At 33.3% G+C, this 57,671-nt stretch carries 50 protein-coding genes, 1 tRNA gene and 1 pseudogene (1 of these 52 running past the window's edge); 29 read left to right on the top strand and 23 right to left on the bottom strand.

Annotation, left to right across the window (positions count from 1 at the left end; all coding sequences use genetic code 11):
• Positions 1-633, top strand: partial view of a T9SS type A sorting domain-containing protein gene (locus OH814_RS19275; protein ID WP_308829283.1) — the 3' end only. Its footprint begins 1,650 nt before the window's first position; the window shows 633 of its 2,283 coding nt (coding positions 1,651-2,283); its start codon lies beyond the left edge, outside the window; it ends in the stop codon at positions 631-633.
• A 57-nt stretch (positions 634-690) separates the two neighbouring features.
• Here the strand turns inward: OH814_RS19275 and OH814_RS19270 are convergent, their stop codons facing one another.
• Positions 691-1,341 carry a DUF1349 domain-containing protein gene (locus OH814_RS19270; protein WP_201134991.1) on the bottom strand — a complete coding sequence of 217 codons (651 nt, stop codon included), beginning with the start codon at positions 1,339-1,341 and terminating at the stop codon, positions 691-693.
• 158 nt (positions 1,342-1,499) lie between these two features.
• Here OH814_RS19270 and OH814_RS19265 point away from each other — a divergent pair, with 158 nt between their 5' ends.
• The 4 genes from OH814_RS19265 to OH814_RS19250 all read left to right on the top strand — a co-directional run bounded on the left by OH814_RS19265 (position 1,500) and on the right by OH814_RS19250 (position 6,101).
• Positions 1,500-2,261, top strand: a complete 762-nt coding sequence (locus OH814_RS19265) for a LuxR C-terminal-related transcriptional regulator (RefSeq protein ID WP_308829282.1) — start codon at positions 1,500-1,502, stop codon at positions 2,259-2,261.
• Between the two features lie 44 nt (positions 2,262-2,305).
• Complete coding sequence (locus OH814_RS19260; RefSeq protein ID WP_308829281.1) at positions 2,306-2,950, top strand: MgtC/SapB family protein; 645 nt, start codon at positions 2,306-2,308, stop codon at positions 2,948-2,950.
• A 166-nt stretch (positions 2,951-3,116) separates the two neighbouring features.
• Complete coding sequence (locus OH814_RS19255; protein WP_308829280.1) at positions 3,117-3,698, top strand: Crp/Fnr family transcriptional regulator; 582 nt, start codon at positions 3,117-3,119, stop codon at positions 3,696-3,698.
• A 261-nt stretch (positions 3,699-3,959) separates the two neighbouring features.
• Positions 3,960-6,101: a S46 family peptidase gene (locus OH814_RS19250; RefSeq protein ID WP_308829279.1), complete on the top strand. Its 2,142-nt coding sequence runs from the start codon at positions 3,960-3,962 to the stop codon at positions 6,099-6,101.
• Positions 6,102-6,153: 52 nt separating this feature from the next.
• Here the strand turns inward: OH814_RS19250 and OH814_RS19245 are convergent, their stop codons facing one another.
• On the bottom strand, positions 6,154-9,021 hold the full coding sequence (locus OH814_RS19245; RefSeq protein ID WP_308829278.1) for an insulinase family protein: 2,868 nt from the start codon (positions 9,019-9,021) through the stop codon (positions 6,154-6,156).
• Between the two features lie 711 nt (positions 9,022-9,732).
• Between OH814_RS19245 and OH814_RS19240 the strand changes: the two genes are divergently transcribed.
• The 5 genes from OH814_RS19240 to OH814_RS19220 all read left to right on the top strand — a co-directional run bounded on the left by OH814_RS19240 (position 9,733) and on the right by OH814_RS19220 (position 13,388).
• A complete protein-coding gene (locus OH814_RS19240) occupies positions 9,733-10,290 on the top strand; it encodes a YdeI/OmpD-associated family protein (RefSeq protein WP_308829277.1) in 558 nt (185 codons plus the stop codon).
• A gap of 236 nt (positions 10,291-10,526) precedes the next feature.
• Positions 10,527-11,234, top strand: a complete 708-nt coding sequence (locus tag OH814_RS19235) for a hypothetical protein (protein ID WP_308829276.1) — start codon at positions 10,527-10,529, stop codon at positions 11,232-11,234.
• A gap of 26 nt (positions 11,235-11,260) precedes the next feature.
• On the top strand, positions 11,261-11,824 hold the full coding sequence (locus tag OH814_RS19230) for a DUF4256 domain-containing protein (RefSeq protein ID WP_308829275.1): 564 nt from the start codon (positions 11,261-11,263) through the stop codon (positions 11,822-11,824).
• 184 nt (positions 11,825-12,008) lie between these two features.
• Positions 12,009-12,395, top strand: coding sequence for an immunity 22 family protein (locus tag OH814_RS19225; protein ID WP_308829274.1), 387 nt, complete (start codon positions 12,009-12,011; stop codon positions 12,393-12,395).
• 39 nt (positions 12,396-12,434) lie between these two features.
• Positions 12,435-13,388, top strand: coding sequence for a Fic family protein (locus OH814_RS19220; RefSeq protein ID WP_308829273.1), 954 nt, complete (start codon positions 12,435-12,437; stop codon positions 13,386-13,388).
• A gap of 40 nt (positions 13,389-13,428) precedes the next feature.
• On the opposite strand, the gene polA is transcribed toward OH814_RS19220, so the two are convergent.
• A complete protein-coding gene (gene polA / locus OH814_RS19215) occupies positions 13,429-16,296 on the bottom strand; it encodes a DNA polymerase I (protein WP_201135003.1) in 2,868 nt (955 codons plus the stop codon).
• A gap of 473 nt (positions 16,297-16,769) precedes the next feature.
• Between polA and OH814_RS19210 the strand changes: the two genes are divergently transcribed.
• The 4 genes from OH814_RS19210 (at position 16,770) to OH814_RS19195 (ending at position 19,988) form a co-directional block, all read left to right on the top strand.
• Positions 16,770-17,615, top strand: a complete 846-nt coding sequence (locus tag OH814_RS19210) for a prephenate dehydrogenase (protein ID WP_308829272.1) — start codon at positions 16,770-16,772, stop codon at positions 17,613-17,615.
• 132 nt (positions 17,616-17,747) lie between these two features.
• Positions 17,748-18,014, top strand: a complete 267-nt coding sequence (locus OH814_RS19205) for a DUF2089 family protein (protein ID WP_076562286.1) — start codon at positions 17,748-17,750, stop codon at positions 18,012-18,014.
• 5 nt (positions 18,015-18,019) lie between these two features.
• Positions 18,020-18,589, top strand: coding sequence for a YIP1 family protein (locus tag OH814_RS19200; RefSeq protein WP_308829271.1), 570 nt, complete (start codon positions 18,020-18,022; stop codon positions 18,587-18,589).
• Positions 18,590-18,599: 10 nt separating this feature from the next.
• Complete coding sequence (locus OH814_RS19195; RefSeq protein ID WP_308829270.1) at positions 18,600-19,988, top strand: serine hydrolase domain-containing protein; 1,389 nt, start codon at positions 18,600-18,602, stop codon at positions 19,986-19,988.
• 131 nt (positions 19,989-20,119) lie between these two features.
• Here OH814_RS19195 and OH814_RS19190 read toward each other — a convergent pair whose 3' ends face one another.
• The 7 genes from OH814_RS19190 to OH814_RS19160 form a co-directional block, all read right to left on the bottom strand.
• The gene (locus OH814_RS19190) at positions 20,120-21,538 is read right to left on the bottom strand and encodes an L-serine ammonia-lyase (protein ID WP_308829269.1); all 1,419 of its coding nucleotides are present in this window, start codon (positions 21,536-21,538) and stop codon (positions 20,120-20,122) included.
• Positions 21,539-21,752: 214 nt separating this feature from the next.
• Positions 21,753-23,099: an ammonium transporter gene (locus tag OH814_RS19185; RefSeq protein ID WP_123885676.1), complete on the bottom strand. Its 1,347-nt coding sequence runs from the start codon at positions 23,097-23,099 to the stop codon at positions 21,753-21,755.
• A gap of 149 nt (positions 23,100-23,248) precedes the next feature.
• Positions 23,249-23,890 carry an alpha/beta hydrolase gene (locus tag OH814_RS19180; protein WP_308829268.1) on the bottom strand — a complete coding sequence of 214 codons (642 nt, stop codon included), beginning with the start codon at positions 23,888-23,890 and terminating at the stop codon, positions 23,249-23,251.
• A 66-nt stretch (positions 23,891-23,956) separates the two neighbouring features.
• Positions 23,957-24,568, bottom strand: a complete 612-nt coding sequence (locus OH814_RS19175; protein WP_076562292.1) for a YceI family protein — start codon at positions 24,566-24,568, stop codon at positions 23,957-23,959.
• Between the two features lie 78 nt (positions 24,569-24,646).
• Positions 24,647-25,213: a YceI family protein gene (locus tag OH814_RS19170; RefSeq protein ID WP_308829267.1), complete on the bottom strand. Its 567-nt coding sequence runs from the start codon at positions 25,211-25,213 to the stop codon at positions 24,647-24,649.
• A 144-nt stretch (positions 25,214-25,357) separates the two neighbouring features.
• Positions 25,358-26,407 (bottom strand): glucokinase, encoded by a 1,050-nt coding sequence (locus OH814_RS19165; RefSeq protein ID WP_308829266.1) that lies wholly within the window; start codon positions 26,405-26,407, stop codon positions 25,358-25,360.
• A 113-nt stretch (positions 26,408-26,520) separates the two neighbouring features.
• Complete coding sequence (locus OH814_RS19160) at positions 26,521-27,093, bottom strand: hypothetical protein (RefSeq protein WP_076562295.1); 573 nt, start codon at positions 27,091-27,093, stop codon at positions 26,521-26,523.
• A gap of 242 nt (positions 27,094-27,335) precedes the next feature.
• Here OH814_RS19160 and OH814_RS19155 point away from each other — a divergent pair, with 242 nt between their 5' ends.
• The 5 genes from OH814_RS19155 (at position 27,336) to OH814_RS19135 (ending at position 32,663) form a co-directional block, all read left to right on the top strand.
• A complete protein-coding gene (locus tag OH814_RS19155) occupies positions 27,336-28,709 on the top strand; it encodes a DUF1800 domain-containing protein (protein WP_308829265.1) in 1,374 nt (457 codons plus the stop codon).
• Between the two features lie 94 nt (positions 28,710-28,803).
• Positions 28,804-29,994, top strand: a complete 1,191-nt coding sequence (locus tag OH814_RS19150; protein WP_308829264.1) for a DUF1501 domain-containing protein — start codon at positions 28,804-28,806, stop codon at positions 29,992-29,994.
• A 124-nt stretch (positions 29,995-30,118) separates the two neighbouring features.
• Positions 30,119-30,799, top strand: a complete 681-nt coding sequence (locus OH814_RS19145) for a hypothetical protein (RefSeq protein ID WP_308829263.1) — start codon at positions 30,119-30,121, stop codon at positions 30,797-30,799.
• 77 nt (positions 30,800-30,876) lie between these two features.
• Positions 30,877-31,902, top strand: a complete 1,026-nt coding sequence (locus tag OH814_RS19140; RefSeq protein ID WP_308829262.1) for a sensor histidine kinase — start codon at positions 30,877-30,879, stop codon at positions 31,900-31,902.
• Entirely contained in the window at positions 31,899-32,663 is a 765-nt protein-coding gene (locus OH814_RS19135; protein ID WP_308829261.1) for a LytTR family DNA-binding domain-containing protein, read from the top strand. Before OH814_RS19140 ends, OH814_RS19135 begins: the two co-directional genes overlap by 4 nt.
• A 30-nt stretch (positions 32,664-32,693) precedes the next feature.
• On the opposite strand, the gene OH814_RS19130 is transcribed toward OH814_RS19135, so the two are convergent.
• The 3 genes from OH814_RS19130 to OH814_RS19120 all read right to left on the bottom strand — a co-directional run bounded on the left by OH814_RS19130 (position 32,694) and on the right by OH814_RS19120 (position 34,446).
• Complete coding sequence (locus OH814_RS19130) at positions 32,694-32,831, bottom strand: hypothetical protein (RefSeq protein ID WP_164462478.1); 138 nt, start codon at positions 32,829-32,831, stop codon at positions 32,694-32,696.
• A 55-nt stretch (positions 32,832-32,886) separates the two neighbouring features.
• On the bottom strand, positions 32,887-33,909 hold the full coding sequence (locus tag OH814_RS19125; protein WP_308829260.1) for a WYL domain-containing protein: 1,023 nt from the start codon (positions 33,907-33,909) through the stop codon (positions 32,887-32,889).
• Between the two features lie 204 nt (positions 33,910-34,113).
• On the bottom strand, positions 34,114-34,446 hold the full coding sequence (locus OH814_RS19120; RefSeq protein ID WP_308829259.1) for a HopJ type III effector protein: 333 nt from the start codon (positions 34,444-34,446) through the stop codon (positions 34,114-34,116).
• A 443-nt stretch (positions 34,447-34,889) separates the two neighbouring features.
• Between OH814_RS19120 and OH814_RS19115 the strand changes: the two genes are divergently transcribed.
• From OH814_RS19115 to OH814_RS19105, 3 genes are all read left to right on the top strand, one after another.
• Positions 34,890-36,275 carry an RtcB family protein gene (locus tag OH814_RS19115; protein ID WP_308829258.1) on the top strand — a complete coding sequence of 462 codons (1,386 nt, stop codon included), beginning with the start codon at positions 34,890-34,892 and terminating at the stop codon, positions 36,273-36,275.
• Between the two features lie 206 nt (positions 36,276-36,481).
• A complete protein-coding gene (locus OH814_RS19110) occupies positions 36,482-37,231 on the top strand; it encodes a nucleotidyltransferase domain-containing protein (protein ID WP_308829257.1) in 750 nt (249 codons plus the stop codon).
• Between the two features lie 114 nt (positions 37,232-37,345).
• Entirely contained in the window at positions 37,346-39,769 is a 2,424-nt protein-coding gene (locus OH814_RS19105) for a S8 family peptidase (RefSeq protein WP_308829256.1), read from the top strand.
• On the opposite strand, the gene OH814_RS19100 is transcribed toward OH814_RS19105, so the two are convergent.
• Positions 39,766-40,791: an ATP-binding protein gene (locus OH814_RS19100; RefSeq protein ID WP_308829255.1), complete on the bottom strand. Its 1,026-nt coding sequence runs from the start codon at positions 40,789-40,791 to the stop codon at positions 39,766-39,768. The genes OH814_RS19105 and OH814_RS19100 overlap by 4 nt on opposite strands.
• A gap of 68 nt (positions 40,792-40,859) precedes the next feature.
• On the opposite strand from OH814_RS19100, the gene OH814_RS19095 reads away from it, so the two are divergent.
• Together OH814_RS19095 and OH814_RS19090 are read left to right on the top strand one after the other, a co-directional pair.
• Positions 40,860-41,954: a DNA polymerase beta superfamily protein gene (locus OH814_RS19095; RefSeq protein ID WP_308829254.1), complete on the top strand. Its 1,095-nt coding sequence runs from the start codon at positions 40,860-40,862 to the stop codon at positions 41,952-41,954.
• 455 nt (positions 41,955-42,409) lie between these two features.
• Positions 42,410-43,132 carry a hypothetical protein gene (locus OH814_RS19090; protein ID WP_308829253.1) on the top strand — a complete coding sequence of 241 codons (723 nt, stop codon included), beginning with the start codon at positions 42,410-42,412 and terminating at the stop codon, positions 43,130-43,132.
• A gap of 363 nt (positions 43,133-43,495) precedes the next feature.
• On the opposite strand, the gene OH814_RS19085 is transcribed toward OH814_RS19090, so the two are convergent.
• The 4 genes from OH814_RS19085 to rpsO all read right to left on the bottom strand — a co-directional run bounded on the left by OH814_RS19085 (position 43,496) and on the right by rpsO (position 48,524).
• Positions 43,496-43,930 (bottom strand): cold-shock protein, encoded by a 435-nt coding sequence (locus OH814_RS19085; protein WP_076562308.1) that lies wholly within the window; start codon positions 43,928-43,930, stop codon positions 43,496-43,498.
• 578 nt (positions 43,931-44,508) lie between these two features.
• Positions 44,509-46,770, bottom strand: coding sequence for a polyribonucleotide nucleotidyltransferase (locus tag OH814_RS19080; RefSeq protein WP_076562309.1), 2,262 nt, complete (start codon positions 46,768-46,770; stop codon positions 44,509-44,511).
• Between the two features lie 142 nt (positions 46,771-46,912).
• Positions 46,913-48,043, bottom strand: coding sequence for an acyloxyacyl hydrolase (locus OH814_RS19075; RefSeq protein WP_308829252.1), 1,131 nt, complete (start codon positions 48,041-48,043; stop codon positions 46,913-46,915).
• 211 nt (positions 48,044-48,254) lie between these two features.
• Positions 48,255-48,524, bottom strand: a complete 270-nt coding sequence (rpsO, locus tag OH814_RS19070; protein ID WP_027386233.1) for a 30S ribosomal protein S15 — start codon at positions 48,522-48,524, stop codon at positions 48,255-48,257.
• A 283-nt stretch (positions 48,525-48,807) separates the two neighbouring features.
• Between rpsO and OH814_RS19065 the strand changes: the two genes are divergently transcribed.
• The 3 genes from OH814_RS19065 to OH814_RS19055 all read left to right on the top strand — a co-directional run bounded on the left by OH814_RS19065 (position 48,808) and on the right by OH814_RS19055 (position 51,608).
• On the top strand, positions 48,808-49,365 hold the full coding sequence (locus OH814_RS19065; RefSeq protein ID WP_115619830.1) for a pyruvate decarboxylase: 558 nt from the start codon (positions 48,808-48,810) through the stop codon (positions 49,363-49,365).
• An 83-nt stretch (positions 49,366-49,448) separates the two neighbouring features.
• Positions 49,449-50,771: a magnesium transporter gene (mgtE, locus tag OH814_RS19060; protein WP_115619831.1), complete on the top strand. Its 1,323-nt coding sequence runs from the start codon at positions 49,449-49,451 to the stop codon at positions 50,769-50,771.
• A gap of 108 nt (positions 50,772-50,879) precedes the next feature.
• Positions 50,880-51,608 (top strand): helical backbone metal receptor, encoded by a 729-nt coding sequence (locus OH814_RS19055; protein ID WP_308829251.1) that lies wholly within the window; start codon positions 50,880-50,882, stop codon positions 51,606-51,608.
• 452 nt (positions 51,609-52,060) lie between these two features.
• Here OH814_RS19055 and OH814_RS19050 read toward each other — a convergent pair whose 3' ends face one another.
• The 4 genes from OH814_RS19050 to OH814_RS19035 all read right to left on the bottom strand — a co-directional run bounded on the left by OH814_RS19050 (position 52,061) and on the right by OH814_RS19035 (position 56,466).
• On the bottom strand, positions 52,061-53,140 hold the full coding sequence (locus tag OH814_RS19050; RefSeq protein WP_308829250.1) for a GNAT family N-acetyltransferase: 1,080 nt from the start codon (positions 53,138-53,140) through the stop codon (positions 52,061-52,063).
• Complete coding sequence (locus tag OH814_RS19045; RefSeq protein WP_308829249.1) at positions 53,137-54,132, bottom strand: polysaccharide deacetylase family protein; 996 nt, start codon at positions 54,130-54,132, stop codon at positions 53,137-53,139. Before OH814_RS19045 ends, OH814_RS19050 begins: the two co-directional genes overlap by 4 nt.
• Before the next feature lie 444 nt (positions 54,133-54,576).
• Positions 54,577-55,026: a GAF domain-containing protein gene (locus OH814_RS19040; RefSeq protein ID WP_076562314.1), complete on the bottom strand. Its 450-nt coding sequence runs from the start codon at positions 55,024-55,026 to the stop codon at positions 54,577-54,579.
• Positions 55,027-55,038: 12 nt separating this feature from the next.
• Complete coding sequence (locus tag OH814_RS19035; RefSeq protein WP_123885696.1) at positions 55,039-56,466, bottom strand: TonB-dependent receptor; 1,428 nt, start codon at positions 56,464-56,466, stop codon at positions 55,039-55,041.
• 53 nt (positions 56,467-56,519) lie between these two features.
• Here OH814_RS19035 and OH814_RS19030 point away from each other — a divergent pair, with 53 nt between their 5' ends.
• Together OH814_RS19030 and OH814_RS19025 are read left to right on the top strand one after the other, a co-directional pair.
• Positions 56,520-57,287 (top strand): MBL fold metallo-hydrolase, encoded by a 768-nt coding sequence (locus tag OH814_RS19030; RefSeq protein ID WP_308829248.1) that lies wholly within the window; start codon positions 56,520-56,522, stop codon positions 57,285-57,287.
• A 93-nt stretch (positions 57,288-57,380) separates the two neighbouring features.
• A tRNA-Leu gene (locus OH814_RS19025) sits at positions 57,381-57,460 on the top strand.
• Positions 57,461-57,560: 100 nt separating this feature from the next.
• Here OH814_RS19025 and OH814_RS19020 read toward each other — a convergent pair.
• Positions 57,561-57,671, bottom strand: a pseudogene (locus OH814_RS19020) (DDE transposase); the annotation flags it as partial.

Genomic DNA, 57,671 nt, shown 5'->3' with positions numbered 1-57,671 from the left:
CAGGGTGCAACAATCGAATCGGCACATGTTGGAGATTATGTACATTATTTAATTCGTTTTGAAAATACAGGAACAGCAAATGCTCAAAACATTGTTGTAAAAGATGAAATTGATATTTCGAAATATGATTTATCAAGTTTAATTGCACTTAATGCAAGTCACAATTTTGTAACAAGAATTACAGGAAATGTTGTAGAATTTATTTTTGAAAACATTCAACTCCCTTTTGATAATGCTACAAATGATGGATATGTTTCATTTAAGATCAAAACAAAAGCCGATTTAACAGTAGGCGACAGTTTCAGCAATCTGGCAAAAATTTATTTTGATTACAATCATCCGATTGTTACAAATACTTACACAACTACAGTTCAGAACGTTTTAGGTACTTCAGAAATCAGCAATGATAAAGCTGAACTTACTATTTATCCGAATCCGGTAAAAGAAGTTTTAAATATTCAATCGAAAAACCAAATTGTAAAAGCCGAAATTTATGATACAAATGGAAGGATCTTGATTTCTGCTTCCTTAAAAGGTAATTCTATAAATGTTTCCGAACTTTCGAAAGGTAATTATATTATTAAATTATCCTCAAAAGATAAAACGTCAGTACATAAATTTATTAAGAATTAACTGTAATTTCTTTTTCAATAAAAACTCCAAAAGCTTTGCCTTTGGAGTTTTTACTTTTTACTGATTATTCTTCAGCCATTCTAAACGTCGTTGATCCGGTAGGTGTTTCACAGAAAAATTCTCGAAAGTAGCTTTAAAGCCGTTTCCATCCGGACTTGCCGCCATAAAACCGACTTTTACAGGCGTATTATCTTGCAAATAAGCATTTCGCATCATCACATATTCTTTATCATCAAACGAATAAAAAATCTCAACGGCATCCAATCTTCTCACTGCTTTTATCCAGACAAAAGGTGGCGTTTTTTCTAGAACAATAACGCTCCAATCGCTTGTTTTATGAGTAACAACCGTGCTTAAATTAAATTTTCCATCAACAAATTCTACTCCCGCTTTAATATAATTCTGCTCATCGATTCTTAACATTAAACCCATCTGATCAAAACGTGTTTTATAATTTCCGGTAATTTTCACTTTCGTCTCAAATTCACCACCGTATGTTGAATAATAAAACGGTGCATCATCTACCGTAAAACCGTAATGTGAAATCCTCCAGTAATCACTTTGGGGCGTAACATTCATTGTCAGTTTTTTATCTTTGATTTCCCATTCCTGCGGCTCATTAAACCAAGTCATTTTTTCAAGAGATTGAGCTTTTAAACCTTGAAAAAAAGCAAAAAGCAAACTTAAACGTATTAAAATCTTCTTCATATGTACTCTTTTTTTTATTTAAATTAATAATCTGCATCCATACAATTCATTTTCTGATGGTTAATTTTCCCAATAATTCATTGTATTTTTACACTAAATAATAGAGCAAAATTAAAATCTCAGAATTTTAATATCAATACTGATTAATAACCATTTTGATGAAGAATATTCAATCTGACTTAAACGATCAACTTCTCCGCCAGAACTTCACGTCTTCTAAAGAAAAAGAAAAACGACAATTGGAAGACTGTCAGGAAAAAGCGAAAAATTTTGTCGAACTAGAAAATGGAATTGCCGTTTTAAGTGACTTAAGAAACGACAAAAGTTATATTTATGCCGGAAAATTCGCTGATGAGCTCAATATTTTTAAAGATAAAAATATCCAGGAAATCGAAAGTATCTGGGAAAAAGAACTTTTTGATCAGCTAAATGCTGAAGATGTTTTGCAAAAGCATGTTTTAGAGCTCCAATTTTTTCAGTTTATCAAAACCATTCCTTTTGAGCAACGCAAAGATTATTGTGTAATCAGCAGGTTAAGAATTTCTGAAAAGCAAAATCAGAAATCATTAATTCATAAAATGTTTTATTTTTCTAATTCTGATAATTGCAATACGGAACTCTCACTTTGCCTTTATAATTTCGACTTCTTTCAATCGGATTCATATACAGGAATGATTATCAATACAGCAAACGGAGCAATAATATATCAAGCTGAAGTTGAAAATCCTGCATTTCTTTCTGTACGTGAAAAGGAAATTTTAAAAATGACTCAGCAAGGCAAAAAAAGTAAAGAAATTGCAGAAGTTTTGTTCATAAGTATTAATACGGTAAATCGTCATCGCCAAAATATTATTGAAAAAATGCGAGTTTCAAATACCACAGAAGCCTGTACAATGGCATCACGATTAAAATGGATCTAAAATATATATATTTTATTGTAACTTTATTTCACTAAAATTATACAATGGATTTTCTAAGAGACCACTCCATTCAAAACGAATTGCTTTTGATTTTTATTTCCGTATTCCTCGGTCTTTGCATAGGCGCTGAGCGAGAATACAGAAATAAATCTGCAGGATTGAGAACTTTTATATTGGTTTGTTTCGGATCTTGTCTTTTCACAATTCTTTCCGTTAAAATCGGAATTAAAGATCCTGATCGTTTGGCCGCAAACATTATTACCGGGATTGGGTTTTTAGGCGCAGGAGTTATTTTTAAAGGAGACAATAAAATCGACGGCATCACCACTGCCACGACGATTTGGGCGACTGCATCCATCGGTATGGCTGTCGGTTCAGGATACGTTTATTTATCATTGTTGGGCACTTTACTGGTTTTGCTAATTTTAAGTTCACTCACCTATTTTCAAAACTATATTGATCATAATCATAAGATCCGGGAATATAAAATTGTAGTCGCCAACAAGGAAAATCTTGATTATTGCCGGGAATTATTTACAATTCACAATTTAAAATTCATTGTAGTCAAACAGCAGTTTTCAAAAGAATCATCCAGCACAACCTGGCTTCTTACCGGGAAAAACAGCCGTCATGAAGATCTTATACAGCAGATGATGCATGATTCTAAGATTGATTCTTTTCAATTTTAAAATTGGCTTTTCACTAAAATTCAAATTTTTCAGATCACCTTCGATTTCAAATCTATTTTAACTTTTTTTATTATTTAACAGTAAATAATTTAACTTCATTAAGGATTAGGTTTAAGAAATTAAACAGTATTTTTACATTACAAAACCTAATATCCATAAGGATTTCATGGAAAAACTGCTGAACATTTACACGAGTATAAAAGGTCTATCTGAGGAAGAAGCTTTGTATCACGTCAACAAATTTGAGAAGATCGTTTTTGCAAAAAAAACAATGATTTTGAAAGAAGGAACGGTAGAAGATTATCTGTATTTTATCGACAAAGGAATTATTCGCTTTTTTGTGAATAAGGTGCATCCAACCGAGCCGTCAAAAGAAGTTACATTTTCTTTTATTGCAGAAAATATGTTCTGCAGCGCTTATGATTCATTTATTACCAGAAATCCTTGTGCCTATAATGTGGAAACAGTACAGGAAACAGTTGTATACAGAATTCACTTTGATGATATTCAGAAGCTTTATGAAAGAAGTAAAGTCGGAAATTATTTAGGGAGAATCTCTGCCGAGAGTCTGTATGTGCGAAAAACTCAGCGCGAAATATCACTACTAACACACAGCGCAGAAGAACGTTACAAGAATTTGGCGAAGGCATATCCGCATTTTATCAGGGAAATTCCTTTGAAGCATATTGCATCTTACATAGGGATCACTCCACAAGCATTAAGCCGTATCAGAAAACAGAATTTATGAACATAGGTTCATTTTTTTACTCAAAAATAATCAGTTATTTTGCAGCTAGCAAGAAAACACAAGTGATGAAATTTTCTTTCTCAGAAACAATACAATAAAAAGTATATCACAGTGTAAAAAAATCTTTTGAAATTTATTTCATAGAGTTCATCAGCTGAAAAAAAATATATCCCGAAAACCCTTCCTAAATTTTAATTTTAGGAAGGGTTTTTCTTTTCTTAAAAAAATTAAAATGTGTATTTTAGACAAAATTTTTAAATAATGATAAAACGTAATATTCTTATTGCTTCTGCTTTCTTCAGTTTCTCTTGGGGAATCGCTCAGCAATACGGCGGAATGTGGATTCCTACGGAGCTCAATGAAAAGGAAATGAAAGATCTTGGGATGAAAATTTCTGCTAAAGATATTTTTAATACACAGAAACCAAGTATCAAAGATGCTGTGGTACAGTTCAACGGTGGCTGTACAGCCGAAATCATCTCACCAAAAGGATTATTACTTACCAATCATCACTGTGGTTACGGACAGATTCAGGCACATTCTACAGTGCAGAATGATCTTCTTTCAAACGGATTCTGGGCAAAAAATATGTCTACAGAACTTCCAAATCCGGGAGTAACCGTTGATTTTATTGTTGATATTAAAGATGTTTCTGCTCAGATTTTAGAAGATACCGAGAATCTTCAGGAGCCGGAACTGGCAAAACAAATCGCCAAAAATATTGAGATTTATAAAAATTCTCAGAAAATAGAGAATTATCAGTCGATTTCTGTAAAACCAATGTATTACGGAAATAAGTTTTATGCTTATGTAATCGAAACGTATAAAGACGTACGTTTGGTGGGTGCACCGCCTCAGAGCATCGGAAAATTCGGAAGTGATACAGATAACTGGGTTTGGCCGAGACATACAGGAGACTTCTCAATGTTCAGAATCTATGCTGATAAAAACAACAAGCCTGCAGAATATTCTAAAGACAACATTCCTTATGTTCCGAAACATTACCTTCCTGTTTCAATCAAAGATAAGACAGAGAATGACTTCACGTTTGTATTCGGATTTCCGGGAAGAACGACAGAATATCTTCCGGCAATTGCAGTAGAAAAAATCATGAAGGAGATTGATCCTGCAAGAATTGCCGTACGAGACGTTGCATTGAAAACATTAGACGAAAAAATGCGTGCTGATGACGCCACAAGAATTAAATATGCTTCTAAATTCGCATCTGTAGCCAACTATTGGAAAAAATGGATCGGTGAAGTAGAAGGTTTGAAAAAATCTAATGCCGTACAGAAAAAAGTAATGTATGAAGGTTCTTTAGTTGCTAAAAATCATGAAGTAAAAGCAACTTTAGACCAACTGAATAAACTGTATAACGACCAGGCGCCTTATGCCTTAAACAATGCGTATTACAGCGAAGTTGTAAGAAATGCAGAAACGTTTGCATTAGCAAATATGTATTCAAATTATATTACTTCTGTAGAAGCCGGAAGAATGGATGAAAAAGGAATTACTGCTTTTAAGAACAAACTGACATCATTCTATAAAGATTACAGCGCTGAACTGGATGCTAAAGTTACCGCTAAACTTTTGGCATTATATGCTAATAAAACGGATGCACAGTTTTTGCCAACCGGTTTTGATAAATATAAAAATGAAGCTCAGAATATTGCAAATTTTGAAGAATTATCAAAAAATTCTGTTATCACAGGAAGAAGCCAGGTGAATGGTGCTGCTCTTAACGGAGATATCGAAAAAGCTTTTTCAAATCAGGATAAACTGATTAAAACTATTAAAAAAGATCCGGTTTATCAGTTATTTATGAACATTAAAGATAGTTATATGAAAACTGCCGATCCGCAATTTACCAGTTTACAGACTAAGATCGATGCTTTACAAAAGACTTATATGGCGCAGCAAATGGCTACTGATAAAGACAGAAAATTTTTCCCGGATGCCAATTCTACGCTTCGTGTAACGTACGGAAAAGTAAAAGGATCTACTCCAAAAGATGCGGTAACTTATGATTACCAAACGCATTTAGCCGGAGTTATGGAGAAATATGTTCCCGGAGATTATGAATTTGATGTTCCGCAAAAGCTGATCGATCTTTACAACAAAAAAGATTACGGAAATTACAAAGATAAAAGTGGAGATGTTCCTGTAGGATTTACAGCAACCAACCACACAACTGGCGGAAATTCCGGAAGCCCTGCTTTGGATGCACACGGAAATCTTGTTGGTTTGAATTTTGACAGACAGTGGGAAGGAACGATGAGTGACATCAATTACGATCCTCGTTTCAGCAGAAACATTATGGTAGATACCAAATACATTCTTTTCATCATTGATAAATTTGCCGATTCGAAATGGCTAATTGATGAGATGAAAATTGTAAAATAATGTAAAGTAAAAAAGTAAGCGGCGAAATCTTTGATTTCGCCGCTTACTTTTTTTAATATCCGAAAATATCTTCCCGGCTTACTTCTTCGAAACTTCCCATTTCGTTCACCGCATCCATATTCAGATTTTCTTTTTTTCCAATGATGGCTGTGTTAAATTGTATTGGTTTTATTTCGGTCTGATAAAATTCTCTAAGATCACTAAATTTCAGATTTTCAATTTGATGATAAATATCTTTTCTGAAATCATAATTAATTCCCAGTTTCTTCAATCTTAAAGTATTAAAGAAAATATTGGTTCTGGTAATTCTGGCAGAAGCGATCTGTTTTAATGCAGAATTTTTTGCATTTTCAAACTGAACCGGAACTTCAGGTAGTTTATTCATCAAATCGCTCATTGTATCCACCGCAATCTGTAATTTGTCTGGTTGAGTTCCGATGTATGTTGTGATATAATCCGGATGATTCAGTTGTGAATTTGGCGAATAGGAAACATACGCCGAATAGGCCAAACTCTTACTTTCACGAATTTCCTGGAAGACAATTGATGATAATCCGCGACCAAAATATTCATTAAAAACATTTATTTTCCCAAAGTTTTCAGGATTTACATTCTGGCTTCTTCCAATCTTACTCATTTCCATCTGCACCATATCATAATCGGTGAAATATACTCTTCCTGTTGTTTCCTGTTCGGGATATTTTTTAGGTTCAGGAATCGTAAAGACTTCATTCACCATATAATTTGGAATATAATTCTTAAAGCTTTCAAAATCTTTTCCATAGAAGAAAATCTGGTAAGGAAAACCAAACAGCTTTTTCATTCGATCTGTAAATTCTTCCACTTTTGCCTGCTCAAGTTCTTCTTTCGAAATTATATCCAAAAATCTTGAATTTTTCCCAAGCTTCGTATAATTCGTTAAAGCCGTCATGATACGGTTTTTGTCTTTTTTCAACGCTTCACGGTTTTCCAGAATGGTTTCTACAAACTGATTATAAATTTCCTGGTCTGGCTTTACATCATGCATCCAATGCTGCAATAACGAAATACCTTCTTCAAGATTAGATTCCAATCCGCTTAAAGAAATCGTAAGCTGATCTGCACTGGTTTTAAAATCATTACCAACCCCGATTTTAAAGAATTCTTTCTTTAAATCTTCAGACGAAAATCTTTCTGTTCCCAAGTACTGCAAAATCTGTGTAGAAATCCCCAGATCTCTATCGTGGTCGCTACCAAAAGGAAAGATAAAATATATCTGAGCAATTTCGTTATATTTATTTTCAACGAAACTTACTTTTTTATTTTGAATGGTTTCAGTTTTAATTTCTTTTTGATAATCAATAAATTCAGGCTTTACATCTTCTGTTTGATCAGCCAAAATTTCCTGTAAAAATTCTGATTTTGCTTCGCGATTGATTTTAATCGGTGTAATTCCCGGATTATCAACTCTTAAAAGCTGATCATTAACTCCTTTTTCTTTATTGATAACCACATAATTATCTTTAAAAAACGTGTTCGCAAAATCAATAATATCTTGTTTGGTAAAAGAAGCGTATTCATCCATTTCGCCAAGCTCTTCCTGCCAGGTTTTGCCTTTAATGTACGTATCGTAGAGATTTGTGGCAAGACCATCTGCGGTCTCAAGACCTTTTAATCTTTGCAGTTTAAAATCATTGATGATTGCAGGAAGCATCCAATCTGGGAAATCTCCTTTTTTCAGTAACTCAATTTGTTCCAGCATCATTTCTTTTGCTTCAGATAAAGTCTGATTTTCTTTTGGAACAGCGACTATTGAAAAATAACCATAATGTTTTAGGCCTAAAGAATAAGCTTGGGCAAACAGCATTTTTTGGGTCTGATTGATATTTAGATCCAATATTCCCGCTTCTCCCCTGTTACTCATAATATTAGCAGTAATATCAGCAAGCATCGCTTCTCTGCTTCCGTAGCTGTCGGTTCTCCAGGCTATCTGAAGTCTTGGTGTTGTCGGGCTTTTTACAGTTCTTTCAACAATCCCTGTAAGTGGTTTTTCTATGATTAAATCTTTCTTCGGTAATTCTCTGTATGGGATTTTACCAAAATATTCATCAACCAGCATAATTGTTTCTTCAAAATCTAAATCACCAACTAAAACGATTGCATAATTATTGGGAACATAATATTCATCAAAATACTTATGTATAGCCTTCATGGAAGGGTTTTTCAAATGTTCAGGATCTCCTAAAGTCGTTTGCTGACCATTGGGATGCGTAGGAAAAAGAGCATCCATCAATTCATAATTTACCAAACGAGAATCATTATCCTGTGCACGGTTGAATTCTTCATAGACAGACTCCAGCTCGGTATGGAAAAGACGCAAAACGATTTCCGAAAAACGTTCTTTCTCTACTTTCAGCCATTTTTTGAGCTCGTTGCTGGGGATATTATTTTTGTAAACGGTCTCGTCAAACCAGGTATGTGCATTGGTTCCGGTAGCGCCTAAAGAAGAAATCGCCTTGTCATATTCATTGGCAATAGCGTATTGGCTTGCTTCCTGAGAAATCTCGTCAATTTTCTGATAAATTTCTTTTTTCCGTTCAGGATTTTGTTCAGTTTTATGCTCTTCGTATAAGTCTGATATTTTTTCTATTAAAACTTTTTCTTTTTCCCAGTTGTGGGTTCCTATTCTTGATGTACCTTTAAACATCATGTGTTCTAAATAATGCGCTAAACCGGTATTATCGGAAGGGTCGTTGTTGCTCCCCGTTCTTACCGGAATATAAGTCTGAATTCTTGGAGCATCGAAATTCTGGGCAAGAAAAACCTTTAAACCATTTTTCAGGGTATAAATTCTTACTTTGTTTTCGTCGTTGGTAATGGTAATATAATCGTAGTTGTTTTTATCGGTATAATGTGTTTCTCTATACGTTTTGTCTATCATATTCTCTTTTTACGGTTCTAAAATTTTAGAACATCATACAAATTTACGGATTCAAAAAATAAGACCTGCTACTATTATTTTATATTAAATCTATTGCAACGATTTATTTTTAATTTCATTAAATGGAAATAGTAAAAAGGTTTATGTATTTTAATTTAATTCTTTATATTTAGTCGTAATTAAACCTGAAAAATATTCTTAAATCATGAAAAATGTTTGACTCTATTTTATACTATTTTTTTCCAGCAATCATCTTATCATTGATTATTTCTGTCATTTATTTCTTTTTTGAAAAGAGAAAAATTATTAAAAATTATTCCGTATCAAACTCAAAATACTTAAAAAAGATCCGCGGACTTATTATTTCAGATGGCGGATATTTGAAAAAAAAGATTCAACTCTGTAGTTTCGATTTACTAATCAATGACAATACAATTTTTATTTTTCCTAAAAGCTTTTATGTTATTCCGATGCGAAAAATAAATTTATTTTTTTCAAATTCTGATAAAAAACTTACCCTATCTACAATATTACTGAGAGAAATGAAGATAGGTAATCAAAGTGTCGACTTAACATCTTATCCCAACTACTTACAATCAAAAGGACGTATCATTCGTTTACAAAATCTGACAACTGAGCAGATTTCAATTTTTGAGGAAATCAAAAAAAATAAAAATTATTAGATTTACATAAAACTAATTGCAAATAAATATGTCTGCAACCTTCTTTACAACACCGCAAGATTTCAGAAACTGGCTCAAGAAAAACCATAAAACCGAACAAGAATTATTGGTAGGTTTCTATAAAGTTGGCACTAAAAAACCATCAATAACATGGTCTGAATCTGTAGATCAGGCTTTATGTTTTGGCTGGATTGACGGCGTGAGAAAATCGATTGATGAAGAAAGTTACAGCATCCGTTTTACGCCAAGAAAGCCGACAAGTATTTGGAGCGTTGTGAATATTAAAAAAATCGAAGAGCTTACCAAAGCAGGATTGATGAAGGAAGCAGGTTTAGAAGCGTTCAAACTTAGGAAGGAAGAAAAATCCGGTATTTATTCTCACGAAAAAGAGCCTGCAAAACTTACATCAGATTACGAAAAACAGTTTAAAGCAAATAAAGAAGCCTGGGAATTTTTTGAAAAACAAGCTCCATCTTATAAAAAGGTGATGATCAATTGGATTATGAGTGCAAAACAAGAGAAAACACAGATTTCACGATTAGAAAAAACAATTTCAGAAAGTGAAAATGGAAAAAGAATTTCTTAAAATCTTCAGTTCAAGATAAAAAGATAATGTTTGAATTTTACCGCAAAAGCAACAAAAGAAATCATTAAAAAAAGAAGTTTCAAAAGGACGTAAAAGGTAATAATCTTTTTTCATTATTATTTTTGCTTGCTTTTTGAATAGCTTATACCTACTGAAATCTTTTGTAACTTTTGCGGTTTAAAAATTATCACACAATAAACAAATTTTAATATTTTTGAAATCCAAGTCAAAATAATATGAAGAAAATTGTTGCATTTTCAATCTTAATCTATTGTATTTCCTGCAGTCCAGGTCCGGAAAAGAATAAAGATAAAAAAGCTGAAAGAAGAAAAGAGATCCAGCGAATTGCCGTAAAAAAAGATTCTTTACAACGGGACACCATCGAATTTGTTTCCTATAATGACGATTTTGATTATTCACAACTCAACGGTAAAAAAGGAAAAGAAGAAATCAGCTATGTAAATGACCAAAATAACGACCGCAGTTTTCTGAGAGGTGATCTGATCGCCATTGAATATAAAAATGATTCGATCTACATTGCAGGAGATGGAGAAACGCCTCAAAATGCAGAATGGGTTGTTTCTGTGAAAAAAATTAAAGACGGAAAAGTTTCAAAATTCAGAAAAGAATATAATATGCCAATTAAGCATTACTCAAAAGAAAATGAACTTTCCAGCAGTTATTTACATCATTTATACAAGCTTGCAGAATATTATATCGCAAATTCAAAGAAAGATTTGATAAAAATTTCTCTCAAAAATAAAGAGCAGCTCGGATATTCTGTCGAAAAGCAAAAGAAGAATGAGAAAGATTATTATGTTTTGGGAATTTATACAGAATTTGAGCATCGAGTAAGTCCTTTTCAATGGCTATATATCGATCCTGAAACCGATATAATCTACGAATACGATTTGCCAAACGATAAACTGATTGAGTTTCCTTAGTTTTACATCTAAAAAATCTGAAGAAAATGCCACAAAAAAAACAATTATCCGAAAAAGAAACCATAGAACTTCTTGATATTCTGCAACAGCGTTTTGAGAAAAATAAAAGCCGTCATGAAAATCTGGGCTGGTCAAAAATTGAAGAGAAACTAAATTTAAATCCATCAAAATTATGGTCACTGCACCAAATGGAAATTTCTGGCGGAGAACCCGACATTGTCGATTATGATGAAAAAACGGATGAATATATTTTCTTCGATTGTTCTTCAGAAAGTCCAAAAGGAAGAAGAAGTTTTTGCTACGACCGCGAAGCTTTAGATTCCAGAAAAGAACATAAGCCACAAAATGACGTAATAACGGCTGCCAAAGAAATGGGCGTAGAAATTCTTTCCGAAGAACAATATCGTTATTTACAAAGTGTAGGAAAATTTGACCAGAAAACTTCAAGCTGGATTAAAACTCCGAAAGAAATCAGAGAATTGGGTGGCGCTTTATTCTGTGACCGCCGCTACAATACCGTTTTTGTGTATCACAACGGAGCCGATTCTTATTATGCGGCAAGAGCTTTCAGAGGGGTTTTGAAGGTTTGATATTCTTACTAATATTCGTCAGTTTGAGTGAAATTCTGCAAGAATTTTGTATCGAGAACTAAATTGATAAATAACTTCTCGATACGCGGCGCTATTCGAAGTGACGGAAAAAACAATTACAAAACTTATCTAAATTTTTGAATCCAAAAACTATATTCTTACCTTTGAGCTTTGAATAAATACTATGGATAGACAGATTTTAGATTTTTGGGTAGGAAATTTCAGAACGGAAGAAGATTTTTTCCAGTTTGTAGAGGAAGATGAGAATTACTACATCGAAGAAGAATCTGACGACACTTATATTTCAAAATTTGCAGAGTCACAAGACACCCTTTGGTTTGATCAGGATTTGATGGAATATGGTTTCGAACAAAGCATTCAGCATTTTTCTGAATATTCTTTTGCCGAACAATGGCTTCCGGTTTTATACAACAGAATCAACGAAATGAATCTTAAGTTTGATATCAACTCTCTGGTTTTTGTAAGCCAAGGACAGGTTCCGCAACCAAAATCTGTGGAAAACGATGAGTTTTCTTTGGTTTATTTAGGTGGAATTGAGTTTGAGTATTAATTTCATTATCTTTGATAGTATCAAATGATACTATCACTTATGAAACCACCATATCAGATTACGTCTAAAATTTTACATTTAATTTCAAATATTTCTCAAAAAATAGGTGAAGTAAATGCTAATTATTTAATTAAAAACAATCCTCAGTTAAGAAAACAGAACCAAATTAAAACCATTCATTCCTCATTAAGTATTGAGGGAAATACTCTTTCAGAAGATCAAATCACAGCAATTTTAGAAAACAAAAGAGTTTTAGGACCTGAAAAAGATATTAAAGAAGTTTTAAATGCTTTGAAAGTTTATCAGGAATTAGATAGATTAAAATTTAATATTGAAAAGGATTACTTAAAAGCTCATAAAACTTTAATGAATGGTCTCGTTGAAAATCCAGGAAAATACAGAACAAAAGGAGTTGGAATTTTAAAAGGTTCGAAAGTAGAACATATCGCTCCACCATCAGAAAATATACCATATTTGATGAAGGAACTTTTTTCTTATTTAAAAGATAATTCAGAATTAAGTCTGATAAAAAGTTGTGTGTTTCATTATGAAATGGAATTTATTCATCCCTTTATGGATGGAAATGGCAGAATGGGTAGACTTTGGCAAACGTTAATTTTGATGAATGAATTTCCTGTATTTGAATTCTTGCCTTTTGAAACATTGATTTCTAAAAATCAGCCTCAATATTATCATGCACTTTCTCAGTCTGATAAAGAAGGACACTCCACAAAATTCATAGAATATATGTTAGAAATCATTGATAAATCACTATCAGAACTTCTAACCAATACCATTCGAAAACTTACCCAAAATGATCGGATTTCTATTTTCTTAGAAAGTATAGAAAAAGAGTTTTCTAGAAAAGATTACATGAAAAAGTTTTCAGAAATCTCTTCTGCTACTGCAAGTCGTGACTTGAAAACAGCATTGGAAAAAGGATATATTGAAAAATTTGGTGATAAAAATGTAAGCATTTATAGAAAATTGTAAAAAAACTTCTGCCTTTCGACAGAAGTTTTTTAGTTATTTCTTAATGCGCTTCCAGCCAGTTCTTCCCTACTCCAACCTCAACTAACAAAGGAACCTGCGTTTCTATAGCATTTTCCATTTCTGTTTTAATGATATTTGTAGCCACTTCTACCTCATCGATAGGAGATTCGAAAACCAATTCGTCATGTACCTGAAGAAGCATTTTTGTGTGTAGTTTCTCCTTTTCTAATTCTTTTTGAATTTTAATCATTGCCACTTTCACAACATCAGCCGCACTTCCCTGAATAGGAGCATTAACGGCATTTCTTTCGGCATGAGCCCGCACCACAAAATTTCCCGAATTGATGTCTTTCAAGTGACGTTTTCTTCCTAAAATGGTTTCTACATAGCCGATATCACGGGCTCTTTTCACTTGCTCCGCCATATATTCTTTCAATTTTGGGTAGGTTTCGTAATACGCCTCTATCATTTGCTTAGCTTCCGATCTTGATAATCCTGTTTGTTCTGCTAACGCAAAAGCTCCCTGACCGTATAAAATTCCAAAGTTGACCGTTTTTGCCTGTCCTCGCTGGGTTTTTGAGACTTCTTCCAAAGGAATATTAAATAATTTTGCTGCAGTAGATGCGTGAATATCTTCACCATCCTGAAACGCTTTAATCATATTGTCTTCACCGGAAATTTCGGCAATCAGACGCAATTCTATTTGCGAATAATCGGCAGAAATAATCTTTTTACCTTCTCCTGAAACAAACGCTCCCCGGATTTGCTGACCTCTCAACGTACGAATCGGAATATTCTGCAAATTAGGATTTACACTTGCCAAACGACCTGTCGCAGCCGTAGTTTGTGAGAAATTGGTATGCACACGATTATCGTCTTTATCAATCTGCGATGGCAATGCATCCACATAAGTCGATTTCAGTTTCTGATACGTTCTGTATTCTAAAATATGCTGAATAATCTCGTGTTTCGAAGATAATTTCTGTAAAACATCTTCCGAAGTTGCGTATTGTCCGGTTTTTGTTTTTTTTGCTTTTGGGTCGAGCTGCATTTTTTCAAATAAAACTTCTCCCAATTGCTTCGGTGAATTCATATTAAATTCTTCACCAGAAATTTCAAATATTTTAGATTCTAACTGTCTTAAATCATTCTCAAGATCAATACTTTCCTGAGCCAGCCATTTTTCATCTAAAGAGATTCCGGCCAATTCCATTTTTGCCAAAACTTCCATCAAAGGCATTTCGATATTAAAAAAGAGATCTTCTAAATTTTCTTTCTTTAATTGTGGTGCAAATAATTCGTACAACTGGAAAGTAATATCAGCATCTTCTGCTGCATAATCGGTCTGCGTTCTTAAATCTGCATCTCTGAAATTGCCCTGATTTTTTCCTTTTTTACCGATGATCGTTTCTATGGAAACTGGTTTATAATTTAAATAAACTTCTGAAAGATAATCCATCCCATGTCTTCCGTCAGGATTTAAAAGGTAATGCGCAATCATGGTATCAAACATTGCTCCTTTTACCGTCATATTATATTGTTGCAAGACCTTATAATCAAATTTTAGATTATGGGCGATCTTTACTATATCCTCCTTTTCAAAGAAAGGTCTGAAAATTTCTAACGTCTGCAACACCTCACCCTGATCTTCAGAAAGCGGAATATAATACGCTAAACCTTTCTTGTAAGAAAAGCTCATTCCTACCAATTCGGCTTCCAGTTCATTTAACGAAGTGGTTTCTGTATCGAAACAAACGGCTTTCTGCTGCAACAGATTTTGAACTAATATTTTCTGCGCTTTCGGATTATCGACAAATTGATATAAATGATCGTTTTCTGTAATCGTAGATTTTGTAGAAGTTGCCTGATCGAGCTCTTCATAAGTTGCGAAAAGATCGAGCTGGCCAACATTTTTAGCCACTTTTTGCTGTGGAGTTTCTGTAACCTGCGTTTCAACTTCTGTCACCGTTATACCATCCTGAGAAATAACGGTAGTTTTTACCGTAACCGTTTCTGTAGGCGCAAAAGCACGATACAGATTTTCGTATAATCTTCTGAATTCTATCTCGTCAAAAACTTCTTTTACCTTTTCAAAATCGGGAGTTTCAAGGTCATACTGTTCCTGATGAAATTCTACAGGAGCATCACAAATAATGGTTGCTAATTTTTTAGATAAAATTCCACGTTCGGCAGAAGCTTCCACTTTTTCTTTCAGCTTACCTTTCAGCTTATCGGTATTGGCTAAGAGATTTTCTATGCTTCCGAATTCTTTCAGGAATTTCATCGCTGTTTTTTCGCCAACGCCATCCAATCCAGGAATATTGTCTACTGCATCGCCCATCATTGCCAGGTAATCGATCACCTGTTTTGGGTCTTCAATTTCATATTTAGCTTTAACTTCCTCCACTCCCAAAATCTCAATATCACCACCTTTCAGACCTGGTTTATATATTTTAATTTTATCGGTCACCAACTGTGCAAAATCTTTGTCGGGAGTCACCATAAAAGTAGTGTACCCTTCTTTTTCAGCCTTGCAAGCAATGGTTCCTATAATATCATCGGCTTCATAACCTTCTACTCCCAAATGCGGAATATGCATTGCATTTAAAATCCTGTGAAGATATGGAATCGCAATTTTTATAGCTTCGGGAGTTTCGCTTCGGTTGGCTTTATATTCGGTATAATCAACCGTTCTTATACTTGCCTGACCGACGTCAAAAACAACAGCCAAATGGGTAGGTCTTTCCCTTCTGATCAGTTCAATCAAAGAATTGGTAAACCCAAAAATTGCAGATGTGTCAATTCCTGTACTGGTAATTCTCGGACTTCTGATCAATGCATAATATCCTCTGAAAATCATCGCATAAGCATCGATGAGAAATAGCCTTTTATCTTGTGTTGCCTCCATATTTTGAATAATGAACAAATATATGAAATCGGGATGAGTGGTCAAAGATAAAGACCAATGAAGAAAAATGAAGTTTACTTTTAGTTTTTCAATAAAGTACTTATACCTTAAGGTAAAAGTACCAAAAGGTCAAGACTGGAATCTTCCGCTAAAAATAAAATTTGTTCCTAAAATCCTCAGAACTCGTACGAATTCAAGATTATTATTCGCCTCAATATTGTGTCGCACTCAAACAGTGGAAATTTTTAACGGAATAGATTTTATTTTTCTTAACGCTACAGCTTTCTAAGTCAAAACAAAAATGACTATAAAAACAACAATATTTTCAAAAAAATTCTTAAATTCGCCCTGTGATTACAAACAAGACATATTATTACGGAATTTTTAACTCAGATCTGGGATAAGGATTTCTTGTATATATAACTAAAACCTCGTCCTTTGGCGAGGTTTTTTTATTTTTAAAATTTAAACAAATGAAAATAAGTATCATTGGTGTAGGATTAATCGGTGGATCAATCGCATTGAAATTAAAACAGAAAAAAACTGCAGATTTCATTTATGGAATCGACAACAATACTGAAAATCTTGATGAAGCTTTAGCCTTAAATATCATTAATGAAAAAGCAGACTTAAGAACTGGAATTCAAAACTCAGATTTGGTTATCATTGCCATTCCTGTAGATTCGGCGAGAAAAATTCTTCCTGAAGTTTTAGATTTAATTTCTAATCAGCAAACTGTGATGGATGTTGGCTCTACAAAATCAGGAATTGTAAATTCAGTAAAAAACCATCCGAAAAGATCACGGTTTGTCGCTTTTCACCCAATGTGGGGAACCGAAAACCACGGTCCGAAATCTGCAGTTGCCGAAAGTTTTTCAGGAAAAGCCGGAGTGATATGCAACCGTGAAGAATCTGCAGAAGACGCTTTGGCAATCGTAGAAAATGTCGTACAGAGTCTTGATATGCATTTAATTTACATGAATGCCGATGATCACGACATTCACACCGCATATATTTCGCATATTTCACACATTACTTCTTACGCTTTAGCCAACACCGTTTTAGAGAAAGAAAAAGAAGAAGACACTATATTTCAATTGGCGAGTTCAGGTTTTTCGAGCACGGTGCGTTTGGCAAAATCGCATCCTGAAATGTGGGTTCCTATTTTTAAACAAAACAAAGAAAATGTGCTTGATGTTTTAAACGAACATATTTCCCAACTCAGAAAATTCAAATCTGCTTTAGAAAAAGATAATTTTGAATATCTGGAAGAATTAATTACGAATGCCAATAAAATCCGGGGAATACTCGATAAATAGATACTTTATTCAAATTAAACTTCCTGATCAGGGAAGTTTTTTTTAGTTTTAAATCAAAACGAATATTTAACTTTATTCAAAATAATTTTAACTTTATTCAAAATAATATTACATTTGTAAAAACAAAAGTTAATGAAACTTCCTATAATTTGTCCGAGTTGCGATCATACGCTCAATGTAAGCCAGATGAAATGTCCCGATTGTGGAACCAATGTAAATGGTGATTATGAACTTCCGGTTTTTTTAAAACTCAACAGAGATGAGCAGGATTTTATCTTAAACTTTTTTCTCTCCAGTGGAAGCATCAAGGAAATGGCCAAACAGGCAGAACTTTCTTACCCTACGATGAGAAATAAAATGGATGATCTTATCAAAAAAATTGATCAACTAAAAAAATAATATCTATGAACTGGAAAACTATTTTTAATCCTTTTTTGAAGTTTGATGAAAAAACTTTACTTATTGCAGGGTTGGTATCAATTACCGCAGTATTTTCATTCGGTTATTCTGTTGGTCTTCAGACAGACAGTTTGTTTCATTTCAGGTCGATAGACTCCGAAGATTCATTATTAAAAATTATATTATCAACATTAGTTGTTTATGCGATAAGTATTGTTATTTTCTTTGTTTATGGAAAAATAATTAATAAAAGAACGCGCTTTATTGATGTCGTAAATCCTATTTTCATTTCCCAATTTATCGTAATTTTATTATTACTCATATCAGAAATACCTTTGATTAAAAATGCGCAGAAACAAATTTTGGCTTCTGTGGAAAATCAATCCTACGAAATCGATACGATTTCTGTTGTAATCATTACCATCTATTCTTTCGTATCACTTGCAATCACAGCTTATGGAATAGCGATTCTCTTCAATGGTTTTAGAACTGCTACCAATATGAAAGACTGGCGTCACATCGTAATTTTTGCAGTATTACTATTAACAACCATGCTTACAATGCAACTTTTATAAATTAAAAAATATGAAAAATAAATTTTTACTTTTCTTCTGCTTCTTGATTTTTAATTCGGTTTTTGCTCAACAAATTGTAGGCTCATGGATGGGCGAACTTGAAATTCAAGGCAATAAACTTCCTCTGATCATCAATATCCAAAAAGAAAAAGATGGATATAAATCTACTCTCGATAGCCCTTTGCAAGGTGCGGAAGGAATTCCTATCGATAAAACATCTTTTGTTAATAATGAATTGAGTTTTGAACATACCGCAATGAATGCAAAATTCAAAGGAACAATGAAAAGCTCTGAAATCACCGGAACTTTTACACAAAACGGAATGGTTTTACCGTTAACACTAAAACCTTTCGATAAAACAAAAAATAAAGACAAAACTCTTGAGGTCATTAAACTTTCTAATATCGCTGAAAGCTTAAAAAAAATTGACGATTTTGTTTCTTATTTAGAGAAAAATAATGCCTTAGCAGGAGAAATTTCCATATTTAAAGATGGAAAAGAAATTTATGCAAAGAATTTTGGAGAGAAAAATCTTCCGGATTTTAAAAGCACGAATAAACTATTTCAGATTGGATCTATTTCTAAGACCATGACTGCAATTATGATTTTTAAACTTATCGAAAAAAAACAATTAAACCTTACGGATAAACTTTCACTATTTTTTCCTCAGATTCCAAGTTCAGATAAGATTACAATTTCCCAGTTACTTAATCACAGCGCCGGTCTTGGAGATTATGTGCAAGGCAAGAACGATGCGAGATGGCTTACAAAAGAAGCAACAGAACAACAGATTATCGAAAGAATAATTGAGCAGGGATTGTTATTTGATCCAGGTTCTAATCAGCAATATTCAAATTCCGGATATTATTTATTATCGAAAATTCTTGAGAAAATTTCAAAGAAATCTTACGCAGAAAATTTGAACGAATCTATTATTAAGCCTTTACAATTAAAACAATTTTACACTGCTGGTCAAAAACCCGCAAATGTTTACAAACCTTATTCTTATGATACAAAATGGAATTTAATAAACGATTTCGATTTCAATAACGTTGTTGGTGTAGGTGACATTGCGACAACTCCGAATAATTTAAATATCATCATCAATTCTATTTTCGACCGTAAATTGGTTTCGGAAGAATCATTAAAAACGATGATTCCTGACGAAAACAGATTTGGGAGAGGATTGGCAATTGTACCCTTCCACAGTAAAATATTTGTAGGTCACAGCGGCGGAACTTATGGAACAAACTCTTTGATGATTTATAATGGCGAAGATAATCTCTCTATTTCTTATTCTCTAAATGCTGATCGTCTCGGCATCGCAGGTAATGAGTTTGCTGTTGCTATATTAAGCTTCTTATATGGGGTTGATTATGAATATCCAAAAATTAAGTAAAAGCATACATTTTACTTTAAACAAATGATACGCATGTTTCATCTAAAACGTGCGCATCTTATAACAAAAACGTGCGCACCTTTTACTCAAATGGTGCGCACGTTTTTATAAGATCTTACTGATGTTTTATTTTAACATTCCGGAACGTTCACCGCAATAGCCAAACCTCCTTCTGATGTTTCTTTAAATCTATCATTCATTGATAGAGCAGTTTCCCACATGGTCTGAATTACCTGGTCTAAGCTGACTTTAGCTTTTGCAGGATCACTTTCTAAGGCAATATTTGCCGCCGTAATTGCTTTGATTGCACCCATTGTATTTCTCTCGATACACGGAATCTGCACCAATCCTTTAATCGGGTCACACGTTAAGCCTAAATGATGTTCCATTGCAATTTCCGCTGCCATTAAAACCTGACCGACACTTCCGCCTAAAATTTCCGTTAAGCCTGCTGCAGCCATCGCTGAAGATACGCCGACTTCCGCCTGACAACCGCCCATTGCCGCAGAAATGGTAGCATTTTTCTTAAATAAAGTTCCAATTTCTCCTGCAACTAAGATAAATCTGGCAATATCATCTGCACTTACAGCATCTGTAAAAGCCTGAGCATACATTAAAACTGCCGGAATTACCCCACTCGCCCCATTCGTTGGCGCCGTGATAATTCTTCCAAAACTAGCGTTCTCTTCGTTTACCGCCAAAGCAAAACATGAAATCCACTTATTGATATTGGTGAAATTTTCTTCAGCATCAACAACCTGCTGAAACCATTCATTTTTATTTTTGTAGATTTTATCTCCTAAAAGTTTCCTGTTGATTCCGGCAGCACGGCGCGTAACGTTTAGTCCGCCCGGTAAAATACCTTCTTTATTGACTCCTTTATAAATACATTCTTTGATCTGCTCCCAGATATAAAGTGCCTCTTTTCTTGTTTCCTCCTGCGTTCTCCAGCTTTCTTCATTAATAAGAATTAAATCTGAAATTTTATTAAAACCTAATTTGTCACAGTATTTTACAATATCAGAAGATTTATGACAGGGATATAAAGTACGTACACATTCTTTTTCAATAGACTTTTTTTCCTGGCTCATTATAAAACCTCCGCCTACAGAATAAAAATCCTGAACAAGCTCGGTTCCGTCTTCAAAAATTGCTTTAAAAATCATTCCGTTTGGATGATAATCTAGAGTCTGAGACATATTCAAAACCAAATGATGCCCGTAAATGAAAGGAATTTCTTTTTCTCCACCCAAATTAATAATCTGAGATTCTTTGATATGATTAACAATGTCATCAATGTTTGTAGTGTCAATTATCTTAAAATCTTCACCATTCAGACCCAACATTCCGGCAATATCGGTTCCGTGACCGATCCCCGTTTTTGCCAGTGAACCAAAAAATTCAAGAAAAACTTCTTTTACCTCAGCAATTGATCTTTCTCTTTTTATAATCCTGATAAATGCAGCTGCTGCATTCCAAGGTCCCATCGTGTGCGAACTAGACGGGCCAATTCCTACTTTAATAATTTCAAAAACTGATATTGATTCCATAAATGAATTCCATTTTCATGAAAAGCAAATATACATTGAAAATACCTTAGAATGGAAACAATTAATCATAATGTAACCAGTCAACATTCCATGGAAGTGTACTTTTGTAAAGAATCGTTTTGAATGACATTAGCGTTGAGCAGATTTAAAATATCAAAACAAATCAACGCTATTTCTACATCAGAAAGAGAAATTATATAGATTTAAAACGCATTTACCATTTCAAGCTTTCGCTATGCTGCGACATATCAAGCCCCTGCTCTTCTGAATCTTCTCGTACTCTCAACGTAATAATTCTATCCGTAATTTTATATAAAAGGATCGATCCGAAAAATGCAAAAAGCGAAACTAAAATCAGCGCTATCATGTGATGTGCAAAAACTCCGAATCCTCCGTGAAGAAGACTTGCATTTTCACCGTGAGCAAAAATTGCGGTAAGAATCATTCCCATAATCCCTCCTACTCCGTGACAGGCAAAAACATCAAGTGTATCGTCAATCTTTTTTAAAGCTTTCCAATTAACCATCAAATTAGAAACAATTGCAGAGATAAAACCTATAAAAATACTTTCCTGAATAGAAACAAAGCCACAACCCGGAGTAATGGCCACTAAACCGACAACCGCACCGATACATGCGCCCAAAGCAGAAACTTTTCGTCCATTAATTCTATCAAAGAAAATCCAGGTCATCATTGCTGAAGCTGAAGCGATGGTTGTTGTACCGAAAGCAATCGCAGCAGTTGCATTAGCGCTTAATGCCGAACCTGCATTAAAACCAAACCATCCGAACCACAGCATTCCTGTTCCGAGAATAACGTAAGGAATATTTGACGGCTCATGATGCGGATTTTTTCTTCTTCCTAAAACAATGGCACCCGCTAAAGCCGCAAAACCTGCACTCATGTGAACAACCGTACCACCCGCAAAATCTTTAACTCCGAAAAATTTATTTAAAAGTCCCTCCGGATGCCAAACCATATGACAAAGTGGTGTGTAAATAAAAAGACTGAATAATACCATGAAAACCAGATACGAAATAAATCGGACGCGCTCCGCAAACGACCCCGTAATTAAAGCTGGAGTAATTACCGCAAATTTCATCTGAAAAAGCGCAAACAAAACAAACGGAATGGTTGAAGCCATCGCTTTGTGAGGATAAATACTTACATGATTGAAAAACGGATACGTGAAAGGATTTCCGATAATCCCGTAATGAACGCCATCGATTTCAAATCCGATAGATTCGCCAAACGAAAGAGAAAAACCAACGACAATCCATAAAATAGAAATTACTCCAAGAGCAATAAAACTTTGAAGCATTGTAGAAATTACATTTTTCTTCCCGACCATTCCGCCATAAAAAAATGATAAACCGGGAGTCATCAGCAAAACTAAACCAGCTGCAGCAAGAATCCAGGCTACATCTGAACCGACAATTTCTTTTTCACTTAGAAAATCTCCGGTATTGGGAATATCGACATCTGGTCTGAAGAATAAACCACCAATTGCTACAATGCAAATGACAACAAATGAAACTTTCCATTTTAATCCAACTTTCATAAGAGTTTTTTATTTTTAACTGTTTTAAATCACCAAAAAAAGTAATTATATTTATTTTTTTATTTTAACCCCTTCAAAATTAAAAATAAATACGATAAAAACATAAAAATAAATTGTAAACCCCGATAAATTTAATGCTATTTTAAAATTTAAATAAATATTTTATTTAAAAGTAAAGAAACCTCTTTGTATTTTGTTGCCGGAAAAAGATGGGTTCCACCTTTAATGATATAATCAGGTTTTGAATTTTTTAATGGAAAAACAATATCAAGGTCACCCAAAATCTGGATCACATGAGGATTTTCATCAAATTTCCATTCCGAAATTCTTTCTACAGACCATTTCAAATAGTAAGGATCCCGAACCTGAAAATACTCAATCACTTTTGGATTTTTTGAATCGATCATTTGTCTGAACTTGGCGTAAAGCTGAGAAGTACGGTCACTAAAGAAACCCACAGGAAGATACTTCGGGATTCTTGTAAATTCTCCCACCCTGATTAACCTTGATTTTTCTTTGTCAGATTTTATACTTCCAAGAATAACGACTTTTTGAGCGGGTTTTATTTTATCAATTTCCTGAACTATAATACCGCCAAAAGAATATCCCAAAAGATAAAACGGCTCCGACTCATCAATCTTTTCAGCCATTCTCTCGATATAAGAACCAAAAGATTCATTATTCTCGGGAATCAGCCAATCAATAAATACAACGTCATGATCTTTTGGAAACTGCAAACGTTCCAAAACTTTAAAATCTGCACCAAGACCGCTTATTACGTAGATTTTCATCATGCTAAAATAAAAAAAGGACCGCTTATTTCCAGCAGTCCTTTTTTATTTATAATAATTTTAACCTTACAAAGGTCTTTCGTTATCAACTTTTTGAGTAGAAACCTTAAACTGAATATCCATTTCGTCTTTGATGAAATAATCTTTCAAAGAATTCTGATAGAAAATTCTGAAATCTTTTCTGTTTAAAGAGAATTTTGAAGACTCAATTTCTACTGTAAACTGCGTAATATGGGCGTTTGCAGGGAAAGAAATTGTTTTTCTGATATTCTTGATCGTGATATCACCTACAATGGTAGAATTGTACTCGCTGTTTGCAAGCGGGATGATTTTCTTTAAATGAAATTTAGCGGTAGGAAATTTTTTAACTTCGAAGAAATTGGTTCCTTTCAATTCGTTAGTCAGTTTTACCTGGTCATCACCAGAAACATCTGCAACCATAAGACTTCTCATATCGATTACAAACTCACCGTCTACCAAAACCGTTTTATCGAAATTAAATTTACCGCTTTTCAGTTTCAGACTTCCGTAGTGAGACGAAGCTTTAGTTTTTACCACTTTATGTCCCCACCATTTAATCTCGGATGTTATCACTTTCGAAACTTTATCTCCTTTTTTCTGAGCAAAAACAAATGATATGCTTGCACACATCATAACAAACAATAGTAATCTTTTCATTATATTTTATTTACAATTCAACAAAAATAAAAAAAAGTGTAGAACTTCTACACTTTTAATAATATTTTTTTAAATAAATTATTTCGCACTCACCTTAACGGTCATTTCTATCTCATCTTTCACAAAAACATCCTTCATAGAAGACTTGTACGCAACATCAAATTTTTGTCTGTCGAAAGAGAACTTATCTGACGTTAAAGTTACCACTCCACCCTTCACCGTAACGTTTGCAGGAAAAGAAACCGGGTTTGTTTTACCTTTTACCGTAAGATCACCGTTAATGGTACGATTGTACATTTTATCGTTGTTTTTCTTTACTGATGTAATTTTGAATGTAGCGGTAGGGAATTTTTCAACCTCAAAGAAATCTCCGTTTTTAAGATGACCGTTCAATTTACCCTGCGTTTCTCCCGAAACATCAGTTGCGTTGATAGAATTCATATCCAAAACGAAAGAGCCGCCTGCAATTTCGCTACCCTTCATTACGATACTTCCTGATTTTACAGTAATGGTACCGTCATGAGAACTCGCCTGAGATTTAGCAACTTTATATCCCCACCAGTGAACATCAGAGCTTACTACTTTTTTTGCCTGCCCGAAAGCTAATCCACTAGCCAAAACTGCTAATATGAATATTTTTTTCATTGTAAATTTTTAAATAGTTTTTTTAATGCTGCAAATGTAATTATCTTATTTAATAATTCATCTTGATGTACATCAATAAAAAAGCTGTTTCGATATGAATAAAATCAGGCATAAAAAAACTCCGAATTTCTTCGGAGCTTATGTTTATTCTGTAAAGTAAGCGGTGTAGAGTGCCGCACCGTTGATACTTGTACTGTCTGTATTCACCAAATGGATAGGAATATTCTTCAACATATCTTCCATTTTGTCACTGATCTTGAATTTCTCGTAGAATTTATCTTTGTCGATATATTCTCTGATGATTTGTGGGATATCTCCTGCAATCAATAAACCTCCCGTAGCTTTAAGCTTTAAAGTAAGGTTGTTTGCTTCTCTTGCCAAAAATTCGATGAAGGTATCTAAAGCAATTCTGCAGATCAACGCTTCTTCATTCATGGATGCTTTATAAATTTCTTCAGTAAAGTTTCCATGGGCTAAGCGTTCTGAAAGCCATTCAGGCTCAGGATGTCTTTTTACATCTCTCAAAAATCGGTAGATGTTAAACAAACCTGTTTTAGAAAGCACATTTTCCCAGCTTACAATTCCATAGATATTATTTAAAAACTGATAAAATTCTACTTCAACATTCGTTCTCGGTGAGAATTCTGAATGTCCTCCTTCCGTTGCAAAAGGTCTTAGGTATTTTCCGTCAAAGAAATATCCTGCTTCTCCCAAACCATTTCCTGGTGCCAGAATAGCAACATTCCCCTTTTCACGTTGACCGTTTGTATAGATTGCATCCAGTTCAGAATCATCCAAAAGAGCAATTCCATAAGCAGCGGCTTCCTGGTCATTCAGCATGTCGACTTTTTCAAAACCAAATTTGCTTTGATACTCTTCTACATCTAAGCTCCAGTTTAAACGTGCCGGATGACTTTTACCGTCAAGTACAGGTCCCGGAACCGAGATCCCAAGGCGTTGTACATTTTCCAGCTGAGAATCCTGCATAAACTTTGAAAGCACATCAGTAAAAGATGCATATTCTTTGGTAGGATAATTATTTTTAAATTTAAGTTCTATCCCGGAATTTCCTGAAGTGTAATATGCAATACTAGTCACATCTTCTCTCAAGTTGGCTCCGATAATAGAAACATTATCATTATTGGTGTTCTTTACCCCTGGTAAATAGAGAGGAAATTTTGGATTCAAGTTCATAATCGCAAATTTTATCAAATATAATAATTGTTTTGGTATTTCGTGTATTGGAACAGAAAACCTTTTCAAAAACTCGAAAAGGTTTGGCTAATAACTAATTATATTCTGTCTGATTATTTCCCTAAAGCAATATTGTAAGAAAATCCTACTCCGATGCTTCCCACATTATAGTCCTGAGAAGCTGGTGATGCAATATCTCCGTTGCTGCCTGCAAATACTTTTTGGTATTGTACATAAAAATTCCAGTCTCTGTTGTGGTACCCGATTTCAGGTTTAAGATAGAAACCACCGTCTGGTCTGTTTACTGTTGAATTGGTTGCTACTTTATCATCACCTACCAAAAATCCGTATCCTAAATCGGCTCCGAAATAAAATCCGGTTTGCTTTGGATACACTCTGAAAAGTGCTGCTACAGGAACAACTCCAACATCATTATTATTATATCCGCTGTTATCTTTTCCGAAATAATGGGTATACCCTGTTGCAATACCTAATCCAAAACCTGGAGTGATAAGATTTTGATATGCTACATCTACGCCCACTGCCGCAGACACGTTATCTGAAGGAACAGCAATACCTGCAGTTGCTCCTACTTTGATCATATTATTCATCTGAGCACTTTGCGCACTTACTAAACCGGCTGTTAAAATTCCAGCTGCCAAAATGGTTTGCTTAAACATTTTCATAACTCTGATTTTTAAATTTTACTAAAAAAGAGAGATGTAAAAATCATGCCAAAATAATTCACACTTCTTCATCCCAAAGCCCGCAATATCCAATACACAATGAAAATCAAATCATTAAAATTTAAAATATTTAAATAGTTGTTTAACTTTACATATAGGCAAACAATAAATAGACATTAATTTTTGTTTATACTCTTTAACCTCATCTTTATTTAATCATCAAAAAAAATAAAATCAGGATTATGGCTGCTTCACTTATCAATAACAAACATCTTCTTTGGCGTGCAGGTTTCGGACCAGAAATTGAGCAGGTAGATGACCTGAAAAACAAAAACATCAAGACAATTTTGAAGGAAGTTTTCAATGAAGAAAGCTTCTCTCCTATTGTTTATGAAACTCCCGACATTCAACCGATTGAATATAACGATCCAAAGGCTACAGCCGAACAGAAAAGGGAAATTCAAAGAGTTAATCAGAAACAAAATAACGAACTGAATCTTAATTTTCTACAAAAAATGACTGCCAGCAAAGAACAGCTACGTGAGAAAATGGCTTTTTTCTGGCACGGACATTTTGCGACGAGAATCAATAATCCAAAATTTAACCAGCAATTACTGAATATAATTAGGGGAAAATCTTTGGGAAATTTCAAAGATCTTTTGTTTGAAGTGAGCCGTTCTCCCGCAATGCTCAGTTTTTTAAACAATCAACAGAACAAAAAAGATCATCCCAACGAAAATTTTGCCCGTGAAGTGATGGAACTATTCACAATGGGTCGTGGAAATTACACCGAAAAAGATATTCGGGAAGCCGCAAGAGCTTTTACAGGATGGGGTTATGATAAAGAAGGAAATTTTAATGAAAGAAAAAAGCTTCACGATACCGGTACAAAAACTTTTCTTGGAAAAACCGGAAACTTTACCGGTGATGATATTTTGAATATTATTCTCGAACAAAAATCTACAGCAGAATTTATTACTAAAAAAATCTATACGTTTTTCGTCAATGAAAAACCCAATTCCAATAGAATTGAAAACCTAAGCCAGAGCTTTTATCAATCTGGATATGACATCAAAAAACTAATGACCGAGATCTTTTCAAGCTCCTGGTTTTATGACAAAAAAAATATTGGCAACCGTATAAAATCTCCCACAGAATTATTTGTCGGAATGATGAGAATGCTACCGATGAACATTCAAAATCCTGAAAACATTACAGTTTACCAAAAACTTTTAGGTCAAATGCTACTTTATCCACCCAATGTTGCAGGTTGGCCGAATGGAAAATCCTGGATCGACAGCTCTACTTTAATGTTGAGACTTCAGATTCCTCAAATCTGGTCGGGTTTGCGTCCCATGGAATATTCAGCAAAAGATGATGATGATATGGAAATGGGAATGAAATCACGGGAAGCTTTAAATAAAAGCTTCAAAAACCCGAATATAATTATCGACTGGACGAAAGTTGACCAAGCTTTAACGCAGAAAAAAGCAGAAGATTATCTAATTGTGAATTCAGAATCATTGGATATGAATATTGTTAATCAGTTTTCGGATAAGAGTCTTAAAATGAATGTGATCAATCTGATGTCCACACCGGAATATCAGTTAATGTAGTTTAAAGGTTACAGTTTGCAGGTTTTAGGTTTTAGTTAAATCTAATAATCTTCATAGACTGCCACCTAAAATCCCCAACCTAAAACCTAACCTTATGTTAATCAAAAGAAGAGAATTTTTAAAGATCAGTTCATTGGCAACGGCTTCCTTATTGGTTCCGAATTTTTTGCAGTCGATGACTTTAGATAATGCTTTAAATCCAAGTCAGAAGATATTGATCGTTTTACAATTCACAGGTGGGAATGATGGTTTGAACACAATCATTCCTACAAAAAACGATATTTATTTTAAAGAAAGAAACTCAATTGCAATCACAGATTCTTTACCTCTAAATGATGAAACAGGAATCAATCCGGCTTTGTCTTATTTTAAAGAATTATTTGACGAAGGCGAACTTTCCCTGATGAATAATGTGGGTTATCCGAATCCCGATAAATCCCATTTCAGAAGCATAAATATTTGGCATTCTGCAAGTAAAAGCGATGAGTTTTTGGAAACAGGATGGCTTGGAAGATTTTTGGATGAAGAATGTTATAAATGCGAACATCCAACGCAGGCTTTGGAAGTTGATGACATGCTGAGTCTGGCTTTAAAAGGAGAAAACAACAAAGCTTTTGCCTTTAAAGATCCAAAAAAACTGTATCAAACCAGTCAGGAAAAATATTTCAAATCTTTGTACAATAACGACCATCATCATGATGATGAAACGGTTTCTTACTTATACAAAACTTTAGGCTCTACGATCAATAACGCTGATTATATTTTCGAGAAAAGCAAAGCAAAAAAATCGACTCAGGAATATCCAAATTCTAAACTCGGAAAAGACTTTAAAACGGTGGCCTCATTGATTAAATCTGACATCAACACTCAGGTTTATTACCTTTCAATAGGAAGTTTTGATACGCACGTCAATCAAAATGAAAGACAGCAAAAGCTATTTGGAGAGATCAATGATGCCGTAAAATCTTTTGTTGCCGATATGAAATCGAATGGATTGTTTAATGACATTTTACTGATGACTTTTTCAGAATTTGGAAGACGAGTTGCCCAAAATGCAAGCAAAGGAACCGACCACGGAACGGCCAATCAAATGTTTTTCATCAGTGGTGGATTAAAAAAGAAGGGAATTCTAAATGCCCTTCCCGATTTGCAAAATCTAAATGAAGGCGATTTAATATACACCGAAGATTTCCGAAAAGTCTACGCAACGGTTCTTAAAAACTGGCTGAATGCAGATTCGTCAAAAGTTTTGGGCTGGAAGAACGGCATTTATGATTTTATTTAATTAAGCTAAAAATTCACTCATATTATATTATTCTTATTTCATTGCATTATTTCCTTAGTTCAAAAAATAGTTGTTGATTCAAACCCCATATTCATGATACTTTTACGCCATAAAATCAACAATTATGACATCAAAACGTATCAACAGAGAACTTGTATTTTTAAGAGCTTTTGCCCTTTCTATGGCTATTGCAATTTTCTTTTTAGTCAATTCAGCTTTTAAAAGTAATGGAAATCAAAAGTTTTCAGAAATCGATGTGGAAAGAATTAATATCGTTGAAAAAGATGGTACTGTTAAAATGGTAATTACCAATGTAGATCGTTTTCCAAACGGAAAAACCAAAATAAACGGTGTTTACACCAACGAAAAGCGTAAAAAACGTTCCGGAATGCTATTTTTCAACGAAGAAGGTCTGGAATGTGGTGGCTTCATCTATGACGGTAAGAAAAATGCAGACGGTCACTCTTCAGGACTTTCATTCACACATGATCAATATGACGGCGACCAAATCATGCAGTTGCTATCGGAAGATTATCAGAAAGGTAATGAAAGGTTTGTGGGAAGTAGTCTTACATTCAACGATCGTCCTAAAAATGAATCTCAGAGAATTAAAAATTTCGGACAAGGAACGCCAAGAATTATGCTCGGAAAATCTCGCGGACAAAGAGATGGCTTGTTTCTTTTTGATGCAAAAGGATTGCCTAAAGCCATGTTTTATGTAGATAAAGAAAACAAAGCAAAGCTCAATTTTTATGATGACAAAGGAAATATTACCGCTTCATTTCCCGAAGAATCTTCAAAATAACCGTAAACACATTTTCAATTATAAAATTTATAAATAGTTCTGTATTTTTATAGAACTATTTTGTTGTAACAAAAACCATGAAGAAAATTTTAAACGAAATACAGCAGAACAAATACTTTTTACTCTTTATTTTTCTTTTTTCTTATGTGCAAACCATAGAAACCCGTTTTCAGACAGAAAGAGAGATCAACTGGTACACTTTCACACCGGAAGCTCCTGTTTTATATTTTGTAAATGCCGGTATTCTATTTCTGATTATGCGTTTCCTGATGATCTATTGGCAAAAATCGGACAATTTCAATTTTAAAGAAATTTTTAAAATTTTTGGAACTTCCCTTCTTTTGTATTTGATTATACTTAATATTTTTAAACTTATTATCGCTTTTATTTTTGATACTTTTGAAAGGAACTTTAATTCGCAAACATTTCTCAACAATGTTATTTCAGATTTTTTGAATGCTTTTATTTACGGAAGTTTTTTTCTTGCTTTTTATTATTACCAAAAAAATCAGAAAAACCAGAAACAGATTGCAGCTTTTAATGAAATGCTTTCCGAGACCAAAATCAATAAGCTTAAAAACCAGCTCAACCCCCATTTTTTATTTAATAATCTCAATATTCTCGACCAACTTATTGAAGAAGACAAAGCCAAAGCATCAGATTTCCTCAACGAATTTGCAGATATTTACCGTTATGTTTTGCAGGTTTCAGATAAAAAATTGGTAGAAATTGATGAAGAATTAGCTTTTGTTAAAAAATATTTCAAACTGATTCAGCACAAATACGGAAAATCTTATCAATTGGAAATAAAAAATAGTCAATCGCAAGCTTTTATTGTTCCGTTAAGTCTTCAGTTATTATTAGAAAATGTGATTCAGCATAATTTCGGAACAGAAACAAAACCTGTTTTTATCAACATCAACATTGATGAAGATCTTACGGTTTCAAATAATATTATTCAAAAGAGAAACACAAAATCTCCCTCAGGGAAAGCATTGAAAAACCTCAACGAACAGTATTTTTTACTAACCGAAAGTCAGATAAAAATTCAAAATACCAATGATCAGTTTTCCGTAACCTTACCTATAATTCCAGAAGCATGATAAGAATAGTCATTATTGAAGATGAAATTCCGGCAAGAAAAAAACTCATCAGATTTATTAATGAGTTAAAAGAAAATACCGAAATCATTGCAGAAATTGATAACGTGGAAGAAGCTGTAGAATTTTTCAAAACAGAAAAATCTATTGATCTTATTATTTCGGATATCGAATTGTTAGACGGAAATGCATTTGAAATTTATGATCAGGTGAAAATTTCCTGTCCTATTATTTTTACGACCGCTTACGACCAATTTTGGATGAATGCTTTCGAAACAAATGGAATTGAATACCTTCTGAAACCTTTTACCTTAGAACGTTTTCAAAAAGCCTGGAATAAATTTTTAGTATTAAATAAGTCTCATGCTTCCGATGAAATTTTATTAAAAATAAGTCAGATTCAAAAAGAAATTCAGCCCAAAAGTTTCAAAGAACGATTCAGCGTGATCAGCAATAAAGGGATTTATTTTTTAGAAACTGAGCGTATTACATTTTTTAAAGCTGAAGAAGGAGTTATTTTTGCGTTTGATGATTACGGTAAAAAACATTTACTCAATCAAACCGTGCTTAAAGAAATAGAATCGCAGTTGAATCCTAACGAATTTTTCAAGATCAATCGGAGCGAACTTGTCAATAAAAAAAGTATTATAAAATTGGAGCGATACTCGAAAAATGCTTTAGCCTTAGAGATGAAAGGTTGGGGAAATCCACTTATCACAAGTCAAAGTCAGACAGCAGATTTCAGAGAATGGATTGAAAAATAAAAACCTCCCAATTAGGAAGGTTTTATGGTTTTAATGAGGCGAAGGAATAGATTTTACATCTTTCACGTCTTTGTTTTTATCGAGCTTTTCGGTAACTTTCTTGATGATAAATTCTATAACAATCGGCACAACGAGTGCCACAACGGCTTTTAATATTCTGGATTTCATAATAATTTATTTTCGGAAACAATTACAAGTTTCAAGCCAATTTCTATTTCTAAATTTACAATTCTTCAGCCGTCGTATTTTGAGCCTGATAATTTAAATGAGCAGTTTTAATACTTTTAGCGATTCTCTGTTTCAGTTTTCTCGGAGCTAAAACCGTTAGAAACTCTCCCATTCCCAAAATCATGCGCTCCAGTTCAAAGTTGAGCTGTACGCAAATTTTAAAGGTCGTTCCGTTTTCATCTTCTTCAATAATTTCCTGCGAATGATGAAAGGGCTTCGTTTTTACATAAGGTGCATGTTGTGAATTGACTATAAACACTACATTTTGAGGTCGCTGTGTTTCAGAAACGGTTGCTCCGATCACTTCGCCAAAATAGCGGTCTGCATCAAAATCTTTGTCGATGTATTCCGTATCATCATCTGTTTCAATGGAAATTATTCGGTCTAAAGCCAAATTGTAAATCGCTTTTTTATGCCAACAAATCAAAAACCAGCGATTGTTATATTCTTTCAACAATTGAGGATGAACCGTCAAAAAATTCTCTTCTCTTGCCTTAAAACTTTTATAGCAAATCTTTAAAACCTTTTTATTTAAAATATTTTCATACAAAACATCGATGTGCTCCAAACCTTTCAGTTGCTCATTTTTATCTAAATGAATAATCGATTTCTGGCTGGTTGAATGTATAGAATCCTCCAACTTCTGGATAACACCATTCATGTCCTTAAACATCGAAAAATCCTTAAACTGCTTTAAAATCTGTATTGCATTATTCATCGCTTTCAGATCATTTTCATTCACCGAAATATTGTGAATGCTGTAATCGGGATCGCTGTAACGGTAATATTTTCTTTCATAAACCTCAATTGGCGCTTCATAGCCAAACTTTTCACTTCGCATATTTTGAAGATCGAGCTGCACCGTTCTTTTACTTACAAAAGATTCTTTCCCTTCAAACTCAAAAAGCGCTTCAGAACATTCGTCGATCAAATCTTCCAAAGTGTATTGTTTGTATGTATTCTTCAAACATTTGTCTAAAGTTTTATAGCGAATCAGAGCGTTTTTGTTGGATGACATAAATTAGGTTGAGGCTAAGATTAAGTTTAAGAATAAATCAATTAAAATTCCTCTCATTTGGAGGGGTGGCGAAAGTTCGTAGAGTTTTTGACGGGGTGGTTTAATATGAACATCCAATTTGTCATTCCGTAGGAATCTAAGCAACTACTTATAAAAATTTTGCAGAGATTCCTACGGAATGACTAACTATATGAATAAACAAATCTATTTTCTCACCAAAGCTTTCCCTTCAAAAGAGATCCCTTCCCACCCGAATTCCATGAAATTTCTGATATTCTGATGATCTGTTCCTTCAGGATTTTGTAAGACATCTTTTCTGTAAAATTCTCCGAAAAGATTCAGTGTTTCTTCTTTCGACAGGTCATTTATCTGTGCAAAACTGAAAACTTTGCAAGAACCGTTGTTCTGATCTGCTTCATTTACCGTATTTCCATTGGTAAATTTTGTTGGCGTAAAATCGTAATGTTCGTCGATGAATGCAATAACATCTTTAAATTGAATTTCCTCCGCTGATTTTTCTAATTGTTCGAATAACATATTTTTTATTTTCAATATTTCTGAATAAGCTAATTTTTAATCATAAAATTTGCTCCATCGGAGCAATATCTGTGTAGAAAATTTAAAAGGACACCATTGGGCATTCCGTAGGAACGCTATCTTTTTCTATCGATAGATTGTTACAGATCGCTCCCACGGAGCTTAAGACATCATTATCTTTATTTTTCTATTATCAGTTAGCCACCCTGTGCCTTTTCTTAGAAACAAATTATTTCTGACTCCAGATTTACAATTAAATTTCTCAAAAATAATCAAAAATATTTTCTCTGCGCAAAAAGATTGCACACTTGTGCTTTTACTTTGCATCAACAAAATGACAAAGCAGCAATAAAAAGTCTAATCTTTCGCAGCCCGTACCTGAGAGTTCAGAGTGACAAGCGGGAGCGGAAAGCGGTTAAGCTGCCAAAATAAAAACAAAGAATATGAATACAATTACAGGAAATGAATTGATCGCTTTAGGATACAGACCGGGAAAATGGTTTGCAGAAGCATTAGAATATATCAACGAAAATCAATTGGATGAAAGCCAAATCTCTGAATATTTGGAGCAATTCAAATCTCCGGAACCAATTCCGTTGCATGCTGAAGCAAAAGATTTCATCATCAACATCAGAGCCGAACACGAAAATGAAGTTGATAACGTAGAAAAAGTAATCAATACGATGAAAGTGTTGATGAAAACGCCAACGTTGATTGACGGCGCCATTATGCCCGATGCTTGTCCGACAGGACCTGAAGGATATATTCCGGTAGGCGGAGTTGTAGTCGCAAAAAATGCCATTCATCCCGGATTTCATAGCGTAGATATTTGTTGTTCCGTCATGTTGACAGATTTTGGGAAAATAAATCCTAAAGAAGTTTTGGATGCAGCCCATTCAATCACCCATTTCGGATATGGAGGAAGACCGAGAGGTGAGCAAATGGAAATGTCTCAGGAATTGATGGATGCTTTCAGAGAAAATGAGTTTTTGAATGATGAAAAATTAATCAGCATCGCCCGGTCTCATATGGGAACTCAAGGTGATGGAAACCATTTCTTATTTGTCGGAATTTCTAAAAATACAGGACATACAATGTTGGTCACTCATCACGGATCGAGAGCTCCCGGAGCAATGTTGTACGATAAAGGAATGAAAGTCGCAAATAGATTCAGACAGGAAATTTCGCCAGAAACTTTAAAAGAAAATGCATGGATTCCGTTTGAAACAGAAGAAGGAAAATCATATTGGGAAGCTTTGCAATTGATAAGAAACTGGACGAAAGAAAACCATGAATCCATTCATAACGCAACTTTAGAAAAGCTAAATATCGAAAAGCAAAACAGATATTGGAACGAACATAATTTTGTATTCAGAGATGGAGATTTATTCTACCATGCGAAAGGAGCAACTCCGCTGGACGATAAATTTTTGCCGGATATTACAGGCCCAAGATTGATTCCGTTGAATATGGCAGAACCTGTATTGATTGTTCAGGGAACAACGAATGAGAGAAATTTAGGTTTTGCACCACACGGCGCAGGAAGAAATTTCAGCAGAACTTTTCATAAAAAATCTCTGGCTCACAAAACGATTGAAGAGGTTTTTGAAGAAGAAACAAAAGGTTTGGATATCAGATTCTTCACCAATGATATTGATATTTCTGAACTTCCGACCGCTTATAAAAGTGCCAAAAATGTAAGAGCGCAGATTGAAGAATACGGATTGTGTGAAGTATTGGATGAAGTGATGCCTTACGGATGTATTATGGCGGGTGATGTGCAGAAGAATGCACCATGGAAGAAAAAGAAGAAGTTTAGAAAAGCGTAGTTGTTGGTAATCGCAAAGGCGCAATTTCTTTAACAACTATACTTTTAAAGGCGCAAGGATTTTATCTCAATTAAAATTACAACTTTCAACTTAGTGTAGACTTTTGAAATACACACTGTCACACTGAGCTTGTCGAAGTGTCTTGCGCCTTAAAAACATAACTAATTTAAAACCTTTGCGCCTTTGCGTTTAAAACAAAAAAAACAATGACACCAAAAATATTAGAAAAATTAAAAGAAATAGAGGCAACAAGAAACATAGAAATACTTCTTGCCGTAGAATCAGGAAGCCGAGCCTGGGGTTTTGCATCTCCCGATAGCGATTATGACATACGTTTTATATACCGCCACGAAAAAGACTGGTATCTTTCGCCGTGGGATAAAGACGAAACGATAGAATTTATGACCGAAGACGACCTCGACGGTTCCGGATGGGATTTGAGAAAGACTTTTCATCTCTTATTAAAATCGAATGCAGCTTTATTGAGTTGGTTCTACTCTCCTATCGTTTATGTGAAAGATGAAAAATTTTACGCCTTATTTAAACCTTTAGCAGATTCTGCTTTTTCGCCGATAGCGGTTTCTTACCATTATCTGAGCATGAGCAAGAAATATCTGGAAGCTTGCAGAACCGATGACGTAAAACTGAAATCTTATTTCTACTGTCTTCGAACAGCTTTGACCGGAAAATGGATATTAGAAAAAGGAACTGTACCGCCAGTTTTGTTCTGTGAATTGCTGGTTTTAGTCGATGATTTTACAAGAACCAAAATAGAAAATCTTGTTGCCTTAAAAGCCAGAAAAGGAGAATCTTATTACCATGCAAATGATTGGGAACTTTTTGGTTTTCTGGAGAAGATGGTGAAAAATAATGAGGAAAAAGCGAAGAGCTTAAAAGGAGGAAATGGAGATAAGAATGAAATGGAGAGGGTTTTTAGGGAGATATTGATGTTTTAAATGATGACTACGGTTAACCGTAGTCATTCATATTTTATGTATTATATATTTAGTATCTGGAAATGTGAAATTTTTAATAAAATAGTATTAATTTACAAATATAAACATACCACCATGAATAGACATCTATTTTTAAACAATGACAAATCAAGCCATCCAAAATTTAACAGACAAAGAAATGTTGGAGGTAGTAAAAAAAATGAAGAAGAGAATCAAGATGAGATTGAACAAAATGAGACAAAAATAATTGAAGAATATCAAAAAGAAAATTTAAGAGAATATAATATTACTTTTTACGCTAAACGTAAAAATAGAAATATAAAAAGAACTATTAAATTTTCTAAGTATATTGATATAATCAAAATCAAATTTTATAATATATTCAGTTCTGATCTAAAACTTAAATTCCTAGAAAAATATGGAATTATTCCAATTGAATATAAAGATTTTAATAAAACTATTGTTTTTGAAATTGTAGATTCATTATTGTTTGAATATTTTAAAAATCACATACAAACAATTATTGATAGTCCAAGAGGAACATCATATCAAAATAAGGATTATAATATACTAGCATTAATTTATAAATTTGAATTCATTGATAGCAAGGCAAGAATTCAAACTTATATCAATGAAGGAGTTTTATTAAATTTTATTGAAAGTGTTGATTCTGTTTTCATTGAACAAAAAGGAACATTATTTAACTATTTAGAAGAAAAAAAATTAAATTACTCATATTCTGAGGATCATGATAGTATTTTAGAAATTAAAAAAATTAAAAAAGATGAAATTCAATTTATAGCCGACAATTTTGATATTGTTAAAGCAATTACTAGTTCCAGAACACAAAAGCTCATACCTGGTTATAATGGACCTATAAGAGATTATGAATTTGAAGTAGAACTCAATGATTATGTAACAACTGTTGGTATTATAGATACAGGAGTTGAAAGAATTCAACCATTAAAAAATATAATTTTAAAAAATAATATTGATCATACAGGTAATGGAGCTTTTTGGGATGAAGTTGGTCATGGTACGATGGTAGCTGGATTGGTAGTATTAGGAGATGAGTTTTATAATAATATTAAGGAAACGTATAATGCAAAGGCTAAAATTTTTGTCATTAAAGTTTTACAACAAGACAATGACCCACTTGATATTCCAAGATTATTAGATGACATTAAATTTGCTAAAAAAAATTATAGAATTAGAATTTTCAATATGTCCTTAGTAATTCCTAATGCTAAAAAATATAATGAAACATTTAGTCAGTTTTCATATGAATTAGATAAGCTCGCTTTTGAAGAAGATATCTTAATTTTCATTTCTGTAGGTAATTTTAATAATGATAGTTTAAAATCTTTAATTTTTGATGAACCTCATCCCGATCACGATTATCCTGATTTTTTTTATAAGTTAGATAGTACAACACAAGTTCATAATTGTGAAGACACAAATATTTGTTCGCCATCTGAATCACTAAATAATGTATCAATTGGAGCACTTGCAGGAAATATGGAAGATATTGACCATTCAGATATAACACCCAATGAACTATACCCTGCGTATTATACAAGAAAGTTCCACTATGATTATACTCAAACAATCAATTCTCAGATCATTAAACAGAAAAACAAGCATTTGAATAAGCCAGATTTTGTTTTTTATGGAGGTGATTTATTTGATGCTAAAGCAGGATTAGAGATTTTAAGATCTCCAATGGTAATCGATGATAAGTTTTATGGAAGATCATGTGGAACTAGTCTAGCAACTCCTTTAATTACTTCATATGCAGCAGAAATTTTAAATGAGTATCCTACTCTTAGAACTCAAACTGTAAAAGCATTATTAGTAAATTCAGCAAACTATTTTAAAGCTCCTCATTTTAAGGAGAAATCTGAGACGTTATTAAAAAGCTTAATTGGCTTTGGCAAACCTAATAAAAAAGAATTAATCGAAAATACTAATGATTGTATAACTTTTATTATTGAAGATGCGATTAAAGTTGGCGAAATAATTAATATTCCTATTATTCTTCCTTCATATATTAAAAATTCTGGTAATAAATTACAATTTGATATTTCTTTGTGTTATAGTTTTTTACCTACTAAGAATAATCAATTAGATTATTTACCATTACATATGTCATTTAGTTTAATAAAAAATGTAGATGTCAAAATTTTTGAAAATGCTATTCAAAAAGATTTTAGTATAAAGAATTCTATAACGTGGAGCGAAGATCATTTTGGTATTGATAACAGACAATTTTCCAATAGTCAATTTATGTCTTATAAAATTCAACCAAACGATTTTAATAATTTAAATGATACTGTTGCCTTAGCTGTTAGATGTTTATCTAAAAATGACTATATCAACGAACTATCAAAATCACCACATGAATTTTCGATAGTTATAAAAATAACGGAAATAATAACGAATGAAGGAACTGAAAACTTATACTCAGAAATGTTAGAAATAAACAGTCATATCGAAATCTTAAATAATTTAGATATAGAACTTGATGCCGAAAATTAAACTCCTATAGATTCTTTTTCTATATCAACTAATTTCTGCCATATTGATGTATCAATTTTGGCAGAAATTATATTTTCTGGATTATCAATAGCAAATAAACTTCTTTTTATAGCTGTAACTAATGTCTTTTGAATACTGTAATAAGATAATCCAAAAGAACTTTTAATTACTCTGTTTGCTTTTATTTTGCTATCAAAAGAAAAATTACCGTTTTTAAGAGTCAATAATACTAACTCTTTTATTTCTTTTTCTGTTGGTAAATTAAATCCGATGGAAAAATCAAACCTTCTAAGTAATGCTTCATCTAGCATTTCTTTTTGATTAGTGGCAGCAATAACAATGCTATTTTGAGGAAGATAATCGAATAATTGTAGAATAGTATTTACAACTCTCTTCATTTCTCCATGGTCTTGCGAATAGTCTCTAACTTTACCCAAGGAATCAAATTCATCTATAAATATTATACAATCTTCAGATGCAGCCTTTCTAAATATTTTGGATAAATTTTTACTTGTCTCTCCTAATTTTGATGATACAATTGCCCCCAAATTTATAACAACCATCATCTTATCTAACTCTCCTGCAACAACATATGATGCTAAAGTTTTACCACAACCAGAAGGCCCATGTAACAATAATTTATTAGCGATAGGTAAATCAAACTTTCTGAGTAATTCAGCTTTTTGATGCTCTTCAATAAAATACTGTAAACTATGAATTACAGAATTATCAGCAACTATATTATCAAGTCTGTAGTTAGAAGTTAGTTTTTCTAATATTAACTCTCCAACCTCCTTATCTTCAATTCGGTTGAAATAAGATTCAGAACCAACTTTGGTTAGTGAATTATTTCGTTGTTGCTTAAGAGAATCTTTTAGAATTGACTGTAATTGTATTGCGAAATTTAACTTCTTTGTATTTTTAGAATGATCGATCAATTCATTTAAAACAGACAGTAGTTTTTCTTGATCGTTTTCAAGACCATATTTTGCTATATCTTTTATGTAATCGAATTGGCTCATTGTAATTATAATTACAAAAATAATCATTTTTCCACAGTTAATTTTAATTTTGTACAATAAGATTTAAAATGACCATCCAAACCCTAAAAAATAAAAACCTCATCCTCTTCCAATCCATCTCCGGAAGCCGCTCTTTCGGGCTCGCAACCGAAAACTCAGACACAGACATCCGTGGAGTATACTATTTACCAAAAGAAGACTTTTTTGGTTTAAACTATATTCCGCAGATCTCAAATGAAACTAATGATATTTCGTATTACGAAATTGGGAGGTTTGTTGAATTATTACAGAAAAACAATCCGAATATTCTGGAAATCATGGCAAGTCCGGAAGACTGTATTCAGCATACAAACCCGTTGATGGATTTACTGAAGCCTGAAGATTTCTTATCGAAATTATGTAAAGATACCTTTGCTGGTTATGCAATTTCGCAGATCAAAAAAGCAAAAGGACTCAATAAAAAGATTTTAAATCCAATTGATAAAGAAAGAAAATCAATCCTTGATTTCTGTTATATTTTAGAAAACAACGGTTCAACTCCGTTGAAAAAATGGCTGCATGAATTCCCCTCCTCTAGAGGGGTGTCCGAAGGACGGGGTGGTTTAATTCAGGAAAAATGCGGATTGGTTAGCATCGACAATACCAAAGGAATGTTTGCGCTTTTCTACGATGAATCGAGAGATTTAGGTTACAAAGGAATCATTCAAAATGAAGAAGCCAATCAGGTTTCTGTTTCATCTGTTCCGAAAGGTGAACAATCGTTGGCTTTTATGTTTTGTAATCTAGACGCCTACTCCACCTATTGTAAAGATTACCGCGAATATTGGAAGTGGGTTTCAGAAAGAAATGAAGACCGCTACAACGTCAACCAGAACCACGGACAAAACTACGACAGCAAAAATATGATGCACACGATTCGTTTGTTACAGTCTTGTGAACATATCTTTAAAACCGGGTCGTTAGAGATTCGGGTCGAAAATCGGGATGAATTATTAGACATCAAAGCCGGAAACTGGTCGTATGATAATGTAATGAAGAAAGCGGAACAGCTGATTAAGTCGATTGAATATCATCATTCAAAGTCTACACTTCCTGAATTTCCTGATGTAGAAAAAACAACCAGACTTTTAGTGGAAATAAGAAATTCTCTATACAGTAATTAAAAAACAAAAAAGGCTCCGATTGGAGCCTTTTATATGATGATACGATAGCGCGGATTTGTAATCCGTGCTTCACTTAACTTTGAGCCCATTATCTATTTAATGCAAAGGTGAATTTTATCCCTTTATAATAAAGTAAAAAGAATTAACAAGTTGATTTTATTATGCTTTTGCTCAAGCTTTGCGAAGCAAATTTATTTGCTTTTGCATTCTAAAATAGAAAATTTAAAGATAAAATCTTTGCGTTTAATAATTTAAAAACTATGATCAGAATCTTTTAGCCCGATAGCGCGGATTTGCAATCCGTGCTTCCAATATAAAAACCCTAGCCTCGACGCCAGGGTTGTCCATTACCCCATTTAACATAATATCCTGATTATCAAAATATTTCACTTCAAAATCAATTCTATTCAAAATAATATTTATATTTGAATTACAAATTTAAAAACACAAATATTATGTCAAGTACTTCAGAAGTTGGGCACGCTAAAAATGTAGCGAACCTTCAAAAAATCACACAACAAGTTACCACCTACAGCCTTTACAATCCACCAATTGAAAACATTGCATTAGCCAATCTTCAGACATTGTACACCACAGCCACTGCAAAATTAGCTGAGGTGGAAGATAAACGAAACGCCAACAAAAACGCAATCATCATTCGTCAGACTGCTTTCGAAAATCTAAAATCGACATGTACCAAAATCGTTAATCTGCTCGAAATTTTAGGATTGCCACAAGGAACATTAGATCAGGCAAGATCAATGAACCGTGCAATTCAGGGCAGCTCAAAGAAAACCACCACTCCACCCGAAGAAGGTAAAGAAGCTTCCAAAACAGCTTCCACTTCCCGCCAGTCTTTCACCCAACAGGCTGAAAATTTCGGGATTCTTCTCCAGTTATTGGCAACCATTCCGGGCTACACACCGAATGAAGAAGATTTAAAATTAAACAACCTCACCACCTATCACGCATCATTAATGAGTGCTACTCAGGGTGTCGACCAGACAGAAGCCGAGCTCAATACCAAATTGATAGAAAGAGATAAAATTTTATATGCAGAGGGTGCGGGATTGTACACCATCGCCCAGAACGTCAAAAAATATGTGAAAAGCCTCTACGGTGCAACATCTCCTGAGTATACAAACGTTTCAGCAATAGAATTTACGAATAGAAAATAATATTTTTTGTGTTCAAAAGAATGTTGAAGCATAGTAACTCAATATTCTTGCAATGTAAAGTTACATTGTTGTTATGTAACTTTATTTTTTTGCGATGTTATTTCAAATTGGCACGATGCAGAATTACATTCTTGCATTGTGAACTTATATTTTTACGTTGAGAAATCATATTCTTGCATTGTAAAACTATATTCTTACGTTGCAAAATTACATTCTTGGGATGCAAACTTCAACTCTTCCATCACAGAAAAATATTAACAAATTTTAGAATAAAAATCTTTCACTAACTAAAAACAAAAAGGCTCCTATTGGAGCCTTTTATATGATATGATCTATTGGGTTTCAGTACCAAAAATCGAATAATTATTTAACCATTCTGATTTCTACTGCAACAAAACCTTTTGGAGATTTCTCTTTTTCAAAAGATACTTTGTTTCCTTTTTTGATAGGTTCCATACAGTTGTTACTGTGGAAGAAAACATTTTCTTTCGAACCGTCTTCTGTAATAAAACCGTAACCTTTTTCACTGAAAAACGTTACAATTCCTGTCTTAATCAATTCTTCAGCTTCGATAGGAGCTGCACCCAGCTGAATGTTGTTGATATCAAAATCTTCAACGTTGCTGTTATCCGGTGGTGTAGAAGTCAACTGCCCATTGGCATCCACGTACATGATCATGTCGTCTAGACCTTTACCTTTGTTGTTGCTGGTTTTACGCTCTTCTCTTTTTTGAGCTTTTTCCTTTGCTTTTTGAACTTTTTTCTTGAAATTTTCTTTTTTAGAGAAAGAATCCGCCATATATTGTATAAAATTTATTTGTTTAAACTGACTTTTTTAGGGATGTATTATATAACCCCAATAACCAATAATACTTCTTCTGTGAAGTAAAAAAGGTATCTTAATTGTTTTTCAGTAATGATGATTCAGATTGTCTTAAGAAAATATTATCGGAATAAAGATCCATTTAAGACATTAAGAAAGTGAAAACTGAGAGAAAAAATGAATATTCTAAACTATTACCGCTAAAGCAAAGATAGAAACCTTCTTATTAATTAAATGCAAATATACAACAAAAGATTGTAACTTCACCTGTCTGGCATATAATTATTTGAAATTCAATCTATTTTAATGCTTTTAAAAATGGCAAAACATCATTCCTTTATTAATCTTTAATCCTTCACGGTTTACAATGTCAGCACATTGAAAATCATAAACATTTGCTTTCAGTCTTTTCAAATCGTGTTTTCAATTCTTAACGTGAAAATGACTATTAAAACTTTGTACATAAAAAAACCACCGAAAATTTCGGTGGTTTACTTTTATGATCATAGAATTTACATCCTATGCTGTATTAAATCGTCCCTTAAGGACTTTTATTAAGCTTCGTTCAAAGGCTTGTGCTCTCCCGGCTGGTCTCTTCCTTCCGGGTTTACTTTACTTTCCGGTCTCGCAGGTCTTTCAGGTCTGTTTTGTCCTTCTGGTCTTCCTTGTCCTTCTTCTCTTGGTTTTTGCTCAGGTCTTGGTGGTCTTGGCAACAAAACTTTTCTTGAAAGTTTCATTTTCTTACGGTCATCATACCCCATAAATTTCACCTCAACTTCATCACCTTCTTTGTAAGGAACTTTATCAAGACGAGCCCATTCGATTTCAGAAATGTGAAGTAATCCTTCAGTTCCTTTTGCAATCGCTACGAAAGCTCCAAAATCCATTACTTTCACTACTTTACCTTGGTAAACTTCACCTACAACAGGTACAAAAGTAATCTCATTGATTCTTGCAATCGCATCGTTGATCTTTTCTCTGCTAACACCAGAAATTTCGATTCTTCCGATCTCACCAACTTCTTCAATTGCGATAACCGTATCCGTATCTTTCTGCATTTGCTGAATGATTTTTCCACCAGGTCCGATTACAGCACCGATGAAATCTTTAGAGATTTCCATCATTACCATTTTCGGAGCGTGAGGTTTCACATCTTCTCTTGGTGCAGAAATAGTTTCATTTAATTTATCAAGAATATGAAGTCTTCCGTTTCTAGCTTGTAGAAGCGCTTTCTCCATGATATCCATAGAAAGTCCCTGGATTTTGATATCCATCTGACAAGCTGTGATTCCGTCTGCAGTTCCTGTTACTTTAAAGTCCATATCACCTAAGTGATCTTCGTCTCCTAAGATATCAGAAAGTACAGTGAATTTTCCGGTTTTTACGTCAGTTACCAATCCCATTGCAATCCCGGAAACTGGTTTTGTAATTTGAATACCTGCATCCATCAAAGCCAATGTTCCTGCACAAACTGTCGCCATAGAAGACGAACCGTTTGATTCTAAAATATCAGAAACGATACGGATAGTATAAGGATTTTCTTCAGGAATCATGTTTGCCAAAGCTCTCTGAGCTAAGTTTCCGTGACCAACCTCTCTTCTTGATGTTCCTCTTAAAGGACGAGCTTCACCCGTTGAGAACGGAGGGAAGTTATAATGTAAGAAGAATCTTTCGTCATAATTTACCATTACGCTGTCTACCATGTTTGCATCTTTTACTGAACCTAAAGTTACAGCTGTTAAAGACTGAGTTTCACCTCTAGTAAAGATTGCAGAACCGTGAGCTCCCGGTAAATAATCGATTTCGCTCCAGATTGGACGAATTGTTTCAGGATCACGACCATCAAGACGGATTTTGTCATTGATAATCATCTGACGCATCGCCTCTTTTTCAACATCGTGGTAGTATACTTTTGCGAAAGGAGTTACTCTTTCCAACTCTTCAGCATCTTCTACATATTGAGCTAAAAATTCCGCCAAAACAGCTTTGAATTTCTCACCTCTTTCTTCTTTTCCTGAAGGAGTTTTTGCTACTTCATATACTTTATCGTAAGTTTCTTTCCACACTTTTTCACGAATTGCTTCGTCGTGATTTTCGTGGCTGTATTCTCTTTTTGGTAAAGATTTGCCTACTTTTTCAGCTAATCTTTCCTGAGCTTCAACTTGTTTTTTAATTTCAACGTGAGCGAACTGGATAGCTTCCAACATTTCTGCTTCAGAAATCTCTTTCATCTCACCTTCTACCATTACGATAGAATCTTTAGTTGCTCCCACCATGATATCAAGGTCAGCAATTTTAAGATCTTCAAATTTAGGGTTTACAGAAAGTTCACCGTTGATTCTTACTACTCTTACTTCAGACATTGGTCCGTTGAAAGGAATATCTGTGATAGCAATCGCTGCAGATGCTGCAAGACCCGCCAAATCATCAGGAATAGATTCTCCGTCATAAGAAATCAATGAAATCATCACCTGAACTTCTGCGTGGAAATCTTCCGGGAATAATGGTCTCAAAACTCTGTCTACCAAACGCATCGTCAGGATTTCCTGATCTGAAGGTCTAGCTTCTCTTCTGAAAAAGTTTCCGGGGATCTTTCCACCAGCGTAGAATTTTTCTCTGTAATCTACTGTTAATGGTAAGAAATCTACACCGTCTTTAGCTTCTTTACTTGCTACTACGGTTGCTAAAAGCATTGTTCCGCCCATTTTTACTACTACAGATCCGTCAGCTTGTTTTGCCAGTTTCCCTGTTTCTAATGTGATTTCTCTGCCGTCTGCAAGAGTAATCAACTCTGTAATTGCTTGAGGTATACTCATAAATTGTTTTGTGTTGCGCTCCGTATTGAGCACTTTAATTATTGATATTTTCGTCTAAATGTGATGCAAATTTAGTGTTTTTGTTTTAAATAGAATATCGAAACTTCTTGAGGCTCAATTTCAGTCATTCAATTCATATCAATTACGGATTTTTCTTATTAAAAATCCTGTAACCGAGCCTCCATTCTATATAATCTGCTTTATGAAATTTAAAGGATCTCAAACCGATGCCTATCAACAGATTTTTTCCGACAGTATACTGAAAACCTACTCTCTGATAGAAAATAGTTTTATCATAACGTCGGTCAATTTCTTTTTTAAATATATAGAATCCCGGCTGAATCTGAATCGCAAATTTTGAAATCGAAAGTCGGTAAGAAGGGAATATATTTAATAAAAGCTGATCCCGTTGAAATCTTTTTGTACTTTGGATTATTCCGTTTTCATCCTGATAAAACTTGTGATTGTAATCTTCGTCATACATGAGACCAATCCCCAAGCCCAAAGATGATCTATAAGTAACCTGTCTGTGATACACCGTTTCTATTCCCCAGTTCTGGTAGTATTTACCTTCAAATTTTCTGATCATATCTACATCATCAGCCTGAAATCCCGGATCTACTCCATAAAAAATAGAATGCCTTACCGCTCCGAAAACATTCACATCCAGCGTAGAATATTTGTCAAATGCTGATAAAGAATCTTTTGGAGCAAATTGTCTTTCATCAAAATGATAAGTGAGAGATAATTTTGGAGAAAAAGTATTCATCCCTTTATTCGGAAGCTTTAGAGCCCCATTTGAAAAATGATTAAAATTTAAGCCTAAACCTAAGTCAAAATGTTTCCCCAGATAATATTTATAGTTAGCTCCTAAATTAATGTAAATACTTACGGAAGAACCAAAAGTCTGATTAACATATCCTTTTTTCAAATCATACGGAGTCCAGTTGAAGGCAAAACCTCCGCTTGTCTCATAGTTCCAGGAATGTGTGGGTGTTTCTTTGATGGCTCCACCAAAAGTTCCGTAAACAGCAAAAGGTTTTCCCATTTCACTGTTTTTCAGATAATCAAAAGCTACAATACCGCCACCATAATAAGGTCTTCCAAATCTTTTATGCCATTCCTGGCTGCCATCAGTTTGCACGGTAAGCTCAGCAGAAGCACCGATAACATCTCTGTGTTTAAGTTTTTTGAGGTAATCATTTGTTCCCAAAAACTTCCCAAACTGCATACTTACAGAACCTTGCAAATTTGATCTTCGAACAGTATCCATTTCCTGAGAATTGTAAAAAGCTGACGTCAAAAGAAAGAAAAAGAGATAAAAATATTTCAAATCTGTAGTTTAATTTTAAAAACGAGCAAATTTAAACGATTTCTTTAAAGATTTGTAAATTTTAATGTTCAATTTTTCAGAATTCCAAAAAACAGCAATAAAAAAAGCAACCTCTTTCGAAGTTGCTTCTTTATTTTGGAAATCGGATAGATTATTTTCTTAAACCAAGTTCAGCAATAATTGCTCTATATCTTGTGATATCTTTTTTCTTAAGATAATCTAATAAGCTTTTTCTCTTACCTACTAATTTCACCAAAGATCTTTCAGTATTGAAATCGTGACGATTTGCCTTCAAGTGCTGAGATAAGTGGTTAATTCTGAACGTGAAAAGAGCTACTTGCCCTTCAGCAGTTCCTGTGTCTTGTGCAGATTTTCCATGTTTTGCGAAAATTTCTGCTTTTTTTTCTGTTGTTAAGTACATTCCAATATTGTTTAATGATTATTATGTAACGGCTGCAAAAGTACGACTATTTTTTTAATCACCAAAACAGTAATTTAAATTCAGAAATAAAATAATATTGAAGCATGTAATTTTTCTAAATAATACAGTATCAGCATTTTTTAATAATAATTTAAGCAATCTACCATAGTTTGGAGACATTATTGATTCCATGTATTAAAATTGATAGAAAAATATGTTAACAAATTCTTAAATATATTATGCCATCCCGTTAAAAGACAGTAATTTTACAGCCGACAAAAAGATGAAAAAATTTTTATTTTATACGCTTATTTCTTCTGTATTTATCATCAGTGTTTCTTCTGTGAAAGCACAGAAAACCTCAGCTCATGATAAAATAAAGAAAGTTTTATATTTCAATCCTGAAGTTGAACCTGATATTGAAGAAATAAAAGAACCAACCAATCATGCATTCTTCAGTGCAGTTTCGGATAATATCAGCGCTTTTCGCAAAAACAAAATGCTGAGATCTGAAATTCAGGTCTCTTTTGACAGCATCGATTCTAAAACCATTACCGAATATAGTAAAAATAATGATGCCGACTTTGTCATTGTTCCTAAAGTAAAATATTTTAAAGTAGGATTAGGAAAATACGTTTTCTCTAATCAGGTTGTCGTAAGCATGAAACTTTTTGATGCGGAAGGTAATCTCGTTACCTCTTCAGAGTATGACACTTACCGAAAAAACATGCGCCTTCTGGGTTCCACAGAAAATTCAATAAAAATAGGAACCAACGGTGCCATGAAAAATATCCTTAAAGAATTAAGAAAGATAAAACCTTCTGCAGAAGCTGGTTTTTAAACTTTAAATAAACCTTAAATTTGTTTCATCATTCTCCTATTCTAAAAATTTGAGTTATTTTTGCATATCAAAAATTTCAGGTTTTGAATTCTACACACGAACTTACTTTTAACCCCGCCGATATTGCCGAAAGACTCAGTGAACTTCCCGCTGATGAAAGGCTACTCGCTTTCCTGAAGGTTCCGAAAGAATACAAAGCCGATGTTTTTTCGCACTTAGATCCTGATTTCCAGGAAGAAACTATCCGAAGCATTGGAAGTGATGACGTTTCAGACATTCTTAATGCGATGACTCCCGATGACAGAACAGCTCTGTTTGAGGATTTTCCGGATGAACTGATAAAATATTCTATCAATCATCTTAATCCACAGGAAAGAAGAATTGCCCTGAAACTTCTCGGTTACAATTCTGATTCTATTGCGCGTCTGATGACTCCTTATTACATCCAGATCCGAAAAGAATGGACGGTAAAAAGATGTCTACAGCAGATCAAAAAAGTAGGGAAAAGAGTAGAAACCATCAATCATCTGTATGTTGTGGATGAAAGAAATCATCTTATTGACGATTTAGCTTTAGGAAGTTTATTGTTAGTGGAAGAAGATACTTTAGTTTCAGAATTAACAGATAATCAGTTTGTTGCTATTAAAACAACAACTTCCAAAGAAGATGCCGTTACTTATTTTGAAAAATATGACAGAACAGCGCTTCCCATTATTACCGAAGCCGGAGTTTTGGTAGGAATTGTAACGATTGATGATATTTTAGATCAAATTGAATCTCAAAATACCGAAGATATTCAAAAATTCGGGGGACTTGAAGCTTTAGATTTACCTTATACGCAAACCTCTTTGATGGAAATGATCAAAAAAAGAGGAATGTGGCTTATTATTTTATTTTTCTCTGAAATGTTGACCGCTTCTGCGATGGGATTTTTTGAAGATGAAATTCAGAAAGCCGTTGTTTTGGCATTATTTGTACCATTAATTATTTCAAGTGGAGGAAATTCAGGTTCACAAGCCGCAACTTTGATTATTCGTGCGATGGCGTTACAGGAAATCGGTTTAAAAGACTGGTGGTACGTAATGAAAAAAGAAATTTTCACCGGATTATTTTTAGGTGGAATTTTAGGAATTATCGGATTTTTGAGAATTATGATCTGGCATAAAGCAGGATTTTTTGATTACGGAATTCATTGGGCATACATTGGCTTAAGTGTCGGATTTTCTTTAGTGATGATCGTTTTATGGGGAACACTTTCAGGTTCTATGGTTCCATTTATTCTTAAAAAATTAAAGCTAGACCCCGCTACATCTTCTGCTCCATTTGTAGCAACTTTGGTAGATGTCACCGGATTAATTATTTACTTCTCGGTTGCCGGCCTTTTCTTAACAGGAAAACTTTTGTAATTTTAGGCAAAGTCTAAAAATTGTATGAAATCGCCATGTTTGGGTTTCCAAATTATAGTGAAAATAGTGCGATTGCATATGACTTTTAAAACGCAATAAAATCTACATATGAAAGTAATTTCTCTCGTTCCTTCGATTACAGAAGCTTTATTTGATTTAGGATTAACAGAAAACGAAATTGTCGGAAGAACAAAATTCTGTATTCACCCTTCAGAAAAAATAAAAAATATAGATATTATCGGCGGAACAAAAAATCTTAATATTGAGAAGATTAAAAGCCTTAAACCAGATTTAATTTTAGCCAATAAAGAAGAAAACGTCAAAGAACAGGTTGAAATTTTGATGAAAGATTTCAAAGTAATTGTTTACAATACGGAAACGATTGAAGATAATTATTACTTATTGAAAAATTTGGGTCTGCTTTTTAATAAAGAAGAAAGAGCACAGGCTTTTAATCTAAAAATCTACGAAATCCTCAATCAAACCAAAATAAACACAAAAGTAAAAGTAGCCTATCTTATTTGGAATAATCCTTATATGACGGTGGGATCAGATACATTTATTCATCATATTTTAAATGAAATTGGTTTTGAAAGTATATTTAAAAACCAAACCCGCTATCCAATAAGCAAGACTGAAGATTTAGCTGACGCAGATGTCATTATGCTATCTTCGGAACCTTTTCCTTTTAAAGAAAAACATATTGCCGAACTAAAAAAGGTTTATCCTGATAAAAAGATTATGATTGTAGATGGTGAAGCTTTTTCGTGGTACGGAACACATATTGCAAAGTGTGAAAATTATTTTAAAGAACTGATTGCAGAATTTAATATTTAACGTGAATTCAAATTAAACATAAAATACTCTATTTAGCGCAAAACTTGATTTTTGCAAATCTTATTTTAAGGAACAAAGAGGAGAATCAATAAATTGATTTTATTAAGCTCTCGCTTTATTTAAGCTTCATCAGCGACTTGTTGCTATTCTTTGCTCCCTAAAATAATAAGCCTAAAAATAAAATCTTTGCGTTGTAAAAAGTTTTGTTCAATTTCTTATTCCGAACTCAGATTATTTAAATTTTGGCTAAAGCCAAATGTTTTTTTTAAAATTATTAAACGGGCTAAAGCCAGTTTCTATTGATATTTTAAAGCATAAAAAACTCCGACTTAAAAAATCGGAGATTATATTTGGGTAAGAATTATACTTTTAAATACACGTTTGAATTTTCAGAATATTAGTAGTCTCAAAAGATTTAAATTATTATGTCTATGTTATGCTTTTCATTAAATTTAGGTGAAGATTGGGTCACCATCACCTGCTAAAACATCAAATATGAAATCATAGGGTAAAATTGCAGATAAATCTTTATGCATCATGAAGCTCCTATTTCTTTCTTTCACATATATAAAATATTTTTTTTCTAATTTCTGATTTATTTCTTTATCATAAATTATAATATTTGTTATTTTGAATTTACTGAGGAAAATTATCAGAGCTTCGGTTATTTTATTATTGTTTTTATTTCCGTAAATAAATTGTAAAGTTGCTTTTCCATTACGTACTGTAAGCATCAAGACTGTATCTAAATTATTAGCGTCATAAATTTTAATAAATATATATCTAAAACTTTTGTCAAAATCAGAAAACTGGTAACTGCTTTCCTTATTCTCATTAGTATTTAGAATCCATGGATAATTTGTAATCCAATTAATATCCTCGACATTTCTATTGAAGATTTTTAATTTATCATGATGTTTAATGTATTCCTTAATTTCACTATCCAAATCTTCTGTAATTAAGAAGTGCTTTTCCGAACTTTTATTACGACGAATACTGTATAAAAATCCATTGATAATTTTATCCGTTAGTCTTAAAACTGGATATACATAATTCCAATTTTTATTTTTTTTAGGAAGAATTTCGGATAAATTAAATAAAAAATGATATGATGAACCATATAATGGTTTTTGTATTACAAATAAGTTGCTTCTTTCATACATATTCTTTGCTTCTTCCGTATATTCTGTAATTATAATATTTCCTTTATATGAGTTACAAGCTTCTTTTAGCAGCATTTGGGCAATTTTTTTACCACGATAATCAGGATGTACAAAAAGTGTACTCAGCCAACCAATCTTTATAAATTTATTACTAACCCTCATGTCATCTGCCAAAATTCCTATATAACCAGCTAGCTTATTTTCATAATAAGCCAGAATCAAAATTGTATCTTCATTATTTACATGAGGATTGTTTATATGCGAAATTGCTCTGTGATATGATATGGGAAGAAAAGATAAAGCATTAAATTCTTTTGAATTTATAAAGTTGAATAAAGCAATTTTATTGAAAGATTTCAAGACAATCATCTTCTAGTAATTTTATTTTTATTAAAAATCTTTTTCAAATGAAAATAATTGCTCTCAAAATTAATTTCATCAGCAGCTGAAAAGCCATTTTCCATTGGCACGCGCTGTAAATTTTTGTCTACACTATCAAATTTTAAACCCGCAGTACCCAAAGTAAATTTTAGATTTCTGTTGTCTTCAAAAAGTGTATTAAACATGCTTCTCTTTAAGCCAAAATCGGTAAAGGGAAATGCCATTGACTCAGTACTAAATCCATTTTCTTCCATAAAGTCTATAGATCGTTGAATATTTTTGATTTGATCATTAATAGATAACTCTGGTAAGTATGGATGATCCCAAGAGTGCGCAGAAATACCAAAACCCTTATCTTGAATATATTGTAAATCATCAATATTAAGGTATATTTTATTATTTTTCAAATAGTCATCAAAACTTAAATTTATATCTATACTTATTTGATTCAAAAGATGTCGACTTGTATATGATATTGCTTTAACTTTTGTAATTAAATCTTTTTTAGAAGCATTATTGGACAACATAAGAGACTTTTGTAATGAATCTGGTGTCATAAAATCTTTGTTTAGAATTCTCTCTATAATAAGACTTACTTTTAATCTAAACATCATATCGTCATTTTTTATAAATGCAGGATTTATGTAATTAATAGCATAAATACCTTTCCTCAATAAAATTGGCACTACAACATCTCTGAATTCATTATATCCATCATCAAATGTTAACAAAGCATACGGTTTATTAATCTTCTTATCGTGATTTTTTATAAATGTTTGCACATCTACAAAATTAAATCGAGTAGACATATAGTCTAAATCTTTTTCAAATTCCAGACTGCTTTTATAATTTATAATATGCTTAAGGTGTGGCAAATAAGAATCTGCAACAGAATGATATACAGGGATTATGTAATCTAAAGGAAATCTCTTTTGTATTAGGCTAAAAGCATTTGCTTTCTTAAAAAAAAGTTTTAGCATTTCAATATTATGATATATTTATGTTTTAACGTGAACAAAATTAATTAAATAATTATGGAAAAAGTTTTTTTATCATTGCACTTGCTTATGATATGAAATAAGCCCTCATTTTTCCAATCATTATTTAACTCCAAACCAAATGCACGAACAATCTGTATTGAAAACGAAAACCTACAAAACAAAAAACCAAAGCAAAAACATTTTTGCTTTGGTTATCTTTGACCTATAATCTGTATCGCTATTTCAGAACGGGACATACTTTACAGTTTATTATTCGAGATATAATAGATTTAGGTGTATCAATTCCGTTTTTAAGGTTTTTGAATATCTGGAAGATTTATATGCCTAATAAGCTATAGGAGGATTATATATTAAAAAGAAAATTCAATTAATATTTGTAGCTAGTTGGTATATCAAAATATTTTATTTTATATTGAGATAAGATTACAAAATCTTTGAAACCTCATTACAAAGCCATTCCAATAATTCTAAATCTTCTTTTGTAAAAGGATCGATCGTATGAGAATCGATGTCAATCTGACCAATGTTTTCTCCATTTTTAAAAATAGGAACTACAATTTCAGCTTTTGTATCAATCGAACAGCTCAGATAATTATCCTGTAAATGTACATCGGGAACAATAAATGTTTCGTTGGAAACAGCCACCTGTCCGCAAATACCTTTTCCGTAAGGAATAATGATATGATCGGTTTCAGCTCCTACGTAAGGACCTAATTTCAATTCGTCTTTATCACCGTTTTTAAAGTAAAAACCGGTCCAGTTGAAATAAGATATTTCCTGGTCTAATAAATGACAAACTTTCTCAAGCTTCTCATCAGTATTATGTTTTGGACTTTCAAGAATAGACGAAAGTCTTTTTTTTATTTCAGACATTGTAATATTTTTTTATGAAAATTGTTTTAAAGAAAGTTCGTTTTTAAACCCGAACATCCCTCTTTCTTTTATCATTTCTGCAACACCTTCCGGAACCTGGTTTTCCCAACCGCCGATATTACAAGCAATTTTTCTTAGAATTTCTCTTGAATATATTTCCAAAAACTCAGGATTGTAGCTGGTAATATCTACAATACGATTGTTGTGTTTGAAATATTTGTACAGCTCTTTTAGGTTTTCTTCCACTTTTAAGTTTGAAGAATCCAACAATTCATGAGTTTCAGGATCTTTGTAAGGATATAAATACACTCTCATTCCGTTTCTGAAAAACTTACCAAAAGCTTCCAAAATACCTCCTGAAAGATCTTTATAATATTTCTCATCAAAAACCATCAACATATTATTAACGCCCATCGTTACGCCAATATCACCATTGGTATAATGTGAGAAATAATCAATCAATCTGTAATATTCTGAGAAATTTGAAATAATAACTGTATAGCCTAATTTACCCAAAACATCTACCCGATCAAGAAAATCTCTTTCATCAATATCTCCGTCTGCACGAAGGTTTGAAATGGTAATTTCAATAAGTATCTCAGTTTCTTCCTGTGTACAGATTGCGTCTTTCAGGAACATATCCATTCCGTTTCGCAGCATATCTATATTTACTTTCGTAACTGGCCTGAAACTTCCTCTTACCGCAAAAATATTTTTCTTATATAGAATATCCGCAGGAAGCATGTTGTTTCCTTGAGAATTGAAGATCACAGCATCGGTCATATTATTTTTCACCAGTTGTAAAGACATCAATCTGTTGTCAACATAAGCAAAAGCCGGACCGCTGAAATCGATCATATCAATCTCAAGATTGTCTGTAGAAACCTCATCATAAAGAGATTCTATCAACCTTCTTGGGTTATCATAATAATTATATGCGCCGTAAATAAGATTCACACCAAGATTACCCAATGTTTCCTGTTGCAACGTGGCATCGTTCTCTTTGAATTTTACGTGAATTACGATTTCGTTGTAATCTTCGTTTTCTTTCACCTGAAAACGAATTCCGACCCAACCGTGACCTTTTACAGTTTTATCGAAATTGATGGTCGTTACCGTATTTGCATAAGAAAAATATTTTCTCCCGGGATTACTGTCTCTTGAAATTCTTTCTTCAATCAGTGATACTTCATAGCGAAGCATTTTTCTAAGTCTGTTTTGGGTAACATACCTGTTTTTTACTTCTTTTCCGTAGATGGCATCACTAAAATCTTTGTCGTAAGCCGACATTGCCTTAGCAATTGTACCGGAAGCCCCCCCTGCTCTAAAAAAGTGTCGTACAGTTTCCTGCCCTGCTCCAATTTCTGCGAAAGTACCATAAATAGTAGGATCTAGATTAATTGTTAATGCTTTTTGTTTAGGAGTTAGTTTCTGATACATTAGGACATTAAATTTTTCGTAAATTTACCAAAATTAAACCAACCTCAAAACAAATGAAGTTGAAATTTTTAGGAACCGGAACTTCACAAGGTGTCCCCGTTATCGGTTGCACCTGTGAGGTATGTACTTCTCAAGATCCAAAAGATACTCGTTTTCGGGCTTCAGCGATGATTACCACCGATGAAAACAGGAAAATACTGATCGACTGCGGACCAGATTTTCGTCAGCAAATGCTTATCAACAAAGAAAACCACATCGACATTACGCTTCTTACCCATGAGCATAATGACCATGTGATTGGTTTGGATGATATGCGTCCGCTAATTTTTAAAAGCGGTAAAAATATGCCCATTTATTGTCTCTCAAGAGTCGGACAGGAAGTGAAAAACCGTTTTCCTTATGCTTTTGCAGATATTCGTTATCCAGGAGCACCAGCTTTTGATTTACATAAAATCGATCACGAAAAGTTCACTGTTTTAGATACAGAAATCACTCCTATCGAAGTAACACATTATAAAATTTCCATCTTAGGTTACAAGTTTAAAAAGCTCGCCTATATCACCGATGCCAACTTTATTTCTGATTTGGAAAAAGAAAAGTTAAGAGATTTAGATATACTTATTTTAAACTGTATTCGAAAATTTGATCCTCATCCTGCTCATTTCGTATTAGCAGATGTTATTAAATTATATGATGAATTAAAACCTAAAAAATTATTTCTAACTCACATCAGTCACCATTTTGGTCTGCATGATATTGAAGATAAGTTACTTCCCGACGGAATGCACCTAGCCTACGATGGTTTGGAACTCAATTTTTAAAATTTTTCTTCAAAAAGCTTTTGAACATTGAAAAAAGTTCCTATATTTGCACACCAATTTGAAACAAACAATAACGTTTGGAGTAAACATCAAGCCCAGGTGGCGGAATTGGTAGACGCGCTGGTCTCAAACACCAGTTCTTAGGAGTACCGGTTCGATCCCGGTCCTGGGTACAAAAAACCTCTGAAATCATATGATTTTCAGAGGTTTTTGATTTTAGGGTGTTTGAAAAGGGTGGCTAATAATTATAGGATCAATCACAAAACTTGGGGGCTAGGCAAAAAGTTTAGACAACCTGAACAGAAAAAATGTTTTATCCCGCACGCCTCTTAATTGTAATCTGAAGTTTTTTATTTTCGCATTGAAAGACTCGGCGGAAGCATT

Origin of the sequence: Chryseobacterium sp. CFS15, assembly GCF_031118795.1 — a bacterium.
GTDB lineage: Bacteria > Bacteroidota > Bacteroidia > Flavobacteriales > Weeksellaceae > Chryseobacterium > Chryseobacterium indoltheticum.
The sequence above is the reverse complement of the archived record's forward strand: the minus strand, read 5'-3'. Positions and strand labels throughout refer to the sequence as shown.

Coding starts and splice junctions, on each gene's coding strand:
- OH814_RS19270 (WP_201134991.1), bottom strand. CDS start 1,341: ATGAAGAAGATTTTAATACGTTTAAGTTTGCTTTTTGCTTTTTTTCAA.
- OH814_RS19265 (WP_308829282.1), top strand. CDS start 1,500: ATGAAGAATATTCAATCTGACTTAAACGATCAACTTCTCCGCCAGAAC.
- OH814_RS19260 (WP_308829281.1), top strand. CDS start 2,306: ATGGATTTTCTAAGAGACCACTCCATTCAAAACGAATTGCTTTTGATT.
- OH814_RS19255 (WP_308829280.1), top strand. CDS start 3,117: ATGGAAAAACTGCTGAACATTTACACGAGTATAAAAGGTCTATCTGAG.
- OH814_RS19250 (WP_308829279.1), top strand. CDS start 3,960: ATGATAAAACGTAATATTCTTATTGCTTCTGCTTTCTTCAGTTTCTCT.
- OH814_RS19245 (WP_308829278.1), bottom strand. CDS start 9,021: ATGATAGACAAAACGTATAGAGAAACACATTATACCGATAAAAACAAC.
- OH814_RS19240 (WP_308829277.1), top strand. CDS start 9,733: ATGTCTGCAACCTTCTTTACAACACCGCAAGATTTCAGAAACTGGCTC.
- OH814_RS19235 (WP_308829276.1), top strand. CDS start 10,527: ATGAAGAAAATTGTTGCATTTTCAATCTTAATCTATTGTATTTCCTGC.
- OH814_RS19230 (WP_308829275.1), top strand. CDS start 11,261: ATGCCACAAAAAAAACAATTATCCGAAAAAGAAACCATAGAACTTCTT.
- OH814_RS19225 (WP_308829274.1), top strand. CDS start 12,009: ATGGATAGACAGATTTTAGATTTTTGGGTAGGAAATTTCAGAACGGAA.
- OH814_RS19220 (WP_308829273.1), top strand. CDS start 12,435: ATGAAACCACCATATCAGATTACGTCTAAAATTTTACATTTAATTTCA.
- polA (WP_201135003.1), bottom strand. CDS start 16,296: ATGGAGGCAACACAAGATAAAAGGCTATTTCTCATCGATGCTTATGCG.
- OH814_RS19210 (WP_308829272.1), top strand. CDS start 16,770: ATGAAAATAAGTATCATTGGTGTAGGATTAATCGGTGGATCAATCGCA.
- OH814_RS19205 (WP_076562286.1), top strand. CDS start 17,748: ATGAAACTTCCTATAATTTGTCCGAGTTGCGATCATACGCTCAATGTA.
- OH814_RS19200 (WP_308829271.1), top strand. CDS start 18,020: ATGAACTGGAAAACTATTTTTAATCCTTTTTTGAAGTTTGATGAAAAA.
- OH814_RS19195 (WP_308829270.1), top strand. CDS start 18,600: ATGAAAAATAAATTTTTACTTTTCTTCTGCTTCTTGATTTTTAATTCG.
- OH814_RS19190 (WP_308829269.1), bottom strand. CDS start 21,538: ATGGAATCAATATCAGTTTTTGAAATTATTAAAGTAGGAATTGGCCCG.
- OH814_RS19185 (WP_123885676.1), bottom strand. CDS start 23,099: ATGAAAGTTGGATTAAAATGGAAAGTTTCATTTGTTGTCATTTGCATT.
- OH814_RS19180 (WP_308829268.1), bottom strand. CDS start 23,890: ATGAAAATCTACGTAATAAGCGGTCTTGGTGCAGATTTTAAAGTTTTG.
- OH814_RS19175 (WP_076562292.1), bottom strand. CDS start 24,568: ATGAAAAGATTACTATTGTTTGTTATGATGTGTGCAAGCATATCATTT.
- OH814_RS19170 (WP_308829267.1), bottom strand. CDS start 25,213: ATGAAAAAAATATTCATATTAGCAGTTTTGGCTAGTGGATTAGCTTTC.
- OH814_RS19165 (WP_308829266.1), bottom strand. CDS start 26,407: ATGAACTTGAATCCAAAATTTCCTCTCTATTTACCAGGGGTAAAGAAC.
- OH814_RS19160 (WP_076562295.1), bottom strand. CDS start 27,093: ATGAAAATGTTTAAGCAAACCATTTTGGCAGCTGGAATTTTAACAGCC.
- OH814_RS19155 (WP_308829265.1), top strand. CDS start 27,336: ATGGCTGCTTCACTTATCAATAACAAACATCTTCTTTGGCGTGCAGGT.
- OH814_RS19150 (WP_308829264.1), top strand. CDS start 28,804: ATGTTAATCAAAAGAAGAGAATTTTTAAAGATCAGTTCATTGGCAACG.
- OH814_RS19145 (WP_308829263.1), top strand. CDS start 30,119: ATGACATCAAAACGTATCAACAGAGAACTTGTATTTTTAAGAGCTTTT.
- OH814_RS19140 (WP_308829262.1), top strand. CDS start 30,877: ATGAAGAAAATTTTAAACGAAATACAGCAGAACAAATACTTTTTACTC.
- OH814_RS19135 (WP_308829261.1), top strand. CDS start 31,899: ATGATAAGAATAGTCATTATTGAAGATGAAATTCCGGCAAGAAAAAAA.
- OH814_RS19130 (WP_164462478.1), bottom strand. CDS start 32,831: ATGAAATCCAGAATATTAAAAGCCGTTGTGGCACTCGTTGTGCCGATT.
- OH814_RS19125 (WP_308829260.1), bottom strand. CDS start 33,909: ATGTCATCCAACAAAAACGCTCTGATTCGCTATAAAACTTTAGACAAA.
- OH814_RS19120 (WP_308829259.1), bottom strand. CDS start 34,446: ATGTTATTCGAACAATTAGAAAAATCAGCGGAGGAAATTCAATTTAAA.
- OH814_RS19115 (WP_308829258.1), top strand. CDS start 34,890: ATGAATACAATTACAGGAAATGAATTGATCGCTTTAGGATACAGACCG.
- OH814_RS19110 (WP_308829257.1), top strand. CDS start 36,482: ATGACACCAAAAATATTAGAAAAATTAAAAGAAATAGAGGCAACAAGA.
- OH814_RS19105 (WP_308829256.1), top strand. CDS start 37,346: ATGAATAGACATCTATTTTTAAACAATGACAAATCAAGCCATCCAAAA.
- OH814_RS19100 (WP_308829255.1), bottom strand. CDS start 40,791: ATGAGCCAATTCGATTACATAAAAGATATAGCAAAATATGGTCTTGAA.
- OH814_RS19095 (WP_308829254.1), top strand. CDS start 40,860: ATGACCATCCAAACCCTAAAAAATAAAAACCTCATCCTCTTCCAATCC.
- OH814_RS19090 (WP_308829253.1), top strand. CDS start 42,410: ATGTCAAGTACTTCAGAAGTTGGGCACGCTAAAAATGTAGCGAACCTT.
- OH814_RS19085 (WP_076562308.1), bottom strand. CDS start 43,930: ATGGCGGATTCTTTCTCTAAAAAAGAAAATTTCAAGAAAAAAGTTCAA.
- OH814_RS19080 (WP_076562309.1), bottom strand. CDS start 46,770: ATGAGTATACCTCAAGCAATTACAGAGTTGATTACTCTTGCAGACGGC.
- OH814_RS19075 (WP_308829252.1), bottom strand. CDS start 48,043: ATGGATACTGTTCGAAGATCAAATTTGCAAGGTTCTGTAAGTATGCAG.
- rpsO (WP_027386233.1), bottom strand. CDS start 48,524: ATGTACTTAACAACAGAAAAAAAAGCAGAAATTTTCGCAAAACATGGA.
- OH814_RS19065 (WP_115619830.1), top strand. CDS start 48,808: ATGAAAAAATTTTTATTTTATACGCTTATTTCTTCTGTATTTATCATC.
- OH814_RS19055 (WP_308829251.1), top strand. CDS start 50,880: ATGAAAGTAATTTCTCTCGTTCCTTCGATTACAGAAGCTTTATTTGAT.
- OH814_RS19050 (WP_308829250.1), bottom strand. CDS start 53,140: ATGATTGTCTTGAAATCTTTCAATAAAATTGCTTTATTCAACTTTATA.
- OH814_RS19045 (WP_308829249.1), bottom strand. CDS start 54,132: ATGCTAAAACTTTTTTTTAAGAAAGCAAATGCTTTTAGCCTAATACAA.
- OH814_RS19040 (WP_076562314.1), bottom strand. CDS start 55,026: ATGTCTGAAATAAAAAAAAGACTTTCGTCTATTCTTGAAAGTCCAAAA.
- OH814_RS19035 (WP_123885696.1), bottom strand. CDS start 56,466: ATGTATCAGAAACTAACTCCTAAACAAAAAGCATTAACAATTAATCTA.
- OH814_RS19030 (WP_308829248.1), top strand. CDS start 56,520: ATGAAGTTGAAATTTTTAGGAACCGGAACTTCACAAGGTGTCCCCGTT.